The sequence below is a fragment of the Pseudomonas sp. LB3P25 genome (genome assembly GCF_054897985.1).
The window spans coordinates 1,497,549-1,553,644 of sequence record NZ_CM142711.1; the positions used below are offsets into that span (position 1 = coordinate 1,497,549).

Sequence of the window (56,096 nt, forward strand, 5' to 3'; positions counted from 1 at the left end):
ATCCTTCAATACTCGCCGCTGAAAAAACTCGTGGCGACCTACTTCAGTGGTCTGGAAGACAACCTCGGCCTGGCGGTCAGCCTGCCGGTGCAAGGCTTGCACATCGATGCGGTGCGCGCCCCGGATCAACTCGGCCAGGTGCTGGATCGTCTGCCGACCTACAAGATTCTCTCGGTGGGCCTGGTCAACGGCCGCAACGTCTGGCGCTGCGAACTGGAGCAAGTGCTCGCTCAACTGCAACCGGCCCAGGAACGCTTTGGTGACAACCTGTGGGTCAGCAGTTCCTGCTCGTTGCTGCACAGCCCGGTGGATCTGGATCGCGAAGACAAACTCGACCCGGAATTGAAAAGCTGGCTGGCCTTCGCCGTACAAAAGTGCGGTGAAATCGCCGTGCTGCGCGATGCCCTGAACGACCCGCAATCGCCCAAAGTGCAAGCCGCCCTGGCCGAAAGCCGGGCGACCCAGGCCAGCCGCGCCCAGTCGCCGCGTATCCACAAAGCCGAGGTGCAGGCACGCATCAACGCCATCGGCGCCGCGGACAGCCAACGCCACTCGCCGTTTGCCAAACGCATCGAGCAGCAGCGTGCACGGTTGAAACTGCCGGCGTTCCCGACCACCACCATCGGTTCGTTCCCGCAAACCGGTTCAATTCGCCTGGCTCGCCAAGCGTTCAAGCAAGGCAAGCTGTCGGCCAACGATTACACCGACGCCATGCACAGCGAAATCCGCCACGCCGTGCAAGTTCAGGAACGCCTGGGGCTGGACGTGCTGGTACACGGTGAAGCCGAACGCAACGACATGGTCGAGTACTTCGCCGAGCAACTGGACGGCTACCTGTTCACCCGTTTCGGCTGGGTGCAGAGCTACGGTTCACGTTGCGTGAAACCGGCGATCATCTACGGCGACCTGAGCCGTCCGAACGCCATGACCGTCGACTGGATTACTTATGCACAGAACCTGACCGACAAGGTCATGAAAGGTATGCTCACCGGTCCCGTGACCATGCTGATGTGGTCGTTCCCGCGTGAAGATGTCTCGCGCAAAATCCAGGCACAGCAGCTGGCGCTGGCTTTGCGTGACGAAGTGGTGGACCTGGAAAACGCCGGCATCAAGATCGTGCAGATCGACGAAGCCGCGTTCCGTGAAGGTTTGCCGCTGCGCCGGGCGCAATGGCAGGAATACCTCGATTGGGCGGTGGAAGCTTTCCGTTTGAGCGCCTCCGGTGTGCGTGACGAAACCCAGATCCACACCCACATGTGCTACAGCGAATTCAACGACGTGATTCAGTCCATCGCGGCGATGGACGCCGACGTGATCACCATCGAAACCTCGCGTTCGGACATGGAGTTGTTGGAGGCTTTCGAAGCGTTCGACTACCCGAATGACATCGGTCCGGGCGTCTACGACATCCACTCGCCACGGGTGCCGGACACGGCCGAGATGGTCAAGTTGATGAGCAAAGCCGTGAAGCGCATTCCGGCTGAGCGGCTGTGGGTGAACCCGGATTGTGGGTTGAAGACCCGGGCGTGGCCGGAGACTGAGGCGGCGTTGGTGAACATGGTGGCGGCGGCGCGGCAGTTGCGGAGTCAGTTAGCTTAAAGTCCTGCGGCGCTCATTCTGGCGCCTTCGCGAGCAGGCTCGCTCCCACATTGGATTTATGTCGATCAGAGATGTTGTGTACGACATCAATCCTGTGGGAGCGAGCCTGCTCGCGAAGAACGATAACGCGGTCCTGAAAATGACCGCTCGGCGATCTTCATCAAACTGTCACGTAACTGTGGCAGCGCGCTTGAACAAACTTCATCAGACTCGCGCTCTACTGGGGTTCTGCGTTTCGGTGTTTTTTCATGCGTGCATTCATTTTTCTGGCCGTGCTGTTGTTTGGCCTTCCGTCTTTCGCGGCGTCCCGTTGCGATGTCAACGTTCCAACCGAACATGCCGATCTGGCGCAGGTGAGCCTGGCGTACCAGAGCGTCGGCCGTGCGTCCGACCCTGCGTTGTTGCTGGTGATGGGCCTGGGCGGGCAGTTGATACATTGGCCGGACGAGGTGGTGGTCGCGCTGTGTCAGCAAGGTTTTCGGGTCATTCGTTATGACAATCGCGATGTCGGGCTCTCGACCTGGCGGCAAGTGCCTGTCGACGCCAACCTGACCTTCGAAGTGCTGCGTTACAAACTCGGTTTGCCGGTGTCGGCGCCATACACCCTGACCGACATGGCTGACGATGCTTTTGGATTGATGGATGCGTTGCACGTCGAGCAATTCCACGTGTTGGGCGCGAGCATGGGTGGGATGATCGCCCAGCACATGGCGGCGATGGCGCCGCAACGGGTCGAGAGCCTGACCCTGATCATGACCAGTTCCGGGGCCGATGGCTTGCCGGCGCCGAGTGCGGCGTTGGTACAACTGTTGTCGCGTCGTGGTGCGCCGAACCGCGAAGCAGCGCTGGAGCAACAGGCCGATTTGCTGGCGGCACTGGGCAGCCCGACGGTGAGCGATGACCGGCAAGCGTTGCTGCATCAGGCGGCGCTGTCTTATGACCGGGCGTTCAACCCTGAGGGCGTGAAGCGCCAGATCATGGCGATCCTCGCCGAGCGCAGTCGTGTGGCGCTGCTTAATCAACTGCGCGTTCCGACGCTGGTGGTTCACGGCACTGCTGATCCGTTGCTGCCGGTCATGCACGGTGTGCACCTGGCGGCGCATATTCGCGGCAGTCAGTTGAGGCTGATTCCGGGGTTGGCGCATCGATTCCAGGAGGCGTTCAAGGCACCGCTGCTGGCGGCGGTGTTGCCGTACTTACAGGCCCATCGCGAAGACACCTCGCATTGGGCGCAGATTGATCCGGTGGCAACCCCAAATCTCCTATAACCCCCAATCCCAAATGTGGGAGCGAGCCTGCTCGCGAAAGCGGTGTATCAGTCAAGCAGATGGTGACTGACACGACGCCTTCGTCGGAACGCCGCCCGGAGCCGGCTCGCTCCCACAGTTGAACTTCGGTGTTGGTAGAACCTCATCAGCCAGTTAGGTCGCTGAACCCCGTGGGTCGAGGTTATCCAGCATCCGGTTCACCGCCAGTTCACCGAGCATGACGGACTGCTGAATGCCGAGCAGGGTGTTGCGCTGCGGACCGTCCATCAACCCCGCGAAATCACTCAGCATTACGCTTGCCGACGCCAGCGACTCACAGGCGTTTGCCAGCAGGGTTTCGTCATCGATATCGGGGGCGATCAGGAAAATAGTGCTGGGTTTGCGTGGGGTGTCTTTGGGAATCACCGGTTTGAGGTAGTAATCGAGGGCGCGGTCGGCGGCGTTGTTGAGTTTTTTGGAGTCTGGGGTTTCGTAGGGGGAAACGTCGTCGGTTTCCGGGGGATTGGGTGTGATCTTGAACATTGGAGGGTACTCCTGATAGTAGAGCCGCAACCTGTCTCGCTACTAAACGGAAGAGGGTGGCAGCTGTGCGCAAGTTAGTAGACCGGCCACCCATCCAAAACCGGCGCGCCCGAGGGCGCCATGCGCACAGCCACCATCAAGTGCAGGCGAATGCCTGACTGGATGACACTTATACGTCCGGATGGAAAAAGCCGGGCTACTAAACCCGATCACTGGAAATCAGTGACGGAACCAAGTTACCGACGGGCCCCCAGGCGCACAAGCCGGCGGATTCTGACGTGGTTGTAGGCGGCGGCGCAAGACGCTGTAGCTTTCAGGAAGTAACGCTAAACAGAACTAAACAAACTCCCCTGATCCCCCAAAATCCCCTGTGGGAGCGAGCCTGCTCGCGAAGGCGGTGTATCAGCCAATACAGATATCAACTGACACGACGCCTTCGCGAGCAGGCTCGCTCCCACAGGGGGAATACAGCAACGGCTGCCACCTCGGCCGCGTCGGGTGTATCGTTCGAACTTTCCGGCGCGTTCCAGCCTGCGAGGTGTGTGATGAGTACCCCCCTGAAAATCGATTTCGTCAGCGACGTGTCCTGCCCCTGGTGCGTTGTCGGCCTTTACGGCCTGACCCGAGCCCTGGATTTGCTGGGCGACGAGGTGCAGGCCGAGATCCGTTTCCAGCCGTTCGAGCTGAACCCGAAGATGGGCCCGGAAGGACAGAACATCACCGAACACATCACCGAAAAATACGGTTCAACCCCCGAGCAATCCCAGAAGAACCGCGAGATGATCCGCGCGCGCGGCGCCGAGGTCGGGTTTGCGTTTCGCACGGACGGCAACAGCCGCATCTACAACACCTTCGATGCCCATCGCTTGCTGTTCTGGGCGGGACTCGAGGGGTTGCAGTTCAATCTGAAAGAGGCGCTGTTCAAGGCGTACTTCACCGAAGGCGGCAATCCGTCCGACCCTGCTCAGCTGGTGCAGATCGCCGAAGGCGTGGGGCTGGATCGGCCGCGGGCCGAGGCGATTCTGGCGTCGGACGAGTTCGCCAAAGAGGTTCGTGAGGAAGAGCAGTTGTGGCTGTCGCGAGGCGTCAGTTCGGTGCCGACCGTGGTGTTCAACGGACAATACGCCGTCAGTGGCGGGCAGCCGGTGGACACTTTTGTCGGGGCGATTCGGCAAATCATGAGCGAGTCGAAGGGCGGGACGGTCAGCTGATATCTGTCAGTTGATAAAAAATATATCAATGTGCCACTATGGTTTTGACCGGTACTGCCGACATAGGCAGCACCGTTATTAATCATAGGGACTTGATCCATGACTCTTCACGCTCTACGCACCTGGGCAGCTCTGACGTTGCTGGCCTGTCTGACCCTCACTGGCTGCGCCAACGTACAGCCTCCCGTACCACTGGACCATCAATTCTGGGATACCAAAGAGCCGACGATCGGTGTGGCCATTACCGTTGTGCCGGAGCCAGTGCTGGCGCTGACCGGGAACCAGGGAATTCTCGATTACGCCATCAACAAAGGCGTTAACAGCAAACTCAGTGACAACGTCGAAAAATGGCAAGTGCGCGACCTCAACACCTTGCCGGATGCCATCGTCGCCAAGCTGCAGGCCAAGGGCTACAAGGCCAAGCGTATCAACGAGCCGGTCGATCTGAAGGTCTACAAGGAAACCAAATTCCGCGAAGGCTACATGACCAGGGACATGGCCCCGATAAAGGCCGCCTACGGCGTCGATCGTCTGTTACTGGTGAATGTCTATGCCACCGGTGCCGTTCGCAGCTACTACAGCATCGTGCCGACCAGCGTACCGATGGCACAGGTGAGCGGGCAGGGCATGGTGGTCGATCTGGCGGACAGCAAACTGCTGTGGTTCCAGCCTTTTACCGCGGTGCAAGCGGCCCAGGGCGAGTGGGATGAACCGACCTACACCAACCTTTCAAACGCGTTCTACCAGGCCATGGACAATAGCCGCCAGCAGATGATCACCCCGTTCGCGCAATGAAGCGTCCAATCATAGCGGCCAGTGCGCTGGCCCTGCTGGTGCTGGCCGGTTGCGCGCAGAAGCCGGCTCCCGAGGCCGGTTTCAAGGACCAGAGTGCGTTGCCTTACATCCAGGCCCATGGGCTCAAGGTCGACGTGCAACTGCCGCCAACCTTTGTCGGTGCCAGCACTGTGATTGACTCCCAGGCGGCCCTGAAGGCTGCGTCGTCGAGCCATAACCTGGTGGCGAGCTCGGGCAACACTGCCGGTCTGGCCGGCATACTGGTGGCCAGCCTGATCAACACCCAGATGGGCAGCGGTAGCTTGCAACGGGATGCGGAAAAAACCGCGCTCAACGAGTCGCGACCCGTGGCCGACTTGCTCGCCGGCGTCCCGTTGCAGGAGCGCCTGCAACAGCGCTATCAACAGGCTTCGCAAGTGGCCGGGCTCAAGCAGGGTGAAGGGCAGGTCACCGCGCGTTTGTTGATCGAGCCCAAACTGATGCTCGGCCCTGATCGCGGCAGCTTTGTGCTGATCAATCAGGTGCAGGTTCAAGACATCGCAGGAGCGGCGCTATACCGCATGCGGATCGAGGTGGTCAGCCAGCCGATACGACGATGCGGCAACCAGTGCATCGACGACGGCAGCCTCGATCTGGCAAAGGTCACGGCCGTGCTGGACGAGTGCATCGACGAGTCCATGCGCGTGCTGGCCACCGACCTGATGCAACCGGCGCAACCGGCGGCGGCTCAGGAAACCTTGCGGTACGTACTGGATGGCCTGCGTGTGGTCGAGCGCGGTTACCAACTGGTCAACAACGGCAGTTACTCGCGTTATCGCAACCTCTACGGCGCGGTGAAGTCAGTGCCGGTGCCGTTTGAAGATGCGTTGACGCAAGCCCAGTTGCAAAAGGTTTACGGACAGTAAGGTGATCCTGTGGGAGCGAGCCTGCTCGCGAAAGCGGTGCATCAGGCAACATCAATGTTGAATCTGAAGACGATTTCGCGAGCAGGCTCGCTCCTACAGGTGTGTTGTCGCGTCAGCCGTGAAGGCGAACCCACACGCCGACCAACACAGTCGCCGTCATCAACCAAGCCACCGCCGCCACAGCGAGCGAAGCCTCGAGCCGCATCCGGTCCACCATCACATACAAGGTCGCCAGGTAGATGAAGTAAGGAATGATCGACCACATCCCAAACACGATGGTGGTCTTCAAGTCCTCAAGCGAACGCCCCTTGCCGACGATGTAATGGGCAATCAGCGCAAAGGTCGGAAACAGCGGCACCAATCCTGCGATGTAATAGTTTTTGGTCCGGGCCAACGCAGCCAGAATCACCACCACCGCCGCGCCCAGGGTTGCTTTGAGGATCAGGTCCATCAGTGGCTCAGCCCGTACTTCTTCACTTTGTCGAACAGCGTGGTTTTGGCCATGCCCAGTTCCAGGCTGGCCTGGGTCAGGTTGCCGCCGCTGCGCTGCAAAGCGTCGCTCAGCAGGTTGCGTTCGAAAGCTTCTACCGCTTCGGCGAAGGCCAGGCCTTGATTGCTACCGCTGGCGCCGGACTTCTTGAAGGCCGGCAGGCCGAGGGCAAAGCGCTCGGCGACGTTGCGCAGTTCGCGCACGTTGCCCGGCCAGTCGTGGCTCATGAGATTCGACAGTGTCTGGTTATCCAGGTCCGGCACCGCGCGGTCGAAGCGCAGGGACGACTGCTGCAGAAAGTGTTCGAACAATTGCAGGATGTCTTCGCGTCGTTCGCGCAGCGGTGGCAATTCGAGGGTCACCACGTTCAAGCGGTAATACAGGTCGCTGCGAAACTCACCAGCCTTGCTCGACTCATCCAGATCGGACTTGGTCGCCGCGATCACCCGGCAATCCACCGCCACACTCTGGTTCGAGCCGAGGCGTTCCAGGGTGCGTTCCTGCAATACCCGCAGCAGTTTGATTTGCAGTGGCAGCGGCATGCTTTCCACTTCGTCAAGGAACAGCGTGCCACCGTCGGCGTGTTCGATCTTGCCGATCCGCCGCTTGCCGGCGCCGGTGAAGGCGTTGGCTTCATGGCCGAAGATTTCGCTTTCGAACAGGTTTTCCGGCAGGCCACCGCAGTTCAGCGCGACGAACTGCTTGGTGTGCCGTCGACTGAAGTCATGCAGGCAACGCGCAACCAACTCTTTACCGGTGCCGGTCTCGCCTTCGATCAGCACGTTGGCTGACGTATCGGCGACGTTGGCGATCAATTCTCGCAGGTTCTGCATGGCTGGCGAGCGGCCGATGATCCGGCCTTCGAGGGAATCCCGTTCCGCCAGTTGCCGACGCAACGAAGAGACTTCCCGCGCGAGGCTGCGTTGCTCCAGCGCACGGCGCGCCACATCGACCAGACGTTCGGGGGAGAAAGGTTTCTCCATGAAGTCATAGGCGCCTTTCTGCATCGCGCCGACGGCCATGGAGATGTCGCCGTGACCGGTAATCAGCACCACCGGCAGGCTGCGGTCGCGGGCCTTGAGTCGGGTCAGCAGTTCCAGGCCATCAATGCCCGGCAGGCGGATGTCGCTGATAACGATCCCGGCAAAGTTGTCGCCGACCCGCTCCAGCGCTTCTTCGGCGCTGCCGACACCCACGCAGGGAATGTCTTCCAGGGTCAGCGCCTGTTGGCAGCCGAGCAGCACATGGGGGTCGTCTTCGACGATCAGCACACTAAGGTCGTTGTTCATATTGGCTCGGCGTGAGTGGGGCTTACCAACGGTAAACTGAGGACGAAGGTGGTACCACCGCTGGCCGGGTGCTCGACACCCAGATGACCACCGGTGGCAGCGGCCAGGCTCGCTGACAGGGTCAGGCCGAGGCCCAGTCCCTGTTCGCCGGGTTTGGTGGTGAAGAATGGTTCGAATAGATGTTTGCGCGTTTCGGCGTCGATGCCGTGGCCGTTGTCGCGTACTCGAAGGCGATATTTGCCATCGAACGCCTCGCCTTCGAGCCACAATTCCGGCAGCGGCTGTGCCTGCATGGCGTCGAGGGCGTTGCCGATCAGGTTGACCAGAATCTGCTCCAGGCGGGTCTGGTCGATCTGCACCTGAACATCGGCGAAGTCTCGGTGCAGTTGCAAATGAGCGCTTTCCACGCGACCACCGAGCAATTGCAAGGCTGCATCCACCGCTTTGCCGAGGCTGGCCTGACCTTTGTCGTCACCGCGGCGAGCGAACGAACGCAGGCTGGCGGTGATCCGGCCCATGCGGTCGATCAGTTCGTTGATGGTCTTGAGGTTGGTGCTGGCAACGTCCAGCTGACCACGCTCCAGAAAACGCACGGTGTTGCCGGACAAGGTTCGCAGCGCCGCCAGTGGCTGGTTCAATTCGTGGGCGATGCTGGTGGACATCTGGCCGATGGCCGCGAGTTTACCGGCCTGCACCAGTTCATCCTGGGCGCGGCGTAGCGTCTCTTCGGCCAGACGCCGTTCGCGGATCTGGCCCTTGAGCCGTTCATTGCTGGCGCGCAGATCAGTGGTGCGTTCGGTAATCCGACGCTCCAGTTGATTGTTGGCTTCCTGCAAGGCTTCCCGGGCGGCCAGGCGCGTGGCAATGACCTTGCGCCGCTCGTTCCAGGCGATCAGCAGAAACGCCACCAGAGCAAACGCCACCGCCACCAGAATCCCCTGATTGATCGCTTCGCGCCGCAAATCCTGCAACGGTGTCAGCAGGGTGAAATTCCATGGTGTGTCGCTCAGCGGACGGGTTTGCGACAGGTAGCTGATGTCTTCTTCATCGGATTCCACTTCGCTGTTGGCGGGGAACGTCAGTTTTTCCTCGCCTTCGGCCAGTTGTTCCCGGGCCAGCGGTTGCAGTTCGTTCAGAGGGAACCAGTAGTACTGAAGGCTGCGGGCCAGTTTTTCCTTGGTCTCGTCGCTCAGCGGCACAACCGATTTCAGGCGCCGTGCCGGATCGCTGGAAAGAATGATGATGCCGTTCTCGTCGCTGACAAAGGCTTCCAGCCGCGCGCGTTGCCAGCGTTCTTCCATGGCTTCGAGGCGGACCTTGACCACTGCGACGCCAATGATCTTGCCGTGTTCTTCCAGGCCATGAGCCAGGTAATAACCGGGTTCGCCGTTGGTGCTGCCGATGCCGTAGAAACGCCCCGGCTGACCGCGCACGGCATTCTGGAAATAGGCGCGAAAGGACAGGTCTTCGCCCAGGTAACTGTCGACGTCGCGCCAGTTACTAGTGGCCATGACGCGGCCGGTGGTGTCCATCACATAGATAGCCCGACTGCGGCTGCGCCGGTTCAGGCCTTCGAGGTATTCATTGACCGTCTGCCGGTGTTCCGGTGACGGGTCGGCCAACAGTTTCGACACACTGGATTCGAGTTCCAGCAGACTGGGCAGGTAGGTGTACTTGCTGATTTCGCTCTCGACAGCACGGGCGTGCAGTTCCAGCTGACGCTGGCCGTTCTCGCTGAGGCTGCGAATCCCGTAGTGTTCACTGACCCAGAAGCCGAGGTAGCCCAATCCGATCATCAGGGCGATGACCAGCGGCGGCAGGAACAGATGGCGAATCAGACGGGGTTTCACGGCGAGTGATGGCGGCGCGGCGCGATAGAGAGTGGGGTCGCATTTCATCACAGATGCCTTGGGTCAACCACAACACAAATCTCCAGACCACCACCGATCCAGTGTGGGAGCGGGCCTTTGTGGTGAGGGGATTTATCCCCGTTCGGCTGCGAAGCAGTCGTCAATCCATTGCATGCGGATTGACTTTGAAATGCTGGGGGCCGCTTCGCAGCCCAACGGGGCGGTGCGACGTTTCGCTAAATCCCCTCGCCACAAAAGCCCGCTCCCACAGGTGGGGAGCGGTGTCTTCCTTCTTAGTGCTGCAGAATCTTGGCGAGGAAATGCTGCGTACGCTCGGCGCGGGCATTGATGTCGCCGAAGAAATCCTCTTTCTGGCAGTCTTCGATGATCTTGCCCTGGTCCATGAAGATCACCCGGTCCGCCACTTTACGGGCGAAGCCCATTTCGTGGGTCACGCACATCATGGTCATGCCTTCGTGGGCCAGTTGCACCATCACGTCGAGTACTTCGTTGACCATTTCAGGGTCCAGCGCCGAGGTCGGTTCGTCGAACAGCATGACGATCGGGTCCATTGCCAGCGCGCGGGCAATCGCCACACGCTGTTGCTGACCACCGGAGAGCTGGCCCGGATGCTTATGCGCATGGGCAGACAGCCCGACGCGCTCAAGCAGTTGCAGGCCTTTCTTGGTGGCTTCTTCCTTGCTGCGGCCCAACACCTTGATCTGCGCGATGGTCAGGTTTTCGGTGATGGTCAGGTGCGGGAACAGTTCGAAATGCTGGAACACCATGCCAACGCGCGAACGCAGTTTCGGCAGGTTGGTCTTCGGGTCGGCGATGGAGGTGCCATCGACCACCACGTCGCCCTTCTGGAACGGTTCCAGGGCATTGACGCATTTGATCAGGGTGGATTTGCCGGAGCCGGACGGCCCGCACACCACAATCACTTCGCCTTTTTTGACCTCGGTGCTGCAGTCAGTCAGTACCTGGAAGTCGCCATACCACTTGTTGACATTCTTGATAGAGATCATACGGCAAACCTTTTTTGCAGACGCTTGACCAGCAGCGAGGCGGCAAAGCTGATTGTGAAGTACGTGAGACCTGCAAAGATCAGGAACTCGTTGGAGCGACCGATGATGTCGCCACTGGCACGGGAGGCATTGAGGAAGTCCACCAGACCGACCGCGTAGACCAGCGAGGTGTCCTGAAACAGGATGATGCTCTGTTGCAGCAGCAGCGGGGTCATCTTGCGGAACGCTTGCGGCAGGATGATCAATCGCATCATCTGACCATACGTCATGCCCAAGGCTTGGGAAGCACCCATCTGACCCTTGGAAATCGACTGGACGCCGGCCCGGACGATTTCGCAGAAGTACGCCGCTTCGAACATCATGAACGCCACGATGCACGAGGCAAACGCGCCGATCGGGGTGTCTTCGCCGGTGATCCAGCGCAGTACGAACGGCACCGCCAGGTAGAACCAGGTGATGACCAGCAGCAGCGGAATCGAACGGAAGTAGTTAACGTAGGCGCCGGCAATGTTCGACAGCAGTTTGCTGTGGGACAGGCGCATCAGCGCCAGGATCGTGCCGAGGATGATCCCGCCGGACACGCCCAGCGCCATCAGTTTCAGGGTCATGACCATGCCGTTCCACAGGCCTGGCAGGGACGGGATGATGCCCGAGAAGTCGAATTCCATCATTTACCCCCTACGGAGATCAGGCCCGGTACGGCCACTTTCTTCTCGACCATGCGCATCAGCAGCATCAGGCCCATGTTCAGGGTGAAGTAGATCAGCGTTGCCAGGGTGAAGGCTTCGAACAGGTTGGCGGAGAACTCGGCGGTCTGTTTGGTCTGCGCGAGCAACTCCATCAGACCGATCAGCGACGCGACGGAAGAGTTCTTGAACACGTTCAGGAATTCCGAGGTGAGCGGCGGAATGATGATCCGATAGGCTTGAGGCAGCAGCACGTTCCAGTAGATCTGCGGCAGCTTGAAGCCCATGGCGCGAGCGGCGGCTTCCTGGCCGCGAGGCAACGCCTGGATGCCAGTACGCACTTGTTCGCAAACTCGAGCAGCGGTGAACAGGCCCAGGCACACGACAACGCTCAGGTACGCCGAGGTGGTCGGATTGAGATCCTGCTTGTACCACTCTTGCAGGTCCGGAGGCAGCAGATCGGGCACCAGGAAGTACCAGATGAACAGCTGAACCAGCAGCGGCACGTTACGGAAGAGTTCGACGTAGCAGGTCGCAATGCCCGATACGATGCGGTTCGGCACGGTGCGCATGACACCCAGAATCGAGCCCAGCAGCAGGGCAATGATCCAGGCCACGACGGCGATGGCGATGGTCCAGCCCAAACCGGCGACGTACCAGTCGAGATACGTCTCGCTGCCCACGCCGGTGGACTTGAAGAACACGCCCCAGTCCCAGTTGTAATTCATTAGGGTCTCCCCTCAGATCGATCGATGTACAAGTGCCCGCCTGGGGAAGCTCCGTTCCCGCCCGACCCAGTGGCCTGTGTGGTCAGTTCTGTCAGCTCAACTTCGGCCCCGGAAGTCCATCTCCTGCGTTGCTGTTCCTCGCCATAGCGGGCTATGACTCGTCACAGCGCCTTGGATATGAACTTCCGGCACCGAATTTGAGCTAACGAACTGACCGTACAGGCCACTATGATCAGGCACACACGAGCGGCTCGACAGCCACCGGTTCGAGTGTTTCCAAAAATGCCAGCAGGGAGTGACTATCCCCTTAAAGGGCAGTGGCCCTCTCAGGGGATAAGGTTAGTCAGAAATCAGGATTTCTTATCGTCAGCCGCTTTATCAGTCGGATTGGCGATCAGGGCCTTGAGCTCGTCGCTCATCGGGAAGTTCAGGTTCAGGCCTTTTGGCGGGATTGGCTGCATGAACCATTTTTCGTAGATCTTGTTGATCTCGCCCGACTTGTAAGTCGCGACGATCGCGTCGTCGACAACCTTCTTGAACGGCTCGTCGCCCTTGCGGACCATGCAGCCGTAGATTTCGTAGGACTGTGGAGTGCCGGTCACGGCCCAGTCATCCGCCTTCTTGGCTTTGGCGGCTTCACCGGCCAGCAAGGCGTCGTCCATCATGAACGCAACGGCACGGCCCGATTCCAGCATCTGGAAGGACTCGCCGTGGTCTTTGGCGGAGATGACGTTCATGCCCATTTGCTTGTCGGCGTTCATCGACTTGAGGATGCGCTCGGACGTGGTGCCGGCGGTGGTCACGACGTTCTTGCCTTTGAGGTCGTCGAAATCCTTGTAGGCGGAGCCTTTCTTGGACAGCAGGCGGGTGCCGATTTCGAAGATGCCGACGGAGAAGGCAACTTGCTGCTGACGCTCGACGTTGTTGGTGGTGGAGCCGCACTCGACGTCCACGGTGCCGTTCTGCACCAGCGGGATACGGGTTTGCGAGGTGACCAGGTTGTATTTGACCTGAAGGTTCGGCAGGTCGAGGTCTTTCTTGATGGCTTCAACGATTTTCAGCTGGATATCGTGGGAGTAACCCACCGGTTTACCGGAAGCGTCCGCGATGTAGGAAAACGGAATGGAAGCGTCACGATGCCCGAGGGTGATAACGCCGGACTCTTTGATCTTCTTCAGGGTGCCGGTGAGTTCGGCGGCGAAAACTGGAGTGCTGATCAGAGCGGCAGCAATGGCTGCGCCCAGGAGATGGGGAACGATGCGCATCAAATTTTCCTCGACATTGTTTTTATATGGAGCCAGTTCATCGGCCCTTTTTGTGCTTTGAATGCTTGCCGGCTCCTGAAGGGTTGGCTCAGCGGACATTCGTCCAAGAGTGTAGAGCATGACTCGTGCCAGGCCAGGTCGAATAGATTAACTTATTGATTTATAAGGGGATTAAATATTTGTGGCGAGGTTTTTGATATTGAAGAATCCGGTTAACCGAATCGACCGCTAGGTCGCGTTCGGAAAACCGAATGCACTGCTTGCACATCCCCTGTGGGAACGAGCCTGCTCGCGATAGCGGTGAGTCAGGCACCATCAATGTTGAATTTGATGTCCCCATCGCGAGCAGGCTCGCTCCCACATGGAGATGTACTTGGCTGGAAGAATGCAAAAAGCCCCTGAACCTTTCGATTCAGGGGCTTTGCTTTAACCGGATTGCCGATCAGGCCGCTTCGATCTTGCGGTTCTGCTCGACCTTGCTCAGGTAATCCGCCAGCTTCTGCTGTTCGGCCGGGGTAGTGAACAGTCCCAGCTTGCTGCGGCGCCATAGAATGTCGTGCGCCGTGGTCGCCCACTCTTCGCTGCACAGGTAATCGATTTCGCGGGTATAGAGACCGCCACCGATGTGTTCGCCCATATCACTGAGACTCTGCACGCCTTCGAGCATGCGCCAGGTACGGCTGCCGTAGGTGGTGGCCCAGCGGCGGGAGATTTCGGTCGGGACCCAGTCGAACTTGTCGCGGATTAACGAACTCAGTGCCTGTGGGGTGGTCATGTCTTCACCGCCCGGCAGGGTGGCGCTGGCGGTCCAGCTTGGCTTGATGTCTTTGAAGTACGGAGCCAGTTGCGCCAGCGCCGACTCGGCCAGTTTGCGGTAGGTGGTCAGCTTGCCCCCGAACACCGACAACAGCGGTGCTTCTTCGCCGGTGCCCGACAGCGCCAGGGTGTAGTCGCGGGTGACGGCTGACGGGTTGTCGGATTCGTCGTTACACAGCGGACGCACGCCGGAATAGCTGTGCAGGATGTCGTCGCGGCTGATCTGTTTCTTGAAGTGGGCGTTGACCACTTTCAGCAGGTAATCGGTTTCGCCTTCGGTGATCGTAACTGCAGCCGGATCGCCGGTGTACTCGCGGTCGGTGGTGCCGATCAGGGTGAAGTGGTTCAGGTACGGAATGGTGAACACGATGCGCTGATCTTCGTTTTGCAGAATGTGCGCGTGTTCGCCTTCGTACAGTTTCGGAACGATCAGGTGGCTGCCCTGGATCAGTCGGATGCCGTACGGCGATTCCATCTTCAGGTCGTCACGAATGAACTTGGCGACCCATGGGCCAGCGGCGTTTACCAGTGCCTTGGCGCGGATCGAAAACAGGCTGCCATCGGCGCGTTCCAGATGCAGGTGCCACATTCCCTTGGTGCGACGGGCGCTGACGCAGCGGGTCTGGGTGTGAACGTGGGCGCCTTTTTCGCGGGCGGCCATGGCGTTCAGAACCACCAGACGCGCATCGTCGACCCAGCAATCGGAGTATTCGAAGCCTTTGGTGATTTCGCTTTTCAGAGGACTGTCCGGGCCGAACTTCAGGCTTTTCGAGCCTTCGAGTTTTTCCCGTTTACCGAGGTTGTCATAAAGGAACAGACCGGCGCGGATCATCCAGGCCGGACGCAGGTGCGGGCGGTGTGGTAGCACGAAACGCATCTGCTTGACGATGTGCGGCGCCTTGGCCAGCAGCACTTCGCGCTCGGCGAGGGCTTCGCGCACCAGGCGGAATTCGTAATGTTCGAGGTAGCGCAGGCCGCCGTGGATCAGCTTGCTGCTGGCTGACGAGGTGTGGCTGGCCAGGTCGTCTTTTTCGCAAAGAAACACCGAAAGACCGCGACCGGCGGCATCCGCTGCGATCCCCACGCCATTGATCCCGCCACCGATGACGGCGATATCGTAGATCTCAGCGAGAGGGGGCGTAGGCAAGGTAGAAGTGGGCATCGGCTAGCCTCGGGCTTTTATGATTTGCGGTATTGGAATTCGAACATTAATGTTCATTTGCGAAAATGGTAGCCCATAAAGTCGCCCACAGCCAGTTAACTTCGATTGAAAATACTGATCGAAGGGCCGTTAAAGGAAAATTTTCGAACATTTAGAGGTGCGGTAAGCCGCGGAAGGTGTGCCGCATGGGCGACCGCATTCGCGAGCAGGCTCGCTCCCACAAGGGTTACGCGGAACCTGTGGGAGCCAGCCTGCTCGCGAAGGCGCCGGTACAGGCGCCCAAAGATGGAGAGGGGATTAAACGACTTCGAGCCGAATCTTGTGCTGGCTCAACAACTGCGCCAGCGCCGGCACAGGCTGCTGATCGGTCACCAGGCAGTCGATCAGACTGATAGGCCCCAGGCGAATCATGGCGTTGCGCCCGAATTTGCTGGAGTCTGCCGCCAGAATCACCTGCCGGGCATTGGCGATGATCGCCTGGGATACCCGAACTTCCTGGTAGTCGAAGTCCAGCAGGCTGCCGTCTTCATCGATACCGCTGATGCCGACCAGGGCGAAATCAACCTTGAACTGGTTAATGAAGTCGACACTGGCCTGACCAACCACGCCACCGTCGCGCCGCACATTGCCGCCGGTCAGCAGAACGTCGAAGTCGTCCTTGGCGCTGAGCATTGAAGCCACATGCAGGTTGTTGGTGATGATCTTCAGGTGATTGTGATTGAGCAACGCCCGGGCGATGGATTCGGTGGTGGTACCGATATTGATGAACAACGAGGCGTGATCGGGGATTTGAGCCGCAATGGCTTCACCGATACGCTGCTTTTCATCGCGCATCTGGTCGGCGCGCATGGCGTAGGCGGTGTTTTCGACGCTGGAATCGTAAGCGGCGCCACCGTGGTAGCGACGCAACAAATTAGCTTCCGCGAGCTGATTGATATCGCGGCGGATGGTTTGCGGTGTAACGACGAACAGCGTAGCCATTTCCTCGATGCTGACATAGCCGCGTTCGCGGACCAGTTCGAGGATTTGCTGCTGACGGGGAGGCAGATTCATGGGGCTTCCTTTGGGCTGCCGTGCAAAATTTGCCCATGATGCCGCAGGAATCTGCTCCCTACCAGTTACAACCCTGCTGTTGGCTTATTCAGCGCCTTCGTGTGGTTCCCAATCGCGGGTGCGGCTGACGGCTTTTTTCCAGCCGGCGTAGAGTTTTTCCTTCGCGGTTTCGTCCAGGGTCGGTTCGAATTCGCGCTCGATCACAGCCTTGCCGCGCAACTCGTCCAGGCTGCCCCAGAAACCGCAGGCCAGACCGGCCAGGTAAGCGGCACCCAGTGCGGTGGTTTCGCGCATTTGCGGACGCTCCACCTGAGTGCCAAGGATGTCGGCCTGGAACTGCATCAGGAAGTTGTTCGCGACTGCGCCGCCGTCCACGCGCAAGGACTTGAGGCGTTCACCGGAATCCTGTTGCATGGCGTCCAGAACGTCGCGGGTCTGGTAGGCAATCGACTCCAGGGCTGCACGAATAATGTGATCCACACGTACGCCGCGAGTCAGACCAAACAATGCACCACGGGCATACGGGTCCCAGTACGGAGCGCCCAGACCGGTAAAGGCTGGCACCAGGTACACGCCGTTGCTGTCCTTGACCTTGTTGGCGAAGTATTCAGTATCGTGGGCGTCGTTGATGATCTTCAGTTCGTCGCGCAGCCACTGAACCGTAGAACCTCCGTTGAACACTGCACCTTCCAGCGCGTAAGCCACTTCGCCGCGCGGGCCGCAAGCGATGGTGGTCAACATGCCGTGCTTGGACTTCACGGCTTTGTCGCCGGTGTTCATCAGCAGGAAGCAGCCAGTGCCGTAGGTATTTTTCGCCTGACCTGGCTCGACGCACATCTGGCCGAACAGGGCCGCTTGCTGGTCACCGGCGATACCGCCGATGGCGATGCCGCTTTTGGTGTGGCCGTAGATTTCCGACGACGACTTCACTTGCGGCAGCATCTCGCGCGGAATATCCAGCACCTCCAGCATCTTCGCGTCCCACTCCAGTGTGTGGATATTGAAGAGCATGGTGCGCGAGGCGTTGGTGTAGTCGGTGACGTGCACCTTGCCGCCGGTAAATTTCCAGATCAGCCAGCTGTCGATGGTGCCGAACAACAGTTCGCCGTTGCGCGCGCGCTCACGGCTGCCTTCGACGTTGTCGAGGATCCACTTGAGCTTGGTGCCGGAGAAGTACGGGTCGGTAACCAGGCCCGTGGTGTCGCTGATGTATTGCTCGTGGCCATCGCGCTTGAGCTGCTGGCAGATCTCGGTGCTGCGGCGGCACTGCCAGACGATCGCGTTGTAGATCGGGCGGCCGGTGGACTTGTCCCAGACCACGGTGGTTTCGCGCTGGTTGGTGATGCCGATGGCGGCGACCTGGTCGTGATGCAGGCCGGCTTGAGCCAGGGCCTCGACCATCACGGCGCTTTGAGTGGCGAAGATTTCCATCGGGTCATGTTCAACCCAACCGGCTTGCGGGTAATGCTGTGCGAATTCGCGCTGGGCGGTGCAGACCACGTTCGCGTCGCGGTCGAAAATGATCGCGCGGGAGCTGGTCGTACCCTGATCGAGGGCAATGATGTAGTTCTTATTCTGAGTGTCGGTCATGTCGATTGCCTTGGACGAAAAAAAGGGAGTGAGGTCCGGCGCGCGATCTTATGGGCAGGATCACACGCCAACGGTATCAAGAAGTTCTTGGTTTGCCGTCAATGGCCGGTGCTGTGTCCTTTGTAGCAGGTAGGGCGCTGGGCAGATGACGGGCAATCAGCCCGCGATAAGCTGCAGCACCGAGGCAGGCACCGACAATCGGTGCAAAAATCGGAATCAGGAAGTACGGGATATCGCGCCCGCCGGTGAAGGAAATTTCACCCCAACCAGCGAAGAAAGTCATCAGCTTAGGACCGAAGTCGCGCGCCGGGTTCATCGCAAAACCGGTCAGCGGCCCCATCGAACTGCCGATCACGGCAATCAGCAGGCCGATCAGCAGCGGAGCGAGCGGGCCCTTTGGCAGTCCATTGTTGTCGTCGGTCAGGGACATGATCACGCCCATCAGGATGGCAGTGATGATCACTTCAACCAGGAAGGCTTGTGCCGTGGTCAACACCGGATTGGGGAAGGTGGAGAACACCGACGCCAATTCGAGGCTGGCCTGAGTGCCACGAACCATATGGTGAGTTTGTTCGTAATCGAAGAATAGATTGCTGTACAGCGTGTAAACCAACAACGCTCCACAGAAGGCGCCAGCGATCTGGGCGAGAATATAGAACGGCAGTTTGCGCTTTTCGAAGTCAGCGAAAATGCTCAGGGCAATGCTGACAGCGGGATTGAGATGAGCCCCTGAAACGCCGGCGGTCAGGTAGATCGCCATGCTTACGCCGATACCCCAGATGATGCTGATTTCCCAAAGGCCGAAGCTTGCACCCGCGACCTTGAGCGCGGCAACACACCCCGTACCAAAAAAGATCAGCAGTGCAGTACCCAAAAATTCGGCCATGCATTGGCTCGAGAGCGACGGTTGTTGTAAAGCAGTTGTCATTGAAAACCTCGTTTTTGTTGTTGTCTGGCGCTTTTTCATGAGGGTCAAAGCGCGATTTTCACCGAGACAGGATCCCCATCCTGTTCTCGGCCTGCTGCTGGGTGCTGCGATAGGAACATTCGTACAGTATTCAGATTCGAAAAAATATAGACAAGAAACGCTGCTGTCAAAGGTCGAAAGTGAACCGTCAGTCACAATCGAACTATTAGTCACATGAATGACCACATCGTTCACGTAGCAGATCGAACATGGACGAACGGCAAAAGGCGCTGCCAAGCCATTGAAATATCGCCGCAATAGAGCCATTTGCCGATCAATGACCTAGAATCCAGCGCAGTATTTTTCTACTGCCGCCCAGTCTGGAGCTGCCATGACCCCCGCATTGGATTTGTTGAAAAAAGTTCGTGCCGAACATCGCGTGCACAGTTACGAACATGATCCGAAGGCAGCTTCCTACGGGCTGGAGGCCGCGGAAAAGTTGGGGTTGGACCCGGCGCAGGTGTTCAAGACTTTGCTGGCGGCCAGCGAGAAAGGTGAATTGCTGGTAGCCGTGGTGCCGGTCGTCGGAAGTCTGGACTTGAAGGGCCTGGCTCACGCTGCGGGCGTGAAAAAAGTCGAAATGGCCGATCCTGCCGCTGCGCAACGATCCACCGGTTACCTGTTGGGCGGGATCAGTCCGCTGGGACAGAAAAAGCGTTTGCGCACGTTTATCGATAATTCGGCGCAGCCCTTCGCCAGCATTTTTGTCAGCGCAGGGCGACGAGGGCTGGAAGTCGAATTGGCCCCCGCGGTGCTGGCCGAACATACCCAGGCGAAGTTCGCTGATATCGGCCGTGCCTGACGCGCACTATCAGCCCGGCGCTGTATGGTGCAAATTTACGGGCTCTGTCACTGGCGCCGCGTTGTCGGCAGCGGCATGCTCGCTGACCTGACATAGGGAGATGGTTATGCAGCTTGAATTTCACCAGGTCGATGCGTTCAGTGATCGACCGTTCAGTGGCAACCCGGCGATGGTCTATCGCCTCGATGCCTGGCTTGCCGATGAGTTGATGCAGAAGATCGCCGCCGAGCACAACCTCGCCGAAACAGCCTTCGTGGTGCGCGAAGGGCAGGGTTGGCACATCCGCTGGTTTACCCCGACCACCGAAGTGCCGTTGTGCGGTCATGCGACCTTGGCCAGCGCTTACGTTCTGTTTGAAATCTATAAAGAACCAGCCGAACGCCTGGACTTCGTCTGCAAGTCTGGCCTGCTGAGTGTGAGCCGTGAGGGTGAGCGCTTGTGGCTGGATTTCCCGGCGATCATGCCATCGGAAGTGGGCGTGACCCTGGATGTCGAGCGCGCGCTAGGCGTGGAAGCGGTTGATGTGCTGGGGTCGAACGAATTGTTCGTAGTGCTGGAATCCGAGCAGGCGGTGCTCGAATGTCAGCCGGACATGGCGGCGCTGGCGAAACTGCCGTGGCCCGGGGCAATTGTCACGGCCAGGGGCAGCCAGCATGATTTTGTGTCCCGCTACTTCGCGCCGGCGATCGGCATCAACGAAGACCCGGTGACGGGTTCGACCCATTGCAGCCTGATCCCGTACTGGTCGGAACGTTTGGGCAAGTCGAGCCTGGCGGCTTGTCAGCGCTCGGCTCGAGGCGGGGAGTTGTTCTGTCGGCTGGAAGGGGATCGGGTGAAAATCGGCGGGAATGCGACGCTCGTTGCCAGCGGAACGTTGATGCTGGGTTAACCGAAATCTATTGTGGGAGCGAGCCTGCTCGCGAAGGCTGCGTGTCAGTTGACGAGGGTGTCGACTGATACACCGCCTTCGCGAGCAGGCTCGCTCCCACATTTGTCCGTGTGTATCAGCTAGCAGTGCTGTGGCGGCGGACACCGGACTCGACGACCGGAATCTGCGCCGCCGTACTGCCCGACGCCTGAAACAGCACCAGGTGTTCAGCCGCGACACGAATGCCGACCTCTGAACCCACCAGATGATCGGCATGGCTCGGGAAAATCGACTCCAGCTGCGCGCCGGTCGGCAACTGCAAGCGATACAGCGTGGACGCACCCTGGAAAGACTTGCCGACAATCCGCGCCTTCAACGTGCTGTCCGGTGCATAAACGATATCGTCCGGACGCAGCAACACATCCACCGCACCGCCAACCGGCCAGGTGTAGGCACGATTACCGCGTAACTCACCCAGTTCGGTCTGCACCGACTCGGGGCTGCTCAGCTGACCGCGAATGAAATAACCCTGGCCGATGAAACTGGCCACAAACGGCGTCAGCGGTTCGTGATACAGGTTGTAGGGCGTGTCCCACTGTTCCAGACGACCTTCCTTGAAAACCCCTACATGATCGCTCACCGCGAAGGCTTCTTCCTGGTCGTGGGTCACCAGAATCGCGCTGGTGCCACGGGCCTTGAGGATATCGCGCACCTCATGGCTGAGCTTGCGTCGCAGTTCGCCATCAAGGTTGGAGAAGGGTTCGTCGAGCAGCAGCAGTTGCGGTTCCGGCGCCAGGGCGCGGGCCAGTGCGACACGCTGCTGTTGACCACCGGACAGCTCATGCGGGAAGCGCTTGCCGAGGTTTTTCAGGTTGACCAGTTCCAGCAACTCTTCGGTGACGCGATCCTTTTGCGGGTGCTTGCGAATCCCGAAGGCGATGTTCTCGGCCACGCTCAAGTGCGGAAACAGCGCGTAATCCTGGAACACCATGCCGATCCGGCGTTTCTCCGGGGCAAGGGTGAAACCGGCGCGGGAGATGGTTTCGCCCGCCAACTGGATTTCACCTTCGTGCACCGGTTCGAAACCGGCAATGGCCCGCAGGGTGGTGGTTTTGCCACAGCCCGAAGAGCCCAGCAGGCAACCGATGTCGCCGGCATTCAAATGCAGGTTGAGGTTCTGCACGACGCGCTGGTCTTGGTAACCGCAGGCGAGGTTGCGCAGGTTCAGCAGTAATGGATGGCTCATGCGTGGTGGTACGCCGGTTCGACGAGAAACTCGAGCAGGGCTTTTTGTGCGTGAAGACGGTTTTCGGCTTGATCCCACGCGACGGAGCGCTTGTCATCGAGCAGGTCGACGCTGATTTCCTCGCCACGGTGGGCCGGCAGGCAGTGCATGAACAGCACGTCCGGAGCGGCCAGGTCGAGCAGGGCGCGGTTGACCTGAAACGGCGCGAACAGCTTCAGGCGTTTGGCGGTTTCCTCTTCCTGGCCCATAGAGGTCCAGACGTCGGTACTGACCAGGTGGGCGCCGCGTACGGCATCCTTCGGATCGCGGACGATGGTGACCCGATCGCCAGCCTTGGCCACGAATTCAGGGTTGGGTTCAAAGCCTTCCGGACAAGCGATGCGCAACTGGAAGTCGAACTGGATCGCCGCTTCTATATAGCTGTTGCACATGTTGTTGCCGTCGCCGATCCAGGCCACGGTTTTGCCCTGGATCGAGCCGCGGTGTTCGAGGAACGTCTGCATGTCGGCCAGCAACTGGCACGGGTGCAGGTCATCGGACAGGCCGTTGATCAGCGGGACGCGCGAATTGGCGGCGAATTCAGTCAGTGTGCTGTGGGAAAACGTGCGGATCATCACCGCATCGAGCATGCTCGACATGACAATGGCGGCATCGCCGATCGGCTCGCCACGGCCCAGTTGGGTGTCGCGCGGCGACAGAAAGATCGCCTGGCCACCGAGCTGGATCATGCCGGCTTCGAACGAAATACGGGTGCGGGTCGACGATTTCTCGAAAATCATCCCGAGCACGCGGTTTTTCAGAGGCTCGAACAGTACGCCGCGGTTACGCAGGTCTTTGAGCTCAACGCCTCGGCGGATCACGCTGACCAGCTCTTCGGGCGTGCAATCCATCAGGGAGAGAAAGTGCCTTGCGCTCATCATTGACTACCTTTTTGCAACAGACCGCAGATACTCAAAGCCTTGTTTAACTGAAAAACGGGCGAGACCTGCGGCGTAAGCCGCACGGGGCGACGAAATAGGGGAAGGCGCGATCTTATAATTAAATGTCGCGTCTTACCAATAGGGCTACGGTTTTTAGGGGATTTCAGAGGGGCTACGGGGTGACCGCAGTAGCGCTTTTGAAGCCTGTTTCCTGACAGCAGCCCGTCATTTGTACACTGGGGTCGCGGGGCTTTGCAATCAAACGGGGCGGGGACGGCCTAGCAACGGTCGGTTTCTGACCTGTCATTCGAAGCATTTGTGCTCAAGATTGGTGAATGTGTCTGGTCTGAAACATTTGCTAATGCAAGGTGGCGGGTTATAACTAATCCACGAACGACGCAGGAAGCCTTCGGAATGGAATCGAAAGAACAACAGTTAATGGAGTTACTCGGCCTTACGGCTCGCTCACTGACCCATCTCACCGCTTCCATGACCTCGATGTCCTTCGAGTTGATGCGCAGTGAAGACGAAGTGACCAAGGCCGCCGGGCGGCGGATGATTGACCGCATGGCAACCATCAGCGCCGGGCTCGACGAGCACTGGCGACTGATCGGCGAACTCACGGGTGTCCATATCGCTCATGAACAGATCGAAACCATTCAGGAAATCCAATTGCAGGCGCCGCCGCCGAACTGATGCCCAGCCGCCATCGGCTGGCCTGATGGTCGCCGATTCACAAGACGAACGTCGCTGGCGCAGCAGTGGGCCAGGCGCCATAGTTTTGTTCCCGCGGTCGATATTGCCCGCTCAGAACAAGACAGAGACTGGCCATGACCAAGACTCTCCATCACCGTGCGTGCCACTTGTGTGAAGCCATCTGCGGCCTGACCATCGAAACTACCGAGGTCGAAGGCGCGGTGCAGATCACTTCGATCAAGGGTGACGCTCAGGATACATTCAGCCGCGGGCACATCTGCCCCAAGGCCGTCGCCTTACAAGATATTCAAAATGATCCGGATCGTCTGCGTCAGCCGCTGCTGCGGGTCGGTAGCGAATGGCAACCCATCGAGTGGGAAGACGCCTTCAGCCTTGTAGCTGAACGGCTGGCGGCGATTCAGGAGCGTCACGGACAGAATGCGGTGGCGGTCTATCAAGGCAACCCCAGCGTGCACAACTATGGGCTGATGACCCACAGCAATTACTTTCTCGGCCTGTTGAAAACCCGCAACCGGTTTTCTGCGACGTCGGTTGACCAGTTGCCCCATCACCTGACCAGCCATTTGATGTACGGCCACGGTTTGCTGTTACCGATCCCGGACATCGATCACACCGATTTCATGCTGATCCTTGGCGGCAATCCGCTGGCCTCCAACGGCAGCATCATGACTGTGCCGGATGTGGAGAAGCGTTTGAAGGCCATTCAGGCTCGCGGCGGCAAAGTGGTGGTGGTCGATCCGCGCCGCAGCGAAACGGCGGCGATTGCCGACCAGCATCTGTTCGTGCGCCCCGGTGGCGATGCGGCGTTGTTGTTCGGACTGCTCAACACCTTGTTCGCTGAAGGCCTGACCCGCGACAGTCATTTGCCGGTGGACGGTCTGGATGAGGTGCGGGAGGCGGTCGCCAGTTTCACTGCCGAGGCCATGAGCCCGCTGTGCGCAGTGCCCGCCGAACAGATCCGCCAACTGGCGCGGGACTTTGCGGCGGCGCCGACGGCAGTGTGTTACGGCCGCATGGGTGTCTCGACCCAGGCGTTCGGCACCTTGTGCCATTGGGTTGTGCAGCTGATCAACCTGGTCACCGGTAATCTCGATCGCGTAGGAGGGGCGTTGTGCACCGAACCGGCAGTGGATTTGGTGGCGTCGACCTCGGGCGGGCATTTCAATCTGTGGCAGAGTCGGGTGTCTGGGCGTCCTGAATACGGTGGGGAATTGCCGGTGTCGGCGCTGGCCGAAGAGATGCTCACTGAAGGGGAAGGGCAGGTCCGCGCGCTGATTACCGTGGCGGGTAATCCGGTACTGTCGACGCCCAATGGCCGGCAACTGGAACAGGCACTGGACGGTTTGGAGTTCATGGTTAGCATCGACCTGTATATCAATGAAACCACGCGGTATGCCGACCTGATTCTGCCGTCCACCTCGGCCCTGGAAAACGATCATTACGACACGACTTTCAATATGTTTGCGGTGCGTAACGTCAGCCGGTTCAATCGCGCGATCCTGGCCAAGCCTGAAGGTGCGTTGCATGACTGGGAGATTTTCGTGGGGCTGGCCAAGGCCTTTGCTGCGAAGACTGGCAAAGCATTGAAACCAACCGTTGCTCCGGCGCAGATGATTGATCATGGCTTGCGAATGGGGCTGTATGGCGACGCTTCGGAGCACAAGCTATCGCTGGCGACGTTGTTTGATCACCCTCATGGTGTTGATCTTGGGGCATTGAAATCCAATCTGGCTCCACGTCTGAAAACGGCTAATCAGCGAGTCCAGGCGGCGCCTGCCGCGATCCTTGCTGATCTCGTGCGCTTTGCGGCATTGCAAGCGCCGGCTGCCGATGAGTTGTTGATGATCGGCCGCCGTCATGTGCGCAGCAACAACTCGTGGATGCACAACTATCATCGTCTGGTGAAGGGCAAACCGCGCCATCAATTGCTGATGCACCCGGATGACCTGGCCAGTCGTGGGCTCAAAGACGGGCAGCGAGTGCGGGTCAGTTCGCGGGTCGGTGAGATCGAAGTTGAAGTGCTCGCAAGTCTGGATATGATGAAAGGTGTAGTCAGCCTTCCTCACGGTTGGGGGCATGCGCGGCCGGGCGTGCAGATGACCATTGCCAGTGGTCAGCCGGGCTCCAGCGCCAATGACTTGACCGACGAGTGTCAGCTCGATGAGTTGTCGGGCAATGCGGCGTTGAACGGCGTGCCAGTGACCGTGGCGGCGGCTTGATCAAGTCTGTCGGAGAGACCGAGCAGGGGGCTCGGGTTTCCGTTACAATGCGCCACCGTGCCGACCCCTGAGTCGGAAAGTTCAGCCGAGGTGCTCCATGGATATCATCGAAACGATTAAAGAGCAGATTGCTAACAACACCATTCTGCTTTACATGAAAGGTTCGCCGAATGCCCCGCAGTGTGGCTTCTCCGCGAAAGCCGCGCAGGCCGTGATGGCGTGTGGTGAAAAATTTGCTTACGTGGACATCCTGCAGAACCCGGAAATCCGCGCCAACCTGCCAAAATACGCCAACTGGCCAACCTTCCCGCAACTGTGGGTTGGCGGTGAGCTGGTCGGCGGTAGCGACATCATGACTGAAATGTCTGCTGATGGTTCGTTGCAGGCCACGATCAAAGCAGCCGTTGAAAAAGCCGCTGCTGCCAAGACCGAAGCCTGATCCGCTTCCTGTAGGAGCAAAGCTTGCTCGCGATGCAGGCGCCGCGGTTTAACAAGAACACCGCGTCATCGTTCATCGCTGGCAAGCCATGCTCCTACAGGGCATTAAAAAAGCCCCGCCTCTTTAAAAGAGGGCGGGGCTTTTTATTGTCTCGAGTTTAGCGGGCGCTAACTTACTCTTCGCCCATCTGCGATTGCAGGTAGTTCTCAAGACCGACTTTATCGATCAGGCCCAGTTGGGTTTCCAGCCAGTCGATATGTTCTTCTTCGGACTCAAGAATATCTTCAAGCAGTTCACGGCTACCGAAGTCGCCAACGGTTTCGCAATGAGCGATAGCCACTTTGAGATCCGCGTGACCGGTGCGTTCGATACGCAGGTCGCACTCAAGCATTTCCTGGGTGTGCTCGCCGATCTGCAGTTTGCCCAGGTCCTGGACGTTCGGCAGGCCTTCAAGGAACAGGATGCGCTTGATCAGCTTGTCTGCGTGCTTCATCTCGTCGATGGATTCGTGGTACTCGTGTTTTCCTAGCTTGTTCAGGCCCCAATCTTCGTACATGCGTGCATGCAGGAAGTATTGATTGATCGCGACCAGTTCATTGGCAAGGATCTTGTTGAGATGCTGGATGACTGTAACGTCGCCTTTCATGATGGGGTCCTGCCCTTTATTAGCTGTCTATGAGGCAGAGTTTGAGCCGCGTAATTAAGAGTGTCAAACCTAAGTTATTGAAACTTAAATGAAAATTAATCGGAATAAGAATGTTTGTGTTCCGCGTCTAGAGCGTAAGCGATTGATTTTCAGGTATAAAAAAACCGGACATCAGGTCCGGTTCTTTTAAATACGGTAGTTACGCGGCAGTAAATTCTACAGGATAGGGAATTGCAGCCTGGGCCGATTGCAGTTTGGTCAGGGTTTCGCGAACGACCTCCTTGGCAAGGCAGGCGCATTTACCGCATTGGCTGGCAACGCCGGTGGCCTGACGGACTTCCTTATAGCTGCAGCAACCTTCATAGATTGCTTCGCGGATTTGACCGTCGGTGACGCCAGTGCAGAGGCAGACATACATAAGTGAAAACCGTCGCTGGTTGTGACTCAATTGCGATGGATCTTAATGTTAACGAGAATGATTGTCAAAGTGCTTTCTGAAAGCTTCGCGTTATAAGCGGGCGCGACTGACGAACGGTTTTCCTCAGGGCAATCTGCCAGTAACCGCGGCGACGGCAATTTTAACGAGCCGGCGAAAAACCGTTGAGGACAGCTCAAAAACGCCGTGTATGATGGTCGGTCCTTGCGAAGGGGATCGTGTCACAGGGCTGTCGCTTGAAGGTGGCAGGCTGATGCGAGCCCAGTTCTTCACGTTATTACACCAGGAGATATCCAATGAGCGTACTCGTAGGCAAACAAGCCCCTGACTTCACCGTACCGGCCGTACTCGGCAATGGCGAAATCGTAGACAGCTTCACCCTGTCGTCGGCCATCAAAGGCAAATACGGCCTGGTGTTCTTCTACCCACTGGACTTCACCTTCGTTTGCCCGTCCGAGCTGATCGCTCTGGACAACCGCATGTCTGACTTCAAGGCACGCAACGTTGAAGTGATCGCCGTTTCGATCGACTCGCACTTCACCCACAACGCCTGGCGCAACACCCCGGTCAACAATGGTGGTATCGGCGAAGTTCGCTACACCATGGCTGCCGACCTGAAGCACGAAATTGCCAAGGCCTACGACGTTGAGTCCGAAGGCGGCGTGGCTTTCCGTGGCGCGTTCCTGATCGACGACAAAGGCGTTGTCCGTTCGCAGATCATCAACGACCTGCCGCTGGGCCGTAACATTGAAGAGCTGATCCGTCTGGTCGACGCTCTGCAATTCCACGAAGAGCACGGCGAAGTTTGCCCTGCCAACTGGAAAAAAGGCGACAAAGGCATGACCGCTTCGACCGAAGGCGTCGCGGCTTACCTGACCGAGAACGCTGCTGCGCTGTAAGGCACGTTTGAGGCATAAAAAAACCGGCCGTGAGGCCGGTTTTTTTATGGGCGGGATAAACCTGACGACGGATCAGTCGTTGTAGTCTTCCCAACCGCCCATTTGTTTCCAGCGATTGACGATGCCGCAGAACAGCTCGGCCGTCTTCTCGGTGTCGTAGCGAGCCGAGTGGGCCTCACGACCGTCGAAGTCGATATCGGCGGCTTGACAGGCCTTGGCCAGTACGGTTTGGCCGTAAGCCAGACCGGCCAGGGTTGCCGTATCGAAGCTCGAGAACGGATGAAACGGGTTGCGCTTCATGTCCAGGCGCGCGACGGCGGCGTTGAGGAAGCCCAGATCGAAGCTGCTGTTGTGCCCGACCAGAATCGCCCGTTTGCAACCGTTGGCTTTCAGGGCCTTGCGGATGCCACGGAAGATGTCGGTCAGCGCTGCTTCTTCACTCACTGCCATGCGCAGCGGGTGATCGAGTTTGATCCCGGTAAATTCCAGAGCGGCCGCTTCGATGTTCGCGCCTTCAAAAGGCTCTACGCGAAAGAAGTAGGTGTGGTCGGGGTACACAAACCCTTTTTCGTCCATGCCGATGGTGGTTGCGGCAATTTCCAGCAAGGCGTCAGTGGCAGAGTTGAAACCACCGGTTTCAACGTCGACAACGACTGGCAGGTATCCACGGAAGCGCTCAGCCATCGGGTGGCGTGAACCACCTCCGCCGCCTTGACCGTCCTGTTCGTCGTCGAAATGGTCTTCACTCACGCGTGTTCCTCCAGCAGGCGCCAGCGCAGTTTTTCACCGGCGCGCAGCGGGATTACGGTCAGCTCGCCAAATGGCAGGCTGGTTGGGGCGGTCCACTCTTCGCGGACCAGGGTGATGCGATCGATGTTCACCGGCAGGCCGTAGAAACGCGGGCCGTTCAGGCTGGCAAAGGCTTCGAGCTTGTCCAGCGCGTTGCGCTGTTCGAAGGCTTCGGCATACATCTCGATCGCTGCATAAGCGGTGTAGCAACCGGCACAGCCGCAAGCGGCTTCTTTGGCGTGCTGGGCATGGGGCGCCGAATCGGTGCCGAGGAAGAACTTGTCGCTGCCGCTGGTGGCGGCGTCGAGCAGGGCTTCCTGATGGGTGTTGCGCTTGAGGATCGGCAGGCAATAGAAGTGCGGCCGAATCCCGCCCACCAGCATGTGGTTGCGGTTGTACAGCAGGTGATGCGCGGTGATGGTCGCGCCAACGTTGGCCGAAGCCTCGTTGACGAACTGCACGGCGTCTGCGGTGGTGATGTGTTCGAACACCACTTTGAGGTTCGGGAAACGCTCGACCACACGACGCATGTGCTCATCGATGAAGAATTTTTCGCGATCGAAAACGTCGACATCGCCACGGGTGACTTCACCGTGAACCAGCAAGGGCATCCCGACTTCGGCCATGGCCTCGAGTGCAGGGAAAATCTTGTCGATGCTGGTGACACCGGAGTCCGAGTTGGTGGTCGCGCCAGCCGGGTACAGCTTGGCGGCGTGAATGAAACCGCTGGCCTTGGCCTCGCGAATTTCTTCGGGTTGGGTACGGTCGGTGAGGTACAGCACCATCAACGGTTCGAAGCGACTGCCGGCCGGGCGTGCAGCGAGAATCCGCTGGCGATAGCCGTCGGCTTCCGCGGTGTTACGCACCGGAGGTACCAGGTTGGGCATGATGATGGCGCGACCAAAGGTGCGCGCGACATCCGCAACGGTATTGGTCAACACGGCACCATCGCGAAGATGAATGTGCCAGTCGTCGGGACGCAGCAGGGTCAGGCGGTCGGACATGAGGGGATTCCAGGCGGGTCAAACTGAGGGGAATGCTACCGGAAAAGACTCTTCCAGGCACTCGCTATCAAGTTTTGCAGGAAGCTTCCGATATCCAACAGGTATGCCGTAAACATCTGTGTGTCGGTCTTTTTGTTGTAGAAGCCAGTGGAGCCTCCCGTGCGCCAGCGTTATTTAGCCTTGCTCAGCGTGTTTGCCAGCCTTCCTGCGATGGCGCTCACTTTCCAGACCCGTCTGGAGAACATTGAGTGGACGGTCGAAGGAGACAAGTTCGAGTGCCGCCTGAGTCAACCGATCACCGATTTTGGTTCGGGCGAGTTCGTGCGTCGCGCTGGCGAGCAAGCGACGTTTCGTCTGAAGGCCTACAACGCGATGATCGGCGGCGGTTCGGCGACCTTGCTGGCGGCGGCGGCCCCTTGGCAGCCGGGGCGTGGCGACATCAACCTCGGTTCTGTGCAAATAGGCAGGGGCGATGTGCTGTTCAACAGTTCGCAAGTTCAGGCCGGCCGCTTGATCAGTGGCTTGATGGATGGCCGCAGTCCGGTCGTTCGACATTACTCGGGCGATGGCCGGGTGTCGGAAGTGCGTCTGTTGCCGGTCAGGTTCAGCAAGGCGTTTAACGATTATCAGGGCTGTGTGGCAAAACTGCTGCCGAAGAATTTCGAGCAGGTCAAACAGTCCGAGATTGGTTTCCCCGGCGAAGGCATCGATCTCGACGCGCAGGCCAAGGCTCAATTGCAAGTGATGCTGGATTTCATGCGGGCCGATCCGACGGTCAACCACATCGAACTCGATGGCCATTCCGACAACAGTGGCAACCGCCTGACCAATCGTGACCTGTCGAGGCGTCGGGCCCTGGCCGTCATGGAATTCTTCAAGGCCAATGGCGTTCAGGAATCGCAGATCACCGTGCGCTTTCACGGCGAGCGTTATCCGTTGGCGCCCAATACCAATTCCGCCAACCGGGCGAAGAACCGTCGGGTCAATGTGCACCTCGCGCGCGTTGCGCCCACCGAAAAGCCGGCGCCTCAGGCCACTGCATCGGCGAGCGCCGCATCGACCTCCTGAACCCGCTGTAATCGTCGCTCACTCGACATAATCTGTCGCTTCGTCGTCATAAGCTGTCGCGCCTCTGTAAATTATCCTGCATGACCGGTAGACTTGACGGCTTTCCGTAGAACCCCGTGGAGTGATGGCATGGCGGACGTAAACAAGGTCGTTCTGGCGTATTCCGGCGGCCTGGACACTTCGGTGATCCTCAAGTGGCTGCAGGATACTTATAACTGTGAAGTCGTGACCTTCACTGCTGACCTGGGTCAGGGCGAAGAGGTCGAACCTGCACGCGCCAAGGCACAGGCCATGGGCGTGAAAGAGATCTACATCGATGACTTGCGCGAAGAATTCGTGCGCGATTTCGTTTTCCCGATGTTCCGCGCCAACACCGTTTACGAAGGCGAGTACCTGCTGGGTACTTCCATCGCTCGTCCGTTGATCGCCAAGCGCTTGATCGAAATCGCCAACGAAACCGGTGCTGATGCCATTTCCCACGGCGCCACCGGCAAGGGCAACGACCAGGTTCGTTTCGAGCTGGGCGCCTACGCCTTGAAGCCAGGTGTGAAAGTGATCGCTCCGTGGCGCGAATGGGACCTGCTCTCCCGTGAAAAGCTGATGGATTATGCTGACAAGCACAACATCCCGATCGAGCGTCACGGCAAGAAGAAATCCCCGTACTCGATGGATGCCAACCTGCTGCACATCTCCTATGAAGGCGGCGTGCTGGAAGACACCTGGACTGAGCACGAAGAAGACATGTGGCGTTGGACTGTCTCCCCGGAGAAGGCTCCTGACAAAGCGCAGTATCTCGAGCTGACCTACCGCAACGGCGACATCGTCGCACTGGACGGCGTCGAAATGTCCCCGGCCACCGTGCTGGCGACCCTGAACCGTATCGGTGGCGAACACGGTATCGGCCGTCTCGACATCGTCGAGAACCGTTACGTGGGCATGAAGTCCCGTGGCTGCTACGAAACCCCTGGTGGCACCATCATGCTGCGCGCTCACCGTGCGATCGAATCGATCACCCTGGACCGCGAAGTGGCTCACCTCAAAGACGAGCTGATGCCTAAATACGCCAGCCTGATCTACACCGGTTACTGGTGGAGCCCTGAGCGTCTGATGCTGCAACAGATGATTGATGCGTCTCAGGCCCACGTGAACGGTGTTGTGCGCCTGAAACTGTACAAGGGCAACGTGATCGTCACGGGTCGCAAGTCCGACGAATCGTTGTTCGATGCCAACATCGCGACCTTCGAAGAAGATGGCGGCGCCTACAACCAGGCCGACGCGGCGGGTTTCATCAAACTCAACGCCTTGCGCATGCGTATTGCGGCAAACAAAGGCCGGAAGCTTTTCTGAGACTTTGAATACCGTAGTTGAACGACGGTAATAGAGTTGTGGCCTTGTCGGTGACAAGGCCACACATCTGAATAGGGGATCTTTCCTGCCGGACATCGTGTTATCAGCGTTCTTTTTGTTTCTGTAAACCCTTCCTTCCGTTTCCTCTCTCTGAATGCTCTTCAAGCGCTACCTGCTGCGTGTCAGGTAAAAAGAGGGATCAAGAATCGTCAGCCCACGTGAATTCAAATTGTAAGCAATGCAGAGCGTTGGTTCGTTGCGATTCTTTGCCTGTTTTGAATGCTTGGTGGCACTTTCCTTCAGTAATGCCTCCGAATCGGTACAGGTGAGAAATACGATCACTTGCGCAGGGCTTCCCTGTGGGTGCCGGTTTTTTTCAATCCAGGCGCCGAATTCCATTTTTTTGTTCAACCATCGCGCATCGACGATGTGGAGGTTGTTTAGCGGCTCAGGCAGGCACACGTGCTGTAGAGCCGAGAGGCTCGACTGAATACCGATCCAGGCGGGAGGGTCCTTCAGGTTATCAGGCCGCTGACCGCGATCAGCGTTGTCCATTACTTTTATAAAATGCTTTCCCTTCCCGAAATCGGAGGGTGCGTACAGCGATCGGTAGTTGAAGTTGAGTGTGGCGAAGAAAAGAAAAAGCAAATAGAAGGGAAAGCTGATCAAGAACCAGACATAGAGCTCCCGCTCCTTGTTGTCGAGAAAGGGCAGTGAGACGGCGGCCGAGGTTTCAGAAATAGCGGCGAATATTGCAATAACTGTCATTGGGTTGATGATTTTTTTCTTTAATTTGTTCATGTTTTCTGCTCATGGAAGTATTGTCTTTTCTCGGTTGATTGATATTTTTGGTTTTGATTTTAATAACTAAGTATTTGGTGTTTTTGTGTGTGCGGTACTCTTTCAAAGGTTGGGTTTAATAGGGTGATAGTAACGGTATTGAGTAGGGGCGGGTATATCTGTTCTTGATGTTTTAGGTGATGGTGGATCGGATTCGTTTTTGAAGTGTTGCCTGGTGTGATTTTTTATTATTCCTTGATGTGCAGTGTTTGTGGTATGAGATTTCAGGTGAAAATATCAGTTACTTTTAAGGGTAGCTCAATCATCAGTGTTCGTTGGATCGCTTGCGACGGACCCTGTTATTTGATTTTCTGGTTGTAAATAGAAACAAAAAAACTGCAGAGAATCTAAATGCCCGCAGGTTGATAAAGTTTTTAGCTCCCCGGTATTTGGGGATATTTTGTAAGACCAATCTCTAATGTCTGTAGGGAATGTCTCTCGGTGCAGGCGGCTGAGGGGGGCGGCATGCCATGGGTGAAATGACTAGGCTATTGTGCGGGCTCTAAAAATTCGAACAGCGAAAATTGGACTTGCCCATGAATAAAGTGCTGATCGTGGATGATCACCCCGTCATTCGTCTTGCGGTACGAATGCTAATGGAGCGTCATGGCTACGAAGTCATTGCAGAGACAGACAATGGCGTGGATGCGTTGCAACTCGCCCGTGAGCATATGCCGGATATTGTCATCCTGGATATTGGAATACCGAAACTTGATGGGCTGGAAGTCATTGCGCGTCTGACATCGACAGCAATGCCCATGAAAGTGCTGATATTAACTTCCCAGGCCCCTGGGCATTTCTCCATGCGTTGCATGCAATCGGGTGCCGCCGGGTATGTCTGCAAGCAACAGGACCTCACTGAGTTGCTCAGTGCAATAAAGGCAGTATTGTCGGGCTACAGTTACTTTCCGAATCAAGCCTTGCATACCGTACGCTCCAGTTTGGGGAACGCCAGTGAAGCCGATATGGTGGATCGACTGTCAGGACGGGAAATGATGGTCTTGCAGCAATTGGCCCGAGGCAAGACCAACAAGGAGATTGCCGATGGAATGTTCCTCAGCAATAAGACTGTCAGTACTTACAAGACGCGTCTGTTATTGAAACTCAATGCTCGTTCCCTGGTCGACCTGATCGAATTGGCTCAACGCAATGGTCTGGTGTGACTGACTCAGCGTTTGACGAGGCGCGATGAACGAGGGGTATCAGAGGTCGGCACTTAGTAAAAAGCCTCCGTTTCGGGAGGCTTTTAGGTGTCATAGGTCAAAATCGTAATCGGCCAATTGCTTTTGCAGTCGGCGCTCCTCCAGCAGATTGTCGATGGTACGGCGTTTGCTCAGGTTGGTCTTCGCCACTTCAACCACCGGTTCAGCATCATCAGCCTCAACAGGGGTGAAGTCGTCTTCTACGTCCAATTGCTCTTTGCCAGTGCTCATAGTGTTACTCCAGGCTAAGGCTGCCTTTGGCGCTCCTTATATCGATAATCTCCCGGCGGGTAAAAAAGATTTTTTCAATCGATAAATCGAAAATCCTAATAGAGCCTCAATCGTCCGATGTCTTTTGCTTGTATTCGCACAAGTCTTCGATCCGGCAACTGCCGCAACGAGGCTTGCGGGCCAGGCAAACGTAGCGTCCGTGGAGGATCAGCCAGTGATGGGAGTCGAGCAGATACTCCTTCGGCACGAACTTCATGAGTTTTTGCTCAACCTCGACCACATTTTTGCCTGGAGCGATGCCGGTACGATTGCTGACCCGGAAAATATGCGTGTCCACGGCCATGGTCAGCTGACGGAATGCGGTGTTGAGCACCACGTTGGCGGTCTTGCGGCCGACGCCGGGTAACGCTTCCAGCTCTTCACGGGTTTGCGGCACTTCGCCTCCATGACGCTCCATCAGCAAGCGACAGGTCTCGATCACGTTTTTCGCTTTGCTGTTAAACAGGCCGATGGTCTTGATGTATTCCGACAGTCCCTCGACACCCAAGGCATAAATTGCCGCCGGTGTATTGGCCACCGGGTAGAGCTTGGCGGTGGCCTTGTTGACGCCGACATCGGTCGACTGCGCGGAGAGAATCACGGAGATCAGTAATTCGAACGGCGAGGAGTAGGCCAGTTCGGTCTTCGGTTCCGGGTTGTCTTCGTGAAATCGGCGAAAAATTTCCAGACGTTTTGCGGCATTCATGGGCAGTGCGTTTCCTCGAAGGCAGTCAGTGAGAAGGGGGCGAGCGGGTCCAGGCCTGCCGTGCGGCGATCAGCAGTCCCAGGAGAATGAATCCGCCAGGGGTCAGGGTGGCCAGGCGCAACCCACCGTCGGCGGTCAGTACCCAGCCTTGCCAGTCCGCTTGCGCAGTGCCAGCCAGCCATGGCAGATGGCTACCGAGGGTCCCGTTGCCGATGAGTTCGCGCAGCAAGCCAAGGCCCGCCATCAACGCGCCGAACAGGCCACACGCGCGCAGGCGATCACGCCAGGCGTTCTGGAAAAAACCGGTGTGTTCCAGCACAACGCATTGCAACGCAATCAATCCTGCATAGAGCCCCACATGGTGGTGCCATTGCAGCGACCAGACTTGCGTGGCGAGTTCCGCGCAGCTGGTCAGTGTGGCCGCCAGCAGGACGCTGGCAAGCAAGCGTGTCGCCGGGACAAGTAGGGATCGCAAGGCGCCCATGCTCACTCCAAAAGCACTGATCACCACGATGAACATCAGCCACAAGCCCAGAGCGGACACCAACGAATCCGTGGCACCGATCAGCAGTGCAAGCATCAGCGAGTTCTGCAGCGTCGATGACTTATTCATGAGCGGTGCTCCCGATCAACTGCTGCTGATGTTCGTCGAAGTAGCGCAACGCGTCATGGATAGCGTTGATGACTGCCCTCGACGTAATGGTCGCCCCCGCTATTTGATCGAATTGCCCCTGATCCTTTTTCAACGCCCAGCCATTGTCGACAGGTTCGGTTCGGGACTTTCCGGAAAAAGCCTGAAGCCAGGTATTGGGCCAGTCGGCGAGTCGGCCGCCCAGCCCTGGAGTTTCCGATTGCTTGAGCGTTTTGACGCCCAACACCTTGCCGTTTGCGCCGATGGCGATCAGCAACTCAATGGAGCCCTCGTAGCCCAGGGTCTGGCTGCGCAGCAACACGGCGCTGGGTTGGCCAGTCTTGGTCGCCAGGTAGCCACCCAGCAGCGTACTGGTGGCCAATCCAGAGTTTTCGAGGGCGAGCGGCTGTTCCAACGGCTGATTGTCGTAGCTTTCAGCGGGGAGCAGGTCCAGCAGGTTACGACTGTCGATCAGGCGCTGTTCGGCCGCAATGCGCGGCGCGCTGGTGTGCTGCACGAGGTAAGTCACGCCAATCCCCAAGCCTGCCAGCAAGACCAGGATCACAACGCTCGACACTCGACTCATGGCGCACCCCGTTCCAGTCTGGAGGTGGCAAACCGCTCCAGCGCCGGCACACAGAGGTTCATCAACAGCACGGCAAAGGCTACGCCGTCCGGATAACCACCCCAGGTACGAATCAGATACGTCAGCAACCCGACGCCCGCGCCGAACAGCAGTCGCGCGCCGGGGCTTTTTGCGCCGGACACCGGTTCCGTGACGATGAAGAATGCACCCAGCATGCTCGCGCCAGTGAGCAGATGAAACAGCGGCGAGCCATGGGAGTCGGAGCCCGAGCCGTTCCAGCACAGCAGGCTGATGATGAACAGGCTGGCGAGCATGCCGACCGGCGCATGCCAGCTGAACACCCGTCGTTGCAGCAGAAACGCGCCGCCCGCCAGAAAGGCCAGGTTGACCCATTCCATGCCTCGGCCGCCGAAATGACCGAACGCCGGGTTAGCGGCAAACAGTTCGTCCATGGTCAGGCTTTTGTTGATCCGCAGGCTGTCCAGCGCTGTGGCCTGAACCCACGCATCTGGCGTCTGGCTGAGGCTGAACCCAAACACCTGCTGCAAGCCGCCGAGCAGGTCCAGTCCATGGGACAACGGCCAGTGGGTCATCTGCTGGGGAAAGGTCACCATCACCAAGGCGAAACCGAGCATTGCCGGGTTGAACGGGTTCTTGCCAACGCCGCCATACAGGTGTTTGCCGAACACCATCGCGAACGCCGCGGCACAGACTGTCAGCCACCACGGGCAATAAGGCGGCAACGCCAGAGCCAACAGCGTCGCACTGACCAGTGCGCTGCCGTCGCTCAAGGTCGGCTTGAGCGCTCGCTTGCGCAGCTGCAGCACGGTCGCTTCAACGGCCAGTGCGGTAACGCACGTCAAAATCAGGTTGATCAACACCCCCCAGCCATACAGCCAGAACAACGCCAGCGTCCCCGGCACAGTGGCCAGCAATACCAGCTTCATGGCCTGCTGAAGGCGCTCGTCGACCGGTTCAAGGGGCTGCATAGGCATCCACCTGACGCTCGGCTTCATTCACCGCGAGTTCCAGGGCCTGGATCTGCTCAACCGTTGCTTCGTTGGCTTGAGCTTTCTTGAGTTCGGCGCGGCGCATGGCCAACTGGATCTTTGCCCGATTCAGCTGCGCATTTTTCGCCGGAGCAACGGGCGCCGGGGCAGGCGGTGCAGTGCTTTCCAGTTTCGCCAAAGCCTGTTCGGCCGCCTCGAACTGCTGCTGCAGGACGATCAGTTGCGACTGCTGTTCGAAAGTCGGCGGATGCCCGAACGCCTTGAGAGACTTGTTCAGTTGCGCCCGACTCATCGCCAGATCGATCTTGGCCTTTTTCAGCGCCAAATCCGCATTGGCTGCCTTCTGTGCACGGACTCGCTCAAGAGCGGCCTGAACCGGATCGAGCGTCGCCACCTCGCTGTGCTGGATGGCGCGCTGGGCGCGGGCCTGACGTTCGGCGATTTTCTGTTCTTCTTCGCGATGCAGGCGAGCATTGCGCTGTTCAAATCGGCGCCGTGCGTGATTGCGCTTGACCGTCCGGGCGCGTTGTTCCTCAAGGCTGAACGCCAGGCCGCCGACAATCGGCAGCACCGTGGCCAGCGCCAACGGCCGCATCTCGATGCAATCCACCGGGCAGGGCGCTACGCACAGGTCGCAACCGGTGCATTCATCGATGATTACCGTGTGCATCAATTTCGCCGCGCCGACAATGGCATCCACCGGGCAGGCCTGGATGCACTTGGTGCAGCCAATACACTCCGCTTCACGAATGTAGGCGATCTGCGCCGGGGCCGAGCCGCGACTGACGTCCAGTTCCAGTACCGGCACTTTCAACAGCTCGGCCAGGGCCGCGATGGTCTCGCTGCCGCCCGGCGGACATTTGTTGATCGGTTCGCCGCTGGCAATGCCTTCGGCGTACGGTTTGCATCCGGGGTGGCCGCACTTGCCGCATTGGGTCTGCGGCAAGAGGGCGTCGATGCGTTGAATCAGACTCATGTTTTGATCAGTCCGCTGAATCCGAGAAAGGCCACTGCAATCAGTCCGGCGCCGATCAGGTCGATCGGCAGGCCGCGAAAGGGCAGGGGGATATCATTTTCGATGGTGCGTTGGCGCAAGTCGCTGAACAGGCTCAGTACCCACCAGAAACCCAGCCCGGCACCCAGGCTCAGGGCTATGGCGTGGAAGAAGCCTTTGTCGTCCTGAGCGTTGAGCAGCGTCAGCCCGAGTACGCCGGCGTTGCCCAGCAGCAGGGGCCAGAGGCCATCGAACGCAAGCTTTGGAAGTAACCGGGAAAGCACTTTCAGCAGCGGGCCAATCAGCAGAACGCTTAATGGCAGGAAGACGAAAAGGCGCAGCGACGTCAGCTCTAGCGGGACCAGCAACCAACGGTAGGCCGAGTAGCCCAGCGTGCCGACGATCAACATCAAGCAAGCCGTCGCAAGGCCCAACGCGTGGACCTGTCGATGCTCGTTGCCCAGCAGCGGATCGACGCCCAGCGGCCAGTGCAACACGAGGTTGTTGATCAGGGCAGCGCTGATAAGCGTAAGAACAATTTCGGTCATGATCGTGCCGGCAAGAACGGGGCTTTTTAACGGAGCGGTCTAAAAAGCTTAGGCATTATCCGGCAAGGACGGAGGGTGGGCCAGACATGAAAATCCCACAGCCGCGCCAGGCACGACTGTGGGATTGGTTTACTGCACAACCTTACTTGATGCGCTGACCTGGCTTGGCGCCGCTGTCAGGGCTGAGCAGGTAGATTTCTTCGCCGCCAGGGCCGGCCGCCATCACCATGCCTTCGGAGATGCCGAACTTCATTTTCCGTGGCTTGAGGTTGGCGATCATCATGGTCAGACGACCATTGAGCTTGGACGGATCCGGATAAGCGCTCTTGATCCCGGCGAACACGTTGCGTTGCTCGTCACCGATGTCCAGGGTCAGGCGCAGCAGTTTGTCGGCACCTTCCACGTGTTCGGCCTTGAGGATCAACGCCACGCGCAGGTCGACGGCGGCAAAGGCATCGAACTCGATTTCCGGTGACAGCGGATCCTTGGCCAGTTCGCCATTACCGGCTGGCGCAGCATCGCCGGTGTCGGTCTGGCTGGCGGTCAGGTCTTCTTTCGAGGCGTCGCTCATGGCTTGCACTTTTACCGGGTCGATACGGGTCATCAACGGTTTGAACTCGTTCAGCTGATGGTTGCTGAGCAAGGTGGCGTGGTCGTTCCAGGTCAGCGGCGCGACGTTCAGGAACGCCTCGGCATCGGCGGCCAGCAGCGGCAGCACCGGCTTGAGGAAGATCACCAGCTGGCGGAACAGGTTGACGCCCAAGGCGCAGATGGCCTGGACTTCGTCTTGCTTGCCTTCCTGTTTGTTCAGCGACCACGGCGCCTTGTCGGCGATCCAGGCGTTGGCGCGGTCGGCCAGGCCCATGATCTCGCGCATGGCGCGGGCGAAGTCGCGAGCCTCGTAGGCCTCGGCAATGCTTGGCGCTGCTGCGAGGAACGCTTCGGTCAGTTCCGGCGCGGCATTACCTGCCACCAGCACACCGGCGTTGCCTTTGTGGATGAAACCGGCGCAACGGCTGGCGATGTTGACGACTTTGCCGACCAGGTCGGAGTTGACCTTCTGCACGAAGTCTTCGAGGTTCAGGTCCAGGTCGTCGACGCCACGGCTCAGCTTCGCCGCGTAGTAGTAGCGCAGGTATTCCGGCGACAGGTGGTCCAGATAGGTCCGGGCCTTGATGAAGGTGCCGCGGGATTTGGACATTTTCTGACCGTTGACGGTCAGGTAGCCGTGTACGTTGATGCCGGTCGGTTTACGGAAACCGGCGCCTTCGAGCATGGCTGGCCAGAACAGGGCGTGGAAGTTGACGATGTCCTTGCCGATGAAATGGTACAGCTCGGCGGTGGAATCCTTGCCCCAGAACGCGTCGAAATCAAGTGTAGGCGTGCGGTCGCAGAGGTTCTTGAAGCTGGCCATGTAGCCGATCGGCGCGTCCAGCCAGACGTAGAAGTATTTGCCTGGCTCGTCAGGGATTTCGAAACCGAAGTACGGCGCATCGCGGGAGATGTCCCACTGTTGCAGGCCGGCATCCAGCCATTCGGCGATTTTGTTCGCCACGGCTTCTTGCAGGGTGCCGCTGCGGGTCCAGGCTTGCAGCATTTCCTGGAAGTCCGGCAGCTTGAAGAAGAAGTGCTGGGAGTCCTTGAGCACCGGAGTGGCGCCAGAGATCGCCGACTTCGGATCCTTCAGGTCGGTCGGCGCGTAGGTCGCACCGCATTTTTCGCAGTTATCGCCGTACTGGTCTTCGGTGCCGCATTTCGGGCAGGTGCCCTTGATGAAGCGGTCGGCCAGGAACATTTTCTTTTCCGGGTCGAAGTACTGAGTGATCGAGCGCGTGGCGATGTGCCCGGCGTCGCGCAGCTTCAGGTAGATCTGGCTCGACAGCTCACGGTTTTCTTCGGCGTGAGTGGAGTGGAAGTTGTCGAAGTCCACTAGGAACTCGGCAAAGTCGGCGCTGTGTTCAGCCTGGACGTTGGCGATCAGTTGTTCCGGGGTGATGCCTTCCTTTTCCGCGCGCAGCATGATGGCCGAACCGTGGGCGTCGTCGGCGCAGACATAAATGCATTGATTGCCGCGGTGCTTCTGGAAGCGCACCCACATATCGGTCTGGATGTATTCCAGCATGTGGCCAAGATGGATCGAACCATTGGCATAGGGCAGGGCGCTGGTGACGAGGATCTTGCGTGGCTCGGACATGGGGCTCGGCTACTTGATGAAACGGAGGTCGGCCACTATAAAGCGCCGGCGCATATTTTTCACCCCCGCGACCCGTATCCGCGGTCCATGTAGCAGCTGGCGAAGCCTGCGTTCGGCGGCGCAGCCGTCGTGAATCCGGGCAACTCGGACTACCTGAAACACCGCGGTGTCTGGTTTTACGACGGCTGCGCCGCCGAACGCAGGCTTCGCCAGCTGCTACAGATCGCATTTAACCATGGGGTGTTTGTCACATTCTGAAAGCATGCCGTCCGGACTATAGAACAGGTACGATACCCGCCTGATTTTCCAGTCTTGCTATCGGAGTTGCCCATGAGCGCCGTCAATCGCGCAGCGGTGGAAGCCGTCCTTCGCCAATACACCGACCCTTATCTGAACCAGGACCCGGTCAGCGCCGGGTGCGTACGCGGCATCGACATTCAGGGTGATCGCGTCAGCGTCCAGCTGGAGCTGGGTTACGCCGCCGGCCTGTTCAAGAGTGGCTGGGCGCAGATGCTGCAAATGGCCATTGAAGGGCTGGACGGCGTGACCATCGCCCGCGTCGAAATCACCAGTGTCATTGCCGCGCACAAGGCTCAAGCGCAGATCCCGGGGCTGGCCAACGTCAAGAACGTGGTGGCCGTGGCGTCCGGCAAGGGCGGTGTGGGCAAATCGACCACCGCCGCCAACCTGGCCCTGGCCCTGGCCCGCGAAGGCGCCAAGGTCGGGATTCTCGACGCGGATATTTACGGACCGAGCCAGGGCATCATGTTCGGCATCCCCGAAGGCACCCGACCCAAGGTCAAGGATCAGAAGTGGTTTATTCCGATCGAGTCCCACGGCGTCGAAGTCATGTCCATGGCGTTCCTGACCGACGACAACACGCCGATGGTCTGGCGCGGGCCGATGGTTTCCGGTGCCTTGTTGCAACTCGTCACTCAAACCGCCTGGGGCGACCTGGATTACCTGGTTATCGACATGCCACCAGGCACCGGCGACATCCAGCTGACCCTGGCGCAGAAAGTCCCGGTGGCCGGTGCGGTGATCGTCACCACGCCGCAAGATCTGGCATTGCTGGACGCGCGCAAGGGCGTGGAGATGTTCCGCAAGGTCAACATCCCGGTGCTGGGCGTGGTGGAAAACATGGCCGTGCACATCTGCTCCAACTGCGGACATGCCGAGCATCTGTTCGGTGAGGGTGGTGGTGTGAAGCTGGCCAGCCAGTACGGCGTCGAGCTGCTGGCTTCGTTGCCGCTGGCGATGGCCATCCGCGAGCAGGCCGATGGCGGCAAGCCAACGGTGATCGCCGAGCCTGACAGCCCGATTGCGATGGTTTACCAGGAACTGGCTCGCCATGTCGGCGCGCGAATCGTGTTGCAGGAAGCGGCGACACCGGCCATGCCGAACATCACGATCAGCGACGATTAAATCGCTGAAGAAACGCAATCCATTGTGGGAGCGAGCTGTGGCGAGGGGATTTATCCCCGTTGGACTGCGAAGCAGGCCCAGTTTTTTGGGGGCGGCTGCGCCACCCAACGGGGATAAATCCCCTCGCCACAGCCGCTCCCACATTTGTTTTGTGTAGGCCCTAAATCCGCAACCCGCCATCCAAATCCAGAATCCGACCGGTGTAGTAGTCGTTTTCGAAAATGTAGGCCGCTGAATGGGCGATCTCTTCAGGCTTGCCCATGCGCTTGAGGGGAATCGCGGACGTTATCTGCTGCAGCGCCTCAGGCTTCATGCTCAGCGTCATTTCGGTTTCGATAAAACCCGGTGCAATGGCCGCCACACGAATACCGTAGCGTGCCAGCTCCTTGGCCCAGGTCACGGTGACTGCAGCGACACCCGCCTTGGCGGCGGAGTAGTTGGTCTGGCCGACGTTGCCAGCGCGGGAGATCGACGAGATATTAATGATCGCGCCGCTGTTGTTCAGCTCGATCATTTTGGCCGCGACTTCACGGGTGCACAGGAATACGCCGGTCAGATTGACGTCGATGACCGACTGCCACTGAGCCAGGCTCATCTTGGTCATCTCGCCGTCCTTGACCTTGATGAGCAGGCCATCGCGCAGGATCCCGGCGTTGTTGATCAGGCCATGGATCGCGCCGAAATCTTCGGCCACCTGGGCGACCATGTGGGTCACTTGCTCTTCATTGGCGACATTGCACAGATAAGCGCGAGCCTCGACACCTTTAGCCTTGCAAGCGGCGACAGCGTCGTCGAGCTTTTCCTGGTTCAGGTCCACCAGCGCCAGCTTCGCGCCTTTACCGGCGAAATACTCGGCCATGGAGCGGCCTAAACCCTGGCAACCGCCGGTGATAATGATTACTTTGTCAGTGAGTTGCATTCGCATGCCCCATAGCAGGAGAGGAGTGGTTTCCTTTTAGAGAGTAGCCTCTCGATCTGCACCTGATGCGGCCTGGCTGCACATGAGAACTGCCCCGATGGCGTACTGGAACTTATCCCCAGGCGCCTGTCCGTTTTTTTGACGGATTCTATATAAGGAGTCATAAATTGAGCGTTGAAGCGGCCAAGAATGCCCGAGAATTGCTTCTCAAGGAATACCGTGGAGTGCTCTCGACGCACTCCAAGGCGATGCCCGGTTTCCCGTTTGGCTCCGTGGTTCCGTACTGTCTGGACGAACAGGGCTGGCCGCTGATCCTTATCAGCCGTATCGCCCAGCACACCCACAACCTGCAGAAAGATCCAAAATGCTCACTGTTTGTGGGCGAGCGCGGGGCCGAAGATGTACAAGCCGTTGGTCGCCTGACCTACCTCGCCGAAGCAGAAAAGCTCGAGGACGAGGCCGCCATCGAAGCGGCGGCTGAGCGTTACTACCGCTATTTCCCGGATTCGCAGAGCTACCACAAGGCCCATGATTTCGATTTCTGGGTGCTCAAACCGGTACGTCACCGTTACATCGGCGGCTTCGGCGCGATTCACTGGGTCGATCAATTGACCCTGGCCAACCCATTCGCCGGTAAGGCCGAGGTGAGTATGGTCGAGCACATGAATGCCGATCACGCCAAAGCCATCGCCCACTACGTCGAGCTGGCAGGCCTGCCGAAAACCGAGCCGGCGCAACTGGTGGGTATCGACACCGAAGGCATGCACCTGCGCATCGGTCAGGGGCTCTACTGGCTGCCGTTTCAAGCGCCGTGTAATACGCCGACACAAGTGCGCGAAGCCTTGGTTTTCCTGGCTCACGCCGAACATTGGCCGAAAAATGAAGTGGCCGACGCTTGAATTCACGAATCGGCGACGTCATCTAGGGAAGACTGGCAAGGCATTCTTGCGTTGAGGAACCATTTGATGCGCCCTTTTTTATTGCTCTTTGTACTGTTTCCGGTGTTGGAGCTGTTCGTATTCGTCAAGGTGAGCGGGGCGATCGGGTTTTTCCCGGCCCTGCTGCTGGTCATTCTCGGCTCGATGCTCGGCGTGTTCGTGCTGCGTATCGCTGGTCTGGCAACTGCATTGCGTGCTCGTGAAAGCCTGAACCGCGGCGAGCTGCCGGCTCAGACCATGCTCGAAGGTTTGATGCTGGCACTGGCGGGTGGTCTGTTGATCCTGCCGGGCTTCGTCACTGACGTGCTGGGTCTGATCATGTTGCTGCCGATCTCTCGTCGACTGTTGGCCAATAAAATGCGCCAGCGTGCCGAAGAGCAGGCGATCCGTCAGCGTGCGTTCGCCGATGACCTTCAGCCACGTGGCGGCGGCCCTGCGACCCGCGAGCCGCTGGGCCGTGAGCCCAACGTGATCGAAGGCGAGTTCGAGCACCGCGATTCCAAGTAAATCGTTTCACCTGCACGGTACCTTCGGGTGCCGTGTTCGTTTTCGGGGCATGGACGTAAAAAATTTCGATCCCCACCCTTGTAATAAGCTTATGCGCCCTTATGTAACGGTCACCGCAAGGTTTCTGGCAATCATGCCAGACAGACTTCCGCGTCTCGCTTGTCGAGTCGCACCCGGCACCGCCGGATTTGTTAAACCCGCCGGGAATACACCGGCCGATGAAAACCACAATTAGGAGAGATCGACAATGAAGCTTCGTCCTCTGCATGACCGCGTCGTCGTCCGTCGCAGCGAAGAAGAAAAGAAAACCGCTGGCGGTATCGTCCTGCCAGGTTCGGCTGCTGAAAAGCCAAACCAGGGCGAAGTCCTCGCTGTAGGCCCGGGCAAAGCACTGGAAAACGGTGAAGTGCGCGCGCTGGCCGTGAAAGTGGGTGACAAGGTTGTATTCGGCCCTTACTCCGGCAGCAACACCGTGAAAGTTGACGGCGAAGACCTGCTGGTAATCGGCGAGAGCGAAATCCTCGCTGTTATCGAAGGCTGATTCCCCGCTCATTTTCCCGCTACTACAAAGTATTTAAGGAATATCGATCATGGCTGCTAAAGAAGTTAAATTCGGCGATTCCGCCCGCAAGAAAATGCTCGCCGGTGTCAACGTCCTGGCTGACGCAGTAAAAGCGACCCTGGGCCCTAAAGGCCGTAACGTGATCATCGAGAAAAGCTTCGGCGCTCCGACCATCACCAAGGACGGCGTGTCCGTTGCCAAAGAAATCGAGCTGAAAGATCGCTTCGAAAACATGGGCGCGCAGCTGGTCAAAGACGTTGCCTCCCGTGCCAACGATGACGCAGGCGACGGCACCACCACCGCTACCGTTCTGGCTCAATCGATCGTCAACGAAGGCCTCAAAGCCGTCGCGGCCGGCATGAACCCGATGGACCTGAAGCGCGGCATCGACAAAGCGACCATCGCTATCGTCAAAGAGCTGAAAGCCCTGTCCAAGCCTTGCGCTGACACCAAGGCCATCGCTCAGGTCGGCACCATCTCGGCCAACTCCGACAGCTCCATCGGCGACATCATTGCCGAAGCCATGGAAAAAGTCGGTAAAGAAGGCGTGATCACCGTTGAAGAAGGCTCGGGCCTGGAAAACGAACTGTCGGTTGTTGAAGGCATGCAGTTCGACCGTGGCTACCTGTCCCCGTACTTCGTCAACAAGCCAGAGACCATGACTGCCGAGCTGGACGGTCCGCTGATCCTGCTGGTCGACAAAAAAATCTCGAACATCCGCGAAATGCTGCCAGTACTGGAAGCCGTTGCCAAAGCCGGCCGTCCACTGCTGATCGTGGCCGAAGACGTTGAAGGCGAAGCCCTGGCGACTCTGGTTGTGAACAACATGCGTGGCATCGTTAAAGTCGCAGCCGTCAAGGCTCCAGGCTTCGGCGACCGTCGCAAGGCCATGCTGCAGGACATCGCTGTTCTGACTGGCGGTACCGTTATCTCCGAAGAGATCGGTCTGAGCCTGGAAAGCACTACCCTGGAACACCTGGGTAATGCCAAGCGCGTGATCCTGTCCAAAGAAAACACCACCGTGATCGACGGTGCCGGCGTTGAGGCTGACATCCAGGCTCGCGTTCTGCAGATCCGTCAGCAAGTGGCTGACACTTCGTCCGACTACGACCGTGAAAAACTGCAAGAGCGTCTGGCCAAACTGTCCGGCGGCGTTGCAGTGATCAAGGTTGGCGCTGGTTCCGAAGTTGAAATGAAAGAGAAGAAAGCCCGCGTTGAAGACGCCCTGCACGCTACCCGTGCAGCCGTTGAAGAAGGCGTGGTACCTGGCGGCGGCGTGGCACTGGTTCGCGCTCTGCAGGCTATCTCCGAGCTGAAAGGCGACAACGATGACCAGAACGTTGGCATCCAGTTGCTGCGTCGCGCTGTTGAAGCGCCACTGCGTCAGATCGTTGCCAACTCCGGCGACGAGCCAAGCGTAGTGGTCGACAAGGTCAAGCAGGGTTCGGGTAACTACGGTTACAACGCTGCTACCGGCGAATACGGCGACATGATCGAAATGGGTATCCTGGACCCGGCCAAAGTGACTCGTTCGGCTCTGCAAGCGGCTTCGTCGATTGCCAGCCTGATGATCACCACCGAAGCCATGATCGCCGAGATCAAGGAAGACGGTCCAGCTGGCGGCGGCATGCCAGACATGGGCGGTATGGGCGGTATGGGCGGCATGATGTAAGCCAGCCTTACCCCGTACCTATAAAAAAGCCCCGCCTGCGATCAGCAGGCGGGGTTTTTTATGTGCGCCCAGCATGGGCGCAATCTTGTGGGTGAAAGTCCCGCCGTAAGCTGACCACAGCGAACGAAGTGAAGCGCAACTGCATGAGGGCGACCGAGTGTGGGGAGGAAGCGTGGATCGAAGCCATGAGCCGATGTACAAGAACCGGATAGAAGGCGAAGCCGATCAGGGCGAGCGGGCATAAAACCGCGAAGCTCTTGTGGTCAAGGATCAGGTTGCGTAAATCCGGCGGTTGTGTGGTGAAGGATTGCGTTCTTACCTGGGGAGATCTCGCCTTGTGCCTGAAAGGGCGACGGTGCAAGCCGGAGCGAGAAGTCAGCAGAGGCCGTAGTAGTCTTTTTTTTTTTTTTGACGAAGGGCCGAACGAGAGAAAGCGTTATAGGCCATGTTGATGCGAACGACCGGAAGTCAGATGCCTGCCAAACGCGGGGCGGATGTGAGGACGCGAGCGGTGAAACCGTGAGAAGCCCCATCAGCGACGAGGTCAATCGCCCGCAAGATGAATCCGACAACGCAGGGCAAGGGCTGCTGGATCGGGCCTTTGCGAGAGAAAACCTGAAGCGGGCATGGAAGCGGGTCAAGGCCAACAAGGGAGCAGCGGGCGTCGATGGTCTGGATATTGAACAGACCGCCGAACATCTACTGAGCCAGTGGGCGGCGATTCGCGAACAGCTTCTTTCAGGCGTCTACCGGCCCAGCCCGGTACGACGTGTGGTCATCCCCAAACCTGACGGCGGTCAGCGCGAGTTGGGAATTCCAACGGTCACCGATCGCTTGATCCAACAAGCGTTGCTGCAAGTCTTGCAACCAGAACTCGATCCGACTTTCAGTGAACACAGCTACGGCTTTCGCCCGGGACGTTGCGCGCAGGATGCTGTTTTGGCGGCTCAGCGCCATGTGTCTTCAGGGCGAAGAGTGGTGGTGGATGTTGATCTGGAGAAGTTCTTCGACCGGGTCGATCACGATATTTTGATTGATCGTTTACGCAAGCGGATTGCGGATCGGGCGGTTATCCGGCTGATTCGGGCGTATCTGGATGCGGGAACGCAGATCAATGGCGTAGTCGAGAAAAGCCGCTGCGGGGCGCCGCAAGGCGGCCCGCTGTCGCCGTTGCTGGCGAACGTGCTGCTGGACGAAGTGGATCGGGAACTTGAACGTCGAGGTCATTGCTTCGTGCGCTATGCCGACGATGCGAATGTGTATGTTCGCAGCAAGAAGGCCGGGCAGCGAGTGATGGCCTTGCTCAAGCGTCTGTATGAAAAGCTGCACTTGAGCGTCAACGAGAGCAAGAGTGCGGTGGCGAGTGTATTTGGTCGCAAGTTTCTGGGGTACGCGTTCTGGGCTTCTCCACAAGGCGTCAAAAGGACAGTAGCGGTCAAAGCGCGTCAGCGCTTCAAACAGTGCATCCGCTGGTTTACCCGGCGCTCAGGTGGCCGCAGCTTGCAACAAGTTGTCGACCGATTAAGGCCCTACATGCTTGGCTGGAAGGGATATTTCGGCTTGTCGCAAACTCCCAGAATCTGGCGAGAGTTAGATGAATGGATACGACACCGACTACGAGCAATCCAGCTCAAGCAATGGCGGCGTAGTTCAACGATCTATCGAGAGCTGCGCAGGTTGGGTGCAAGTGAGGCTACTGCTCGCAAAGTGGCGGGAAGCTCTCGCTGCTGGTGGCGCAATAGCGCTCTTGAACTCAACCGAGTGCTCGATATAGCGTGGTTCGACAGAACGGGTTTACCGCGTCTCTCCTGACCTCAATCTCTCGAACCGCCCGGTGCGGACCCGCATGCCGGGTGGTGTGGCAGGGGAACGGCCTATGAAGGCCGTCCCCTATGCCGATTGTCTGAATTGTGAGGGTCACATCGGATTATTGTGGGAGCGAGCCTGCTCGCGAAAGCGGTGTAATAGTCGACAGAAATGTTGAATGTTTTGGCCCCTTCGCGAGCAGGCTCGCTCCCACATTTTTTGATCTATGTTTCAGGCGCTGACCGGATCCGCCTTGATCTCTCGCTCAGCCTTGGAAGCGGGGCGATAAAGGATGTAGTAATACGACCCCAGACAAATCAGCCAGCAGAAAATCGCCGTCCACACATTGTGCGAAAAGAAGTGCGCGCCCTGCATCATCCGGCTGATGGAAAACACCGTGCCCAACGCGAAAGCGAACACAAACGCCCGGCGCGCCAGACGCGGACGACGGTCACGCAGGACAAAGAACAGCGCAAACAGTGTGAAACCGGTCGCCGCATGACCGCCGGGCCAGCAACGGCCGGGTTTATCGGTGTGCGGGCGAGGGCTGAGCAGTTCGCTGTAGGTTTCGTGACCGCCGAATTGCTCAAGGCTCCACGGGCATTGAACGGCCGTCACCGCTTTGACTGGCGTGACAAAGGAGGTTGCCAGAGCCAGAGACAGCACCAGGCAGCCCAGTTCCCGTTTGATCGGTTTGAGCCTGTCCATGAAAAAGGAGGCGATGAAGCCGAAGATGGCCAACACCGAGAAGGCGATGACCACTTGCTTGGCGCGGTCATGCAGGATCTCTTCCAGGAAGTAACTGTGCCGCCCGATGAAATCCCCCGCGACCGGGTCATAAAACAGCTTGGCAAGGTCCATGTCCAGGGACGTCAGTTCGAGCAGCACCAGAATGATCGCCGCGATGGCGGGAACGCCCAGACACACCCAGAAATTGAGCGGGCGGGAGGCGGGGCGGACAGCAATTGATGACATGGTGGATCCTGAACAAAGGAAAAAGCCCCGGGGCATCAGCCCGGGGCGATTCGATTAATGTGCGCTGACTTGGTCGGTGCCCTCCTTGGGCGCCCTCCAGCCAAGCAGCTGTTGCTTGAAGCCATAACTGGCGGTTTGGTAATAGGTGATAGCACGGGCAATCAATGGGTCGCTGGCGGTGGCCTGGGATTCGCGGCTCTCGGTCAGTGCTTCATCATGGCGCCGCAGCCCTTGGCGAGGGCTCAGGATCGCCAAATTCTTGCCGTCGAACAAGCCCAAATGCTGGTAATTACCAACGACCACGCGGGGCGGCAGTGGATTGTCCTGCAGCAAGTTGCGGCCGAAGAAGGTCGATTGATAATCCAGGTTCAGCAAACCCAGCAAGGTCGGCGCCAGGTCGATCTGGCTGGCCAACTGCGCGGTTTCCCGTGCATCGATCAGCTTTGGTGCATAGATGAACAGCGGAATCTGATAGTTGCTGATCGGCAAGTCTTCCATGCCGGCGCTGCCGGCCGTGTGGTCGGCGACGAAGACGAAGATTGTATTGTCAAACCACGGCTTTTGGCGCGCCTGATCGAGGAACTGACCAATGGCATAGTCGGTGTACTTCACCGCACCGTCGCGACCGTTGCCGGATTTGATGTCGATCCGGTTGTCCGGGTAGGTATAAGGACGATGGTTGGAGGTGGTCATCAGTTGCAGCAGAAACGGCTGCTGTTTCGCGTAGTCAGCGTCGGCCAGTTTGAGGGTCTGCTTGTAGAGATCTTCGTCAGCCATGCCCCAGGCATTTTTGAAGTGGATCTCTGATTCATCGACGCTGCTCTGGTCCACCACACGGTAACCGTTGCCACTGAAGAACGCGTTCATATTGTCGAAGTAACCGCGTCCGCCATAGACGAACACGCTGTCGTAACCCACGGCGGTGAGTTGCTGGCCGAGGCTGGCGAAACCGCTTTCACGCCCCACACGCTTGACGATCGAACGCCCCGGGGTTGGCGGGATAGCCAGGGTAATGGCCTCAAGGCCGCGATCGGTGCGGGTGCCGGTGGCATAGAAGTTGTTGAAGTACAGGCTCTGCTTGCGCAAGGCATCAAGGTTGGGTGTCAGGTTGCGGTCGTCGCCGTTACTGCCCATGTACTTGGCGCTGAAGCTTTCAATCGTCACCAGCACAATGTTGGGTTTGCGCGCAGTGCCCGGGTTGTCGATCATCCGGCGAATGTCCTGCGGATCCTCGCCGATGAAACGCGCGTTGGGTTCGCTCAGTTCGGCACGAATCTGCTGAGCAACGATTGCCGGCGGCAGGCTGCTGTAGAACTGCGGGTAATCCAGCTCGTTGTTACGGAATGCAGCGAAGAACTGATAGGGCCCATTGCTCGCCAGTTCGTTCTGATAGGCGTTACCGCCTTGGGCGCGCGGTGAATCCTGACTGAGCAGTTGCAAGCTCAGGCCCGCGACGATCAACAGGCCCAGCGCATTCAGCAGGCGCCCGCGCAGTGGCGGCAACGGTGCGTCCAGCGCGGCATTGAAAGGTTTGCGCAAGGCAAAGCTCAGGGCGATGGCCAACACGGCAAGGATGCTCAGCAGCGTACCGATTGGATAAGACTCCAACAGGTTATTCAGCACCTCGTCGGAATACACCAGGTAATCGACGGCGATGAAGTTGAAGCGCACACCGAATTCATCCCAAAACAGCCACTCGGCTACTGCGGTGAACAACATGGCGAACAGGCTGACGGTCAGCAGTCCCTGAAGGAACCAGCGATGGCCGCGGCGACGCCACAGGGCCGGTGGGCAGAGCAGCAAGTAGAGGCCCATCGGCAGCGCTGCGTAGGCAATGAAGCCCAGGTCGTACAGCAGGCCGATGCCAAACACCGACAGAAATCCGCTACCGGCTTCATCCAGATGGGTGAGCAGCAACACCGTGCGGGTCAGCAAGAAAATGACCAGCCATGTGCCGGTTACGAGCAGGAGAAAGCGCATTGGCGCGGTCTTGAGGAGGTCCATTGTGTGTACATTCCTTAACAACAATTACGTGGGATTCTCGCGCCTCCACTGTAGTCGGCTTGTGAATCGATAGTGAAAAACGTGTTAACTCTATCATTTGGTTGAGCGGATTGATTCCAGGCACCGTAACCCTAGCCCTGAGCCACACTTGGCCTTAAGCTGCGCGGGCCAAGACGGCCGTTACTGTGTACGCAGGAGATACCCATGCGAATTCTATTGGTTGAAGACAACCGCGATATCCTGGCCAATCTGGCCGATTACCTGGGGCTCAAGGGTTACACCGTGGATTGCGCGCAGGACGGTTTGTCAGGCTTGCACCTGGCGGCCACCGAGCATTACGACTTGATCGTGCTCGACATCATGTTGCCCGGCATCGACGGTTACACCCTGTGCAAACGCCTGCGCGAAGACGCGCGCCGCGACACGCCGGTGATCATGCTCACTGCCCGCGATCAATTGGACGACCGGCTGCAAGGTTTCAAATCCGGCGCCGATGATTACCTGATCAAACCCTTTGCCCTGTCTGAATTGGCGGCGCGCATCGAGGCGGTCATGCGTCGCACCCAGGGTGGCGGTCGCCGTACTTTGCAGGTCGGCGATCTGAACTACGACCTCGATACCCTGGAAGTCACCCGCGAAGGTCGTCTGCTCAAACTCAACCCGGTGGGCCTGAAGTTGCTGGCCGTGTTGATGCAAAAAAGTCCTCATGTACTGCGCCGGGAAATTCTCGAAGAGGCGCTGTGGGGTGACGACTGCCCGGACAGCGACAGCCTGCGCAGCCACGTCCATCAATTGCGCCAAGTGATCGACAAGCCGTTCGCCAAACCGTTGCTGCAAACCGTGCACGGTGTGGGTTATCGCTTGGCCGAGGGCCGTGATGGAGTTTAAGCAGAGCCTTGCTCAACGGATCATCATCGCCTTTGCGCTGATGAGCGCACTGGTCGCGGGGACCTTTGCCATGGGCATTGTGGCGACTGTGCACCTGGTGGAAGAAAAACTGATTTCGGCAGGTCTGGGGGGCGATTTACAACGGCTGTTGCTCATGGACAGTGTCACGGACTGGAGCCATCGCCCTGAGCCGGACCAGCTGTTCTATTTCAGTGGCGGGCCGGGCGATTTTAAGTTGCCCAAGGATTTACGCCATCTGGAGCCGGGTTTTCACGAAGTGTTTCGTGAGCAGCTGTCGTATCACGCGATGGTCGAAGTCGTCGACGGCCGGCGTTATGTGCTGTTACAGGATCAGAGCGATTTCGAAGAGCGTGAACGGGTGCTGTTTGCCGTGGTGCTGGTGGGCTTCGTTCTGAGTCTGGCATTGGCGGTGTTTCTCGGCTGGATACTGGCGCGCAAAGTGATGGCGCCCGTGGTGCGACTGGCCCGCCAGGTCCGTCACCGTGACCAATTATTAGGTATGGCGCCACCCCTGGCGCCGGATTACGCCGCTGATGAGGTGGGCGAGTTGGCCGTGGCCTTCGACGCAACACTCGGGCGCTTGCGCCAGGCGTTGACCCGCGAACGGTTATTCACCAGTGACGTCAGCCACGAGCTGCGCACGCCATTGATGGTGCTGGCCAGTTCCTGCGAGCTGCTGCTGGAAAATCCCGGCATCGATCAGCGTGGACGTGCTCAGGTCGAGCGAATCGCCCGCGCCTGTGAAGAGATGCGCGAGCTGGTGCAAACCTTTCTGATGTTGGCCCGCAAACAACGTGAAGACGCCAGCATGTCGCCCCAGCAAACCCTGAACCAGGTCGCCGATGGACTGCTCAATCTGTGGCGCGAGCCGATCGAGTCCAAGGGATTGACGCTGATCTTTGAACCGGACAATCCGGCAAACACCTGCTACAACGCAACCCTTCTGCACGCGGTCATGGGCAACCTGCTGCGTAATGCGCTGCATTACACCGAGCACGGGTTTATTCGCCTGACGCTGACGGCCACCGGTTTCATCGTCGAAGACAGTGGCGTGGGCATTCCCGAGGAAAAACGCGAGGCGATGTTCGAGCCCTTCGTGCGGGGCAGCGAGAAACGCGGCGAAGGCCTGGGGCTGGGGCTGTCGCTGGTGCAACGGATCTGTGAAAACCAGGGTTGGAGCGTCAGCCTGACGAACATGGAACCCAACGGCTGTCGTTTTCAGGTGGAGTTGTCAACGAATAACTGATCGCCTTATTGAAACGCATTAACCCAGTGCAATCGTTTTCGTCCTGTAAATCCTCGAAATCATTCGGGGTTTTGCATGACATTTTTTTCACAAAGGCATGACCTGACGCTGACACGGCGCTACCTATCGTGGGAGCCATCAGCAGCTCAGGAAACCTTGATGATGGACGGCCCGATCAAACTGGATTTTTCCGAAAAATACGACGATCAACACGCTCAACGATACCTGCGCAAACACAAGGATGGCCTTGGCCGTCGCCTGTCCCACTGGCGTGACGAGCAACTGGCGCGCAAGGCGTTGGCACTGGCCGGTGAGCCGGGGCTGATCCTCGATTTGCCCTGCGGTGCGGGGCGCTTTTGGCCATTGCTGGCGGAAAAAACCAATCGCGCCATCATCGGGGCCGACAATTCCGAATCCATGCTGAAGATTGCCATGCAGGCGCAACCTGCCGATGTGGTGAAACGGGTACAACCCTTGCACACTTCTGCATTCGACATTGCCTTGCCTGATAACGCCGTCGACAGCATTTTCTGCATGCGTTTGCTCCATCACATCGGTGAAGCCGAGCATCGACTGGCTATCTTGCGCGAGTTCGAGCGAGTCACTCGCGACAGCGTGATCCTTTCTTTATGGGTGGACGGCAATTTCAAAGCGTGGAAACGCAAGCGCGCCGAGAAAACCCGTGAGCAGGAAGGTTACCAAAATCGATTTGTGTTACCGGCTGCTACGGTTGAAAAGGAATTCGAGCAGGCGGGTTTTCATATTCAGGAACAACTGGACTTTTTACCGCTCTATGCCATGTGGCGGGTCTACGTATTACGCAAGAGGTAACAGAATGGCAGTGCAATGTGCAGCAGAAACGGAAGTCGCTCCTCAGGACCGCTTCGATTATTTTTGGAATCAGCGCGGTGAATGGGTAGAAGAACCCAACGTCCGTCGCGGCGGAGAAAGCGGCGTGCAGCGCGTCGTGAGCAGCAATGGACAGCTGCTGTACGTTAAACGTCAGACCGGGCATATCCATCGCAGCTTGCTGCACCCGTTCGGTCGGCCGACGGTGTTGCGCGAGCGCGATGCGCTCATCGGCCTGAACCTGCTCGACGTTCGCGTTCCGGAAATCGTTTTCTGCGGTGCACAGCGCGATCCGGTGCATAAATGGCGCGCATTGCTGATTACCAAGTCGCTGGACGGCTTCGAGGAAATTGAACACTGGTACGCTGGCGGCGGTCGCGAGCGTCACGGTGAGGCCGTGCATGAACGAGTGTTGAAGGATCTGGCCGAGAACCTGGCCCGGATGCACAAGGCCCGCTGGCAGCACAGCTGCCTCTACGTCAAGCACGTATTCGTGCGCATCACCGGCGAAGGCGAGGCTGCAAAAGTTGAAGTGGCCTTGATCGATCTGGAGAAATGCCGGCAGCGTTTGACCGCCCGGCAAGCGGCTATTCATGACATGAAGCAACTGCGTCGCCATTCGTCGTTCAGCACGACGGACTGGCAAAAACTCGTCTACTTTTATAAGACGGCGTTTGGC

General features: G+C 58.5%; 54 protein-coding genes (2 of these 54 cut by a window edge). 24 read left to right on the top strand and 30 right to left on the bottom strand.

Translation table 11 applies throughout. The annotated features are described in order from the left end of the window. Both metE and ACYZTW_RS06510 read left to right on the top strand, forming a co-directional pair. A protein-coding gene (gene metE / locus ACYZTW_RS06505) for a 5-methyltetrahydropteroyltriglutamate--homocysteine S-methyltransferase (protein ID WP_462004211.1) crosses the window boundary here: on the top strand, positions 1-1,599 show its 3' portion. Its footprint begins 714 nt before the window's first position; the window shows 1,599 of its 2,313 coding nt (coding positions 715-2,313); its start codon lies off the left edge, out of view; the stop codon is at positions 1,597-1,599. 248 nt (positions 1,600-1,847) lie between these two features. Next, positions 1,848-2,867 carry an alpha/beta fold hydrolase gene (locus ACYZTW_RS06510; protein WP_462004212.1) on the top strand — a complete coding sequence of 340 codons (1,020 nt, stop codon included), beginning with the start codon at positions 1,848-1,850 and terminating at the stop codon, positions 2,865-2,867. Between the two features lie 153 nt (positions 2,868-3,020). On the opposite strand, the gene ACYZTW_RS06515 is transcribed toward ACYZTW_RS06510, so the two are convergent. Continuing rightward, complete coding sequence (locus ACYZTW_RS06515) at positions 3,021-3,389, bottom strand: DUF6124 family protein (RefSeq protein WP_462004213.1); 369 nt, start codon at positions 3,387-3,389, stop codon at positions 3,021-3,023. 545 nt (positions 3,390-3,934) lie between these two features. Here ACYZTW_RS06515 and ACYZTW_RS06520 point away from each other — a divergent pair. The 3 genes from ACYZTW_RS06520 (at position 3,935) to ACYZTW_RS06530 (ending at position 6,300) form a co-directional block, all read left to right on the top strand. Next, the gene (locus tag ACYZTW_RS06520) at positions 3,935-4,600 is read left to right on the top strand and encodes a DsbA family oxidoreductase (RefSeq protein WP_462004214.1); all 666 of its coding nucleotides are present in this window, start codon (positions 3,935-3,937) and stop codon (positions 4,598-4,600) included. 99 nt (positions 4,601-4,699) lie between these two features. Then, on the top strand, positions 4,700-5,395 hold the full coding sequence (locus tag ACYZTW_RS06525) for a hypothetical protein (protein ID WP_462004215.1): 696 nt from the start codon (positions 4,700-4,702) through the stop codon (positions 5,393-5,395). Beyond that, a complete protein-coding gene (locus tag ACYZTW_RS06530) occupies positions 5,392-6,300 on the top strand; it encodes a hypothetical protein (protein WP_462004216.1) in 909 nt (302 codons plus the stop codon). Before ACYZTW_RS06525 ends, ACYZTW_RS06530 begins: the two co-directional genes overlap by 4 nt. Positions 6,301-6,412: 112 nt before the next feature. On the opposite strand, the gene ACYZTW_RS06535 is transcribed toward ACYZTW_RS06530, so the two are convergent. From ACYZTW_RS06535 to ACYZTW_RS06585, 11 genes are all read right to left on the bottom strand, one after another. Continuing rightward, entirely contained in the window at positions 6,413-6,742 is a 330-nt protein-coding gene (locus tag ACYZTW_RS06535; RefSeq protein ID WP_462005710.1) for a GlpM family protein, read from the bottom strand. A gap of 8 nt (positions 6,743-6,750) precedes the next feature. Then, the gene (aauR, locus tag ACYZTW_RS06540; RefSeq protein ID WP_008155247.1) at positions 6,751-8,079 is read right to left on the bottom strand and encodes a two-component response regulator AauR; all 1,329 of its coding nucleotides are present in this window, start codon (positions 8,077-8,079) and stop codon (positions 6,751-6,753) included. Continuing rightward, positions 8,076-9,977, bottom strand: a complete 1,902-nt coding sequence (aauS, locus tag ACYZTW_RS06545) for a two-component sensor histidine kinase AauS (protein WP_462004217.1) — start codon at positions 9,975-9,977, stop codon at positions 8,076-8,078. The genes aauR and aauS overlap by 4 nt, the downstream gene beginning before the upstream one ends. A 245-nt stretch (positions 9,978-10,222) precedes the next feature. Then, positions 10,223-10,957: an amino acid ABC transporter ATP-binding protein gene (locus ACYZTW_RS06550; protein WP_462004218.1), complete on the bottom strand. Its 735-nt coding sequence runs from the start codon at positions 10,955-10,957 to the stop codon at positions 10,223-10,225. Continuing rightward, positions 10,954-11,625, bottom strand: coding sequence for an amino acid ABC transporter permease (locus ACYZTW_RS06555; protein ID WP_462005711.1), 672 nt, complete (start codon positions 11,623-11,625; stop codon positions 10,954-10,956). The genes ACYZTW_RS06550 and ACYZTW_RS06555 overlap by 4 nt, the downstream gene beginning before the upstream one ends. Beyond that, complete coding sequence (locus ACYZTW_RS06560) at positions 11,625-12,371, bottom strand: amino acid ABC transporter permease (RefSeq protein ID WP_462004219.1); 747 nt, start codon at positions 12,369-12,371, stop codon at positions 11,625-11,627. The genes ACYZTW_RS06555 and ACYZTW_RS06560 overlap by 1 nt, the downstream gene beginning before the upstream one ends. A 350-nt stretch (positions 12,372-12,721) precedes the next feature. Further along, entirely contained in the window at positions 12,722-13,636 is a 915-nt protein-coding gene (locus tag ACYZTW_RS06565) for a glutamate/aspartate ABC transporter substrate-binding protein (RefSeq protein ID WP_140893483.1), read from the bottom strand. 442 nt (positions 13,637-14,078) lie between these two features. Continuing rightward, positions 14,079-15,614, bottom strand: coding sequence for a glycerol-3-phosphate dehydrogenase (glpD, locus tag ACYZTW_RS06570; protein ID WP_462004220.1), 1,536 nt, complete (start codon positions 15,612-15,614; stop codon positions 14,079-14,081). A 297-nt stretch (positions 15,615-15,911) separates the two neighbouring features. Further along, a complete protein-coding gene (locus ACYZTW_RS06575) occupies positions 15,912-16,667 on the bottom strand; it encodes a DeoR/GlpR family transcriptional regulator (RefSeq protein WP_007916700.1) in 756 nt (251 codons plus the stop codon). Positions 16,668-16,751: 84 nt separating this feature from the next. Continuing rightward, positions 16,752-18,257, bottom strand: a complete 1,506-nt coding sequence (gene glpK, locus ACYZTW_RS06580; protein WP_462004221.1) for a glycerol kinase GlpK — start codon at positions 18,255-18,257, stop codon at positions 16,752-16,754. Between the two features lie 76 nt (positions 18,258-18,333). Beyond that, on the bottom strand, positions 18,334-19,185 hold the full coding sequence (locus tag ACYZTW_RS06585) for an MIP/aquaporin family protein (protein ID WP_462005712.1): 852 nt from the start codon (positions 19,183-19,185) through the stop codon (positions 18,334-18,336). Between the two features lie 370 nt (positions 19,186-19,555). On the opposite strand from ACYZTW_RS06585, the gene ybaK reads away from it, so the two are divergent. Continuing rightward, positions 19,556-20,026, top strand: coding sequence for a Cys-tRNA(Pro) deacylase (gene ybaK, locus ACYZTW_RS06590; RefSeq protein ID WP_007971306.1), 471 nt, complete (start codon positions 19,556-19,558; stop codon positions 20,024-20,026). Positions 20,027-20,132: 106 nt separating this feature from the next. Beyond that, entirely contained in the window at positions 20,133-20,915 is a 783-nt protein-coding gene (locus ACYZTW_RS06595; RefSeq protein ID WP_462004222.1) for a PhzF family phenazine biosynthesis protein, read from the top strand. A gap of 115 nt (positions 20,916-21,030) precedes the next feature. Here ACYZTW_RS06595 and ACYZTW_RS06600 read toward each other — a convergent pair whose 3' ends face one another. Together ACYZTW_RS06600 and argF are read right to left on the bottom strand one after the other, a co-directional pair. Next, the gene (locus ACYZTW_RS06600) at positions 21,031-22,140 is read right to left on the bottom strand and encodes an ABC transporter ATP-binding protein (protein ID WP_462004223.1); all 1,110 of its coding nucleotides are present in this window, start codon (positions 22,138-22,140) and stop codon (positions 21,031-21,033) included. Next, complete coding sequence (argF, locus tag ACYZTW_RS06605; RefSeq protein ID WP_129438034.1) at positions 22,137-23,057, bottom strand: ornithine carbamoyltransferase; 921 nt, start codon at positions 23,055-23,057, stop codon at positions 22,137-22,139. Before argF ends, ACYZTW_RS06600 begins: the two co-directional genes overlap by 4 nt. A gap of 417 nt (positions 23,058-23,474) precedes the next feature. Here argF and ACYZTW_RS06610 point away from each other — a divergent pair, with 417 nt between their 5' ends. The 3 genes from ACYZTW_RS06610 to grxD all read left to right on the top strand — a co-directional run bounded on the left by ACYZTW_RS06610 (position 23,475) and on the right by grxD (position 26,435). Further along, the gene (locus tag ACYZTW_RS06610) at positions 23,475-23,756 is read left to right on the top strand and encodes a hypothetical protein (protein ID WP_462004224.1); all 282 of its coding nucleotides are present in this window, start codon (positions 23,475-23,477) and stop codon (positions 23,754-23,756) included. Positions 23,757-23,890: 134 nt separating this feature from the next. Further along, positions 23,891-25,996 carry a molybdopterin oxidoreductase family protein gene (locus ACYZTW_RS06615; protein WP_462004225.1) on the top strand — a complete coding sequence of 702 codons (2,106 nt, stop codon included), beginning with the start codon at positions 23,891-23,893 and terminating at the stop codon, positions 25,994-25,996. A 97-nt stretch (positions 25,997-26,093) separates the two neighbouring features. Continuing rightward, entirely contained in the window at positions 26,094-26,435 is a 342-nt protein-coding gene (grxD, locus tag ACYZTW_RS06620) for a Grx4 family monothiol glutaredoxin (protein ID WP_462004226.1), read from the top strand. Positions 26,436-26,607: 172 nt separating this feature from the next. Here the strand turns inward: grxD and bfr are convergent, their stop codons facing one another. Continuing rightward, a complete protein-coding gene (gene bfr / locus ACYZTW_RS06625) occupies positions 26,608-27,081 on the bottom strand; it encodes a bacterioferritin (protein ID WP_008155586.1) in 474 nt (157 codons plus the stop codon). Positions 27,082-27,280: 199 nt separating this feature from the next. Continuing rightward, entirely contained in the window at positions 27,281-27,499 is a 219-nt protein-coding gene (locus ACYZTW_RS06630; RefSeq protein WP_008155585.1) for a bacterioferritin-associated ferredoxin, read from the bottom strand. 314 nt (positions 27,500-27,813) lie between these two features. On the opposite strand from ACYZTW_RS06630, the gene ACYZTW_RS06635 reads away from it, so the two are divergent. Beyond that, positions 27,814-28,416, top strand: a complete 603-nt coding sequence (locus ACYZTW_RS06635) for a peroxiredoxin (RefSeq protein WP_064679479.1) — start codon at positions 27,814-27,816, stop codon at positions 28,414-28,416. 72 nt (positions 28,417-28,488) lie between these two features. Here ACYZTW_RS06635 and rnt read toward each other — a convergent pair whose 3' ends face one another. Then, complete coding sequence (gene rnt, locus ACYZTW_RS06640; protein WP_149631464.1) at positions 28,489-29,166, bottom strand: ribonuclease T; 678 nt, start codon at positions 29,164-29,166, stop codon at positions 28,489-28,491. Further along, positions 29,163-30,209 carry a dihydroorotase gene (gene pyrC, locus ACYZTW_RS06645; protein WP_462004227.1) on the bottom strand — a complete coding sequence of 349 codons (1,047 nt, stop codon included), beginning with the start codon at positions 30,207-30,209 and terminating at the stop codon, positions 29,163-29,165. The genes rnt and pyrC overlap by 4 nt, the downstream gene beginning before the upstream one ends. A gap of 159 nt (positions 30,210-30,368) precedes the next feature. On the opposite strand from pyrC, the gene ACYZTW_RS06650 reads away from it, so the two are divergent. Both ACYZTW_RS06650 and ACYZTW_RS06655 read left to right on the top strand, forming a co-directional pair. Further along, entirely contained in the window at positions 30,369-31,277 is a 909-nt protein-coding gene (locus tag ACYZTW_RS06650; RefSeq protein WP_462004228.1) for a flagellar protein MotY, read from the top strand. A 129-nt stretch (positions 31,278-31,406) separates the two neighbouring features. Next, the gene (locus ACYZTW_RS06655) at positions 31,407-32,624 is read left to right on the top strand and encodes an argininosuccinate synthase (RefSeq protein ID WP_462004229.1); all 1,218 of its coding nucleotides are present in this window, start codon (positions 31,407-31,409) and stop codon (positions 32,622-32,624) included. Between the two features lie 168 nt (positions 32,625-32,792). On the opposite strand, the gene ACYZTW_RS06660 is transcribed toward ACYZTW_RS06655, so the two are convergent. Continuing rightward, the gene (locus tag ACYZTW_RS06660; RefSeq protein ID WP_462004230.1) at positions 32,793-33,425 is read right to left on the bottom strand and encodes a hypothetical protein; all 633 of its coding nucleotides are present in this window, start codon (positions 33,423-33,425) and stop codon (positions 32,793-32,795) included. Positions 33,426-34,000: 575 nt separating this feature from the next. Between ACYZTW_RS06660 and ACYZTW_RS06665 the strand changes: the two genes are divergently transcribed. Continuing rightward, on the top strand, positions 34,001-34,627 hold the full coding sequence (locus tag ACYZTW_RS06665; RefSeq protein ID WP_008155570.1) for a response regulator transcription factor: 627 nt from the start codon (positions 34,001-34,003) through the stop codon (positions 34,625-34,627). A gap of 90 nt (positions 34,628-34,717) precedes the next feature. Here the strand turns inward: ACYZTW_RS06665 and ACYZTW_RS06670 are convergent, their stop codons facing one another. The 8 genes from ACYZTW_RS06670 to metG all read right to left on the bottom strand — a co-directional run bounded on the left by ACYZTW_RS06670 (position 34,718) and on the right by metG (position 41,605). Continuing rightward, positions 34,718-34,897, bottom strand: a complete 180-nt coding sequence (locus tag ACYZTW_RS06670) for a PA3496 family putative envelope integrity protein (protein WP_007898493.1) — start codon at positions 34,895-34,897, stop codon at positions 34,718-34,720. Positions 34,898-35,003: 106 nt separating this feature from the next. Then, positions 35,004-35,642, bottom strand: coding sequence for an endonuclease III (gene nth / locus ACYZTW_RS06675; RefSeq protein ID WP_008155568.1), 639 nt, complete (start codon positions 35,640-35,642; stop codon positions 35,004-35,006). Positions 35,643-35,667: 25 nt separating this feature from the next. Then, a complete protein-coding gene (locus ACYZTW_RS06680; RefSeq protein ID WP_462004231.1) occupies positions 35,668-36,255 on the bottom strand; it encodes an Rnf-Nqr domain containing protein in 588 nt (195 codons plus the stop codon). Beyond that, positions 36,248-36,859, bottom strand: a complete 612-nt coding sequence (locus ACYZTW_RS06685) for an RnfABCDGE type electron transport complex subunit G (protein ID WP_462004232.1) — start codon at positions 36,857-36,859, stop codon at positions 36,248-36,250. The genes ACYZTW_RS06680 and ACYZTW_RS06685 overlap by 8 nt, the downstream gene beginning before the upstream one ends. Beyond that, positions 36,856-37,848: an RnfABCDGE type electron transport complex subunit D gene (locus ACYZTW_RS06690; RefSeq protein WP_462004233.1), complete on the bottom strand. Its 993-nt coding sequence runs from the start codon at positions 37,846-37,848 to the stop codon at positions 36,856-36,858. The genes ACYZTW_RS06685 and ACYZTW_RS06690 overlap by 4 nt, the downstream gene beginning before the upstream one ends. Continuing rightward, positions 37,835-38,845 (bottom strand): electron transport complex subunit RsxB, encoded by a 1,011-nt coding sequence (gene rsxB / locus ACYZTW_RS06695; RefSeq protein WP_462004234.1) that lies wholly within the window; start codon positions 38,843-38,845, stop codon positions 37,835-37,837. The genes ACYZTW_RS06690 and rsxB overlap by 14 nt, the downstream gene beginning before the upstream one ends. Further along, positions 38,842-39,411, bottom strand: coding sequence for an electron transport complex protein RnfA (locus tag ACYZTW_RS06700; protein ID WP_462004235.1), 570 nt, complete (start codon positions 39,409-39,411; stop codon positions 38,842-38,844). The genes rsxB and ACYZTW_RS06700 overlap by 4 nt, the downstream gene beginning before the upstream one ends. A gap of 142 nt (positions 39,412-39,553) precedes the next feature. After that, positions 39,554-41,605, bottom strand: coding sequence for a methionine--tRNA ligase (gene metG, locus ACYZTW_RS06705; protein WP_462004236.1), 2,052 nt, complete (start codon positions 41,603-41,605; stop codon positions 39,554-39,556). A gap of 330 nt (positions 41,606-41,935) precedes the next feature. Between metG and apbC the strand changes: the two genes are divergently transcribed. Continuing rightward, the gene (gene apbC / locus ACYZTW_RS06710; protein ID WP_462004237.1) at positions 41,936-43,030 is read left to right on the top strand and encodes an iron-sulfur cluster carrier protein ApbC; all 1,095 of its coding nucleotides are present in this window, start codon (positions 41,936-41,938) and stop codon (positions 43,028-43,030) included. A gap of 160 nt (positions 43,031-43,190) precedes the next feature. Here the strand turns inward: apbC and ACYZTW_RS06715 are convergent, their stop codons facing one another. After that, positions 43,191-43,949, bottom strand: a complete 759-nt coding sequence (locus tag ACYZTW_RS06715; protein ID WP_462004238.1) for an SDR family oxidoreductase — start codon at positions 43,947-43,949, stop codon at positions 43,191-43,193. Positions 43,950-44,116: 167 nt separating this feature from the next. Between ACYZTW_RS06715 and ACYZTW_RS06720 the strand changes: the two genes are divergently transcribed. The 5 genes from ACYZTW_RS06720 (at position 44,117) to ltrA (ending at position 49,440) form a co-directional block, all read left to right on the top strand. Next, a complete protein-coding gene (locus ACYZTW_RS06720) occupies positions 44,117-44,848 on the top strand; it encodes a HugZ family pyridoxamine 5'-phosphate oxidase (protein WP_462004239.1) in 732 nt (243 codons plus the stop codon). Positions 44,849-44,914: 66 nt separating this feature from the next. Then, complete coding sequence (locus ACYZTW_RS06725; RefSeq protein WP_462004240.1) at positions 44,915-45,394, top strand: FxsA family protein; 480 nt, start codon at positions 44,915-44,917, stop codon at positions 45,392-45,394. A gap of 247 nt (positions 45,395-45,641) precedes the next feature. After that, positions 45,642-45,935 (top strand): co-chaperone GroES, encoded by a 294-nt coding sequence (locus ACYZTW_RS06730; protein ID WP_008155545.1) that lies wholly within the window; start codon positions 45,642-45,644, stop codon positions 45,933-45,935. Between the two features lie 49 nt (positions 45,936-45,984). Further along, entirely contained in the window at positions 45,985-47,628 is a 1,644-nt protein-coding gene (gene groL / locus ACYZTW_RS06735) for a chaperonin GroEL (protein ID WP_008155543.1), read from the top strand. 519 nt (positions 47,629-48,147) lie between these two features. Continuing rightward, complete coding sequence (gene ltrA / locus ACYZTW_RS06740) at positions 48,148-49,440, top strand: group II intron reverse transcriptase/maturase (protein ID WP_462001131.1); 1,293 nt, start codon at positions 48,148-48,150, stop codon at positions 49,438-49,440. A 225-nt stretch (positions 49,441-49,665) separates the two neighbouring features. On the opposite strand, the gene ACYZTW_RS06745 is transcribed toward ltrA, so the two are convergent. Both ACYZTW_RS06745 and ACYZTW_RS06750 read right to left on the bottom strand, forming a co-directional pair. Continuing rightward, positions 49,666-50,409 carry a phosphatase PAP2 family protein gene (locus ACYZTW_RS06745; RefSeq protein WP_462004241.1) on the bottom strand — a complete coding sequence of 248 codons (744 nt, stop codon included), beginning with the start codon at positions 50,407-50,409 and terminating at the stop codon, positions 49,666-49,668. A 54-nt stretch (positions 50,410-50,463) separates the two neighbouring features. After that, complete coding sequence (locus ACYZTW_RS06750) at positions 50,464-52,413, bottom strand: LTA synthase family protein (protein WP_462004242.1); 1,950 nt, start codon at positions 52,411-52,413, stop codon at positions 50,464-50,466. A gap of 204 nt (positions 52,414-52,617) precedes the next feature. On the opposite strand from ACYZTW_RS06750, the gene colR reads away from it, so the two are divergent. From colR to ACYZTW_RS06770, 4 genes are all read left to right on the top strand, one after another. After that, complete coding sequence (gene colR, locus ACYZTW_RS06755; RefSeq protein ID WP_008155536.1) at positions 52,618-53,301, top strand: two-component system response regulator ColR; 684 nt, start codon at positions 52,618-52,620, stop codon at positions 53,299-53,301. Continuing rightward, on the top strand, positions 53,291-54,568 hold the full coding sequence (locus tag ACYZTW_RS06760) for a sensor histidine kinase (RefSeq protein WP_462004243.1): 1,278 nt from the start codon (positions 53,291-53,293) through the stop codon (positions 54,566-54,568). The genes colR and ACYZTW_RS06760 overlap by 11 nt, the downstream gene beginning before the upstream one ends. Positions 54,569-54,730: 162 nt before the next feature. Next, on the top strand, positions 54,731-55,399 hold the full coding sequence (locus tag ACYZTW_RS06765; RefSeq protein WP_462005713.1) for a class I SAM-dependent methyltransferase: 669 nt from the start codon (positions 54,731-54,733) through the stop codon (positions 55,397-55,399). Between the two features lie 4 nt (positions 55,400-55,403). Further along, positions 55,404-56,096, top strand: partial view of a lipopolysaccharide kinase InaA family protein gene (locus ACYZTW_RS06770; RefSeq protein WP_462004244.1) — the 5' portion only. It continues 21 nt past the right edge of the window; the window shows 693 of its 714 coding nt (coding positions 1-693); it begins with the start codon at positions 55,404-55,406; the stop codon falls past the right edge of the window.

Bases quoted from the DNA above. Each gene is read 5' to 3' on its own strand.
- glpD (WP_462004220.1), bottom strand. From the start codon at position 15,614: ATGCCCACTTCTACCTTGCCTACGCCCCCTCTCGCTGAGATCTACGAT.
- grxD (WP_462004226.1), top strand. From the start codon at position 26,094: ATGGATATCATCGAAACGATTAAAGAGCAGATTGCTAACAACACCATT.
- ybaK (WP_007971306.1), top strand. From the start codon at position 19,556: ATGACCCCCGCATTGGATTTGTTGAAAAAAGTTCGTGCCGAACATCGC.
- ACYZTW_RS06600 (WP_462004223.1), bottom strand. From the start codon at position 22,140: ATGAGCCATCCATTACTGCTGAACCTGCGCAACCTCGCCTGCGGTTAC.
- bfr (WP_008155586.1), bottom strand. From the start codon at position 27,081: ATGAAAGGCGACGTTACAGTCATCCAGCATCTCAACAAGATCCTTGCC.
- ACYZTW_RS06670 (WP_007898493.1), bottom strand. From the start codon at position 34,897: ATGAGCACTGGCAAAGAGCAATTGGACGTAGAAGACGACTTCACCCCT.
- ACYZTW_RS06655 (WP_462004229.1), top strand. From the start codon at position 31,407: ATGGCGGACGTAAACAAGGTCGTTCTGGCGTATTCCGGCGGCCTGGAC.
- ACYZTW_RS06555 (WP_462005711.1), bottom strand. From the start codon at position 11,625: ATGGAATTCGACTTCTCGGGCATCATCCCGTCCCTGCCAGGCCTGTGG.
- glpK (WP_462004221.1), bottom strand. From the start codon at position 18,257: ATGACCGACACTCAGAATAAGAACTACATCATTGCCCTCGATCAGGGT.
- ACYZTW_RS06760 (WP_462004243.1), top strand. From the start codon at position 53,291: ATGGAGTTTAAGCAGAGCCTTGCTCAACGGATCATCATCGCCTTTGCG.
- ACYZTW_RS06690 (WP_462004233.1), bottom strand. From the start codon at position 37,848: ATGCAGCCCCTTGAACCGGTCGACGAGCGCCTTCAGCAGGCCATGAAG.
- apbC (WP_462004237.1), top strand. From the start codon at position 41,936: ATGAGCGCCGTCAATCGCGCAGCGGTGGAAGCCGTCCTTCGCCAATAC.
- metG (WP_462004236.1), bottom strand. From the start codon at position 41,605: ATGTCCGAGCCACGCAAGATCCTCGTCACCAGCGCCCTGCCCTATGCC.
- ACYZTW_RS06530 (WP_462004216.1), top strand. From the start codon at position 5,392: ATGAAGCGTCCAATCATAGCGGCCAGTGCGCTGGCCCTGCTGGTGCTG.
- ACYZTW_RS06595 (WP_462004222.1), top strand. From the start codon at position 20,133: ATGCAGCTTGAATTTCACCAGGTCGATGCGTTCAGTGATCGACCGTTC.
- ACYZTW_RS06610 (WP_462004224.1), top strand. From the start codon at position 23,475: ATGGAATCGAAAGAACAACAGTTAATGGAGTTACTCGGCCTTACGGCT.
- ACYZTW_RS06575 (WP_007916700.1), bottom strand. From the start codon at position 16,667: ATGAATCTGCCTCCCCGTCAGCAGCAAATCCTCGAACTGGTCCGCGAA.
- rsxB (WP_462004234.1), bottom strand. From the start codon at position 38,845: ATGAGTCTGATTCAACGCATCGACGCCCTCTTGCCGCAGACCCAATGC.
- aauR (WP_008155247.1), bottom strand. From the start codon at position 8,079: ATGAACAACGACCTTAGTGTGCTGATCGTCGAAGACGACCCCCATGTG.
- nth (WP_008155568.1), bottom strand. From the start codon at position 35,642: ATGAATGCCGCAAAACGTCTGGAAATTTTTCGCCGATTTCACGAAGAC.
- ACYZTW_RS06560 (WP_462004219.1), bottom strand. From the start codon at position 12,371: ATGAATTACAACTGGGACTGGGGCGTGTTCTTCAAGTCCACCGGCGTG.
- ACYZTW_RS06635 (WP_064679479.1), top strand. From the start codon at position 27,814: ATGAGCGTACTCGTAGGCAAACAAGCCCCTGACTTCACCGTACCGGCC.
- ACYZTW_RS06585 (WP_462005712.1), bottom strand. From the start codon at position 19,185: ATGACAACTGCTTTACAACAACCGTCGCTCTCGAGCCAATGCATGGCC.
- ACYZTW_RS06745 (WP_462004241.1), bottom strand. From the start codon at position 50,409: ATGTCATCAATTGCTGTCCGCCCCGCCTCCCGCCCGCTCAATTTCTGG.
- ACYZTW_RS06715 (WP_462004238.1), bottom strand. From the start codon at position 43,949: ATGCAACTCACTGACAAAGTAATCATTATCACCGGCGGTTGCCAGGGT.
- ACYZTW_RS06660 (WP_462004230.1), bottom strand. From the start codon at position 33,425: ATGAACAAATTAAAGAAAAAAATCATCAACCCAATGACAGTTATTGCA.
- aauS (WP_462004217.1), bottom strand. From the start codon at position 9,977: ATGAAATGCGACCCCACTCTCTATCGCGCCGCGCCGCCATCACTCGCC.
- ACYZTW_RS06550 (WP_462004218.1), bottom strand. From the start codon at position 10,957: ATGATCTCTATCAAGAATGTCAACAAGTGGTATGGCGACTTCCAGGTA.
- groL (WP_008155543.1), top strand. From the start codon at position 45,985: ATGGCTGCTAAAGAAGTTAAATTCGGCGATTCCGCCCGCAAGAAAATG.
- ACYZTW_RS06510 (WP_462004212.1), top strand. From the start codon at position 1,848: ATGCGTGCATTCATTTTTCTGGCCGTGCTGTTGTTTGGCCTTCCGTCT.
- ACYZTW_RS06520 (WP_462004214.1), top strand. From the start codon at position 3,935: ATGAGTACCCCCCTGAAAATCGATTTCGTCAGCGACGTGTCCTGCCCC.
- argF (WP_129438034.1), bottom strand. From the start codon at position 23,057: ATGAGCGCAAGGCACTTTCTCTCCCTGATGGATTGCACGCCCGAAGAG.
- ACYZTW_RS06700 (WP_462004235.1), bottom strand. From the start codon at position 39,411: ATGACCGAAATTGTTCTTACGCTTATCAGCGCTGCCCTGATCAACAAC.
- ACYZTW_RS06730 (WP_008155545.1), top strand. From the start codon at position 45,642: ATGAAGCTTCGTCCTCTGCATGACCGCGTCGTCGTCCGTCGCAGCGAA.
- ACYZTW_RS06680 (WP_462004231.1), bottom strand. From the start codon at position 36,255: ATGAATAAGTCATCGACGCTGCAGAACTCGCTGATGCTTGCACTGCTG.
- pyrC (WP_462004227.1), bottom strand. From the start codon at position 30,209: ATGTCCGACCGCCTGACCCTGCTGCGTCCCGACGACTGGCACATTCAT.
- ACYZTW_RS06630 (WP_008155585.1), bottom strand. From the start codon at position 27,499: ATGTATGTCTGCCTCTGCACTGGCGTCACCGACGGTCAAATCCGCGAA.
- ACYZTW_RS06615 (WP_462004225.1), top strand. From the start codon at position 23,891: ATGACCAAGACTCTCCATCACCGTGCGTGCCACTTGTGTGAAGCCATC.
- ACYZTW_RS06685 (WP_462004232.1), bottom strand. From the start codon at position 36,859: ATGAGTCGAGTGTCGAGCGTTGTGATCCTGGTCTTGCTGGCAGGCTTG.
- ACYZTW_RS06665 (WP_008155570.1), top strand. From the start codon at position 34,001: ATGAATAAAGTGCTGATCGTGGATGATCACCCCGTCATTCGTCTTGCG.
- ACYZTW_RS06565 (WP_140893483.1), bottom strand. From the start codon at position 13,636: ATGCGCATCGTTCCCCATCTCCTGGGCGCAGCCATTGCTGCCGCTCTG.
- ACYZTW_RS06725 (WP_462004240.1), top strand. From the start codon at position 44,915: ATGCGCCCTTTTTTATTGCTCTTTGTACTGTTTCCGGTGTTGGAGCTG.
- colR (WP_008155536.1), top strand. From the start codon at position 52,618: ATGCGAATTCTATTGGTTGAAGACAACCGCGATATCCTGGCCAATCTG.
- ACYZTW_RS06525 (WP_462004215.1), top strand. From the start codon at position 4,700: ATGACTCTTCACGCTCTACGCACCTGGGCAGCTCTGACGTTGCTGGCC.
- ACYZTW_RS06765 (WP_462005713.1), top strand. From the start codon at position 54,731: ATGGACGGCCCGATCAAACTGGATTTTTCCGAAAAATACGACGATCAA.
- ACYZTW_RS06515 (WP_462004213.1), bottom strand. From the start codon at position 3,389: ATGTTCAAGATCACACCCAATCCCCCGGAAACCGACGACGTTTCCCCC.
- ACYZTW_RS06750 (WP_462004242.1), bottom strand. From the start codon at position 52,413: ATGGACCTCCTCAAGACCGCGCCAATGCGCTTTCTCCTGCTCGTAACC.